A 56,453-nucleotide genomic window follows, 5' to 3' on the forward strand; every position below is an offset into this window, starting at 1 on the left:
CAGTGCTCGAACCGCTCCGCGCCTACATCCGCGGACACGCCACCGGCGACCCCGCCCACTTCCGCGACGCGTTCCTGCCCACCGCCCACGTCGAGGGGATCCGGGACGGCGCATTCGTCTCGTGGCCGCTGCACGAGTACTGCGCTCTCTTCCACGGCAGGCCGGCTCCGGACGAGCCGACCCGCTCCCGCCGCATCGACGCCGTCGACGTCCACGGCAGCGTCGCGACCGCCACCATGACACTCCGGCACGGCGCGGACACGTTCACCGACGTCTTCCTGCTGGTCCGCGTCGACGACAGGTGGCACATCGCCGACAAGGCCTGCCACCGGCACTCCTGAACGGACGCAGGACCTGGACGTCATACCACTGCGGCCGGCCGCTCGCCTCCGCCGGGGCGTTCGACTTCGGCCATCCGGTCCCCGTCGCGGAGGCCGGGGACCTCGCCGTCTCCGCCCGTGGACGGACGCGACCGTGAGGCCTGCGCGCATGACCAGGGGGCGACCAAGAGGGCGACCCACCCGCCCGGGTCGCCGTGTCCGCCGCCCGGCACCGTGCGCCTTCGACAGACCGGGGCGTCCCGGCTACCCGGCTACCCGGCTACCCGGCCGTCGGACTGTCCGGATTTCGGCCTTCCGCGTCCCTGGCGTCGCAGGCTGCGCTTTCCGTATGCCTTGAGTCCTGATGCCGGGGTACGCAGTCGTGGCGGTCACAGCGATCGGGAGGGAAGGAGAGCGAGCGGCATGGGCGAGCGGGTTTCGGACTGTGCCGACCGGGTCGATTCACTCCCCTGACACACGCCCGGTGTGCGGGTGATCGCGCCGTGAGACGTTGGCAGACCACACACCTTTTTCGGATGATTCCGGACAAGCTTCGCCCGAGCGAGGCCTTTCGCCGGCCGATTGTCAGCCCTCACGACACTCCGACACGCATGGCCACGGTGACCGTGGCCGGCCAAGAGCAGAGGAATCGATACATCGATGAGTCAGCCCAATCCCCTCAAGCGGGCAGCCGAGAAGGTCACCGAAGCCGTCCAGGGCAGCGACGCGGGCCCGGCCGAAGGGATTCCCGGAAAGCCCGGTCCCGAGTCGCCGTCCGTCGCCGAGCCGACCGAACCGCGGGAGCCGCTGCCGCCGAAGCCGGACCAGAGCGGCCCCGAGACCATGTCGCCCACGGGGCAGCCGACCGGTGACGCACAGGCGCGGGCGGCCCAGTCCGGGGCGTACCTGACCACCGCTCAGGGCGCGCGGCTGTACGACACCGACCACTCGCTCAAGGCCGGGCCGCGCGGGCCGGTGCTGCTGCAGGACCATCACCTGCGCGAGAAGGTCATGCACTTCGACCACGAGCGCATCCCGGAGCGTGTGGTCCACGCCCGCGGCGCGGCAGCGCACGGAGTGTTCCGGAGCTACGGCACCGCGGCCTCCGTCACGAAGGCCGCGTTCCTCGCCAAGGACGTGGAGACACCGGTCTTCGTGCGGTTCTCCACGGTGCTGGGGTCCCGGGGCTCGGCCGACACCGTGCGGGACACTCGGGGTTTCGCGACGAAGTTCTACACCGACGAAGGCGTCTTCGACCTGGTCGGGAACAACATCCCCGTCTTCTTCATCCAGGACGCGATCAAGTTCCCGGACGTCATCCACGCCGGAAAGCCGCACCCGGACCGGGAGATCCCGCAGGCCCAGAGCGCCCACGACACCTTCTGGGACTTCGTCACCCTGCACACAGAGGCCACCCACCACACTCTGTGGAACATGTCCGACCGCGGCATCCCGCGCTCGTACCGCATGATGGAGGGCTTCGGCGTCCACACCTTCCGACTGGTGGCCGCCGACGGCTCCACGACGCTGGTGAAGTTCCACTGGAAACCGAAACTGGGCGTGCACTCCCTGGTGTGGGAGGAGGCGCAGATCGCGGGCGGCGTCGACCCGGACTTCCACCGCCGGGACCTCGCCGACGCCATCGAGGCGGGCGCCCACCCCGAGTGGGAGCTGGGCATCCAGACCTTCCCCGACACCCCGGAGCAGACCTTCGAGGGCATCGACCTGCTGGATCCGACGAACATCGTTCCCGAGGAGCTCGCCCCCGTGCAGCCGATCGGGCTGCTGACGCTCAACCGCAATCCGTCGAACTACTTCGCCGAGACCGAGCAGGTCGCCTTCCACGTCGGCCACCTCGTCCCGGGCATCGACATCACCGACGACCCGCTGCTCGCCGGACGCCTGTTCTCCTACCTGGACACCCAGATCACCCGTCTGGGCGGCCCCAACTTCCCCCAGCTGCCCATCAACCGGCCGCACGCCCCCGTCAACGACATGCTGCGGGACGGCATGCACCAGACGGCCGTGCACCGGGGCGTCGCGCCGTACCGGCCCAACTCCGTCGACGGGGGCTGCCCGTTCCTGGCGGGCGCGGACGCCGGTGCGTACGTCGAGGCCCCCGTGCGGGTGCCGGAGGCGACGAAGGTGCGCGAGGCTCCCGAGTCGTTCTCGGACCACTTCAGCCAGCCCCGCCGGTTCTGGCTGAGCATGAGTCCGGTGGAGCGCGAGCACATCATCGGCGCCTACACCTTCGAACTCGCCAAGTGCTACGAACAAGCCGTCAAGGAGCGGGCCCTTCAGGTCCTGGCCAACATCGACGCCGAGCTGTGCGCGGGCGTCGCCGAGGGCCTCGGGCTGCCCGCGCCCGAACCGACCGTGCCGCCGGCCGACGTCGAGCCGAGCCCGGCGCTGTCCCAGATCGGCGGCACCTGGCCGGCGGACGGCCGCATCGTCGGCATCGTGACCGGACCGAACGGCGACCTGGACGGCGTACGCGCTGTGCGCGAGGCGATCCTCGGTGCGGGCATGGTCCCGCTGGTCGTCGCGCCCACGGGAGGCGTCCTGGGATCGGGCGACGGTGCGGTGACGGTCCAGCGGACGTACGCCACCGCGCGGTCCGTCGAGTTCGACGCCCTGCTGCTGGCGGGGTCGCCCACGGCGGGCAGCGACGCGTACGGATCCCGCGACGCCAAGGCCAACCCGTCCGGCGCGGCACCCGCAGCGGTCGATCCCAGGGTGGGGCTGCTGCTGTCGGAGGCGTTCCGCCACGGCAAGGCGATCGGCGCGTGGGCCGGCGCGGAGACCGCCCTCGACGCGTCCGGGGTGCCCGGTGGCGCCCCCGGGGTGGTGGTCGCCGACAGTGGGACGGCCGCGCTGGAGCAGGTGCGGGAACTCATGGGCTCCCACCGGGTGTGGGAACGCTTCACCACTGTCACCGGCGGAGCCTGACCGGCGGGGCGGGGCCGGGGGACGTACCAACGTCACCACCCGGCCCCGCGAAAGTGGCACATCGTAAGGGAGGTGGCGGGTGCCGGCGCAGGCGGCCGCGCAGACGCCGGCCGCCCCGGGCAGTCGCCGCTCGCAGGGTCGGGCGGTCGTCGGCTCGGCTCCTCGCCCCCTTCGCCTTCGGCACATCGCCGCCCGCGCGATCCCGGCGTCCTGGGCGCGGTACGACGTCTGCGGGGATGGTTGGCCGGCTCCTCAGCACGACGGGACTGCCGGCCCTCGGCCTCAGGTCAGGCGTCCGGGCCGGTCGAAGGGAAGCGCTGTCGAGTGGAAGCAGTGTCGAGTGGAAGCGCTGAAGTGCGAGCGTCCGCCGCCCAGGGGTGACGCCAACGGGATGTCCGTCGTCAGCCGCGGTCGTCAGGGGGCCGGCCGCCCCCTCGCCCTCATCCGGCTGCGTCCGCCTTCTTCACGTTCTTCGTCTGTGCCTTGCCCTGAGCCGCTTCGTCCTTCTTGGCCTTCTTGGACGGTCCGCCGTGTGTCTCGGCCTGCCGGGGAGCGCCGCTTGAGCCGGAACCCCGCGTCGGGTCCGTGTCCCGTGGGTCGGTCGTAGCGGGGGGCACGCTGTGCCCACGCGCAGAGTCCCGGAGCCGTTGGGCGGCGGCGGGGGTTTGGGACAGCGGTGCGGTCGGCGTGGTGGACATGTCGTCCTCGTCTGCCGAGGAGCCCGGCGGGTCGGCTATCGCGGTGGGGCTGCCGGCGGAGGGGGCCGCGTCCTTGTCGCCGCCCTGGTACGAGGAGCCGTCGGTGAGGGCGAGGGTCGCGGCCACGAGGGCGGCGAGCGTCGCGGTCGCGCCGGCCTTCAGCGCGCGGCCGCGTGGGGGCCCGAACGCACGCCGCGGGGCGCCGGGCAGCACGTTCCTGTGGGTGGGGTCGGCGTCCCGGCGCGATGTCCTGCTCCGACCGATGCTCACGGCTCGGGACGCGGACGGGGCGGCCACGGAGAGGTTGCCGGCCAGCGGGGCCAGCACCCGGGCGCAGTCGCGCGCCGTCGGGCGTTCCTGCTCGTCCAGTGCGGTCATGTCCCGCAACAGGGCTGCGAGTTCCTCCGGAAGGGAATCGGGCAGGACGGGTGGGCGGTGCAGCCGCGCGATCGCAGCCTCCAGCGGGCCGCCGTCGTATTCGAGCCTGCCGGTGAGGCATTCGAGGAGGACCAGGCCGAGGGCGTAGACGTCGGCGGACAGTCCGACGGGCCGACCGAGCACCTGCTCGGGAGAGAGATAGGCGGCGGTGCCGATGAGTTGACCGGTGGCGGTGCGGGTGGTGGCGTCGAGCAGCCGGGAGATGCCGAAATCGGTGAGGTGGGGGCGGTGGGACTCGTCCAGGATGATGTTGGACGGTTTGACGTCACGGTGGACGACCGCCGTCTCGTGCGCGTGAGCCAGAGCCAGGGCGAGGTCGGCGCCGAGCGCGGCGGTGGTCTCGACCGGCAGGGGCCCTTCGGCGATACGGGCTTTCAGGGTGGCGCCTTCGATCAGTTGCATGACCAGATAGGCGTCGCCCTCGTGGCGTCCGGCGTCGTAGGCGGTGACCAGGCCGGGATGTTGCAGCCGGGCCAGGATCACCGCCTCGCTCCGGAAACACTCCTCGGTGTCGAAGCCGGTGCCCGGCCGGAATATCTTCACCGCCACCGGTCGCCTCAGCCGCAGATCGAAGCCCCGGTGGACGTCCGCCGCGCCGCCCGACCCGATGAGAGCGTCCAGCCGGTACCGGCCGGCCAGTATCCGGGCAGAACAACGGGAGGTTCGTGCGAAACCCGACTCGCGCAACCTCAAAACGAACTCCCATTGCTTCGACGTGCGCTTCGGGCTGGCACGTGTGGATGACGGACTCCGCCCCCGTTGACGGCGGACGCACGAACGCGGGTACCCGTGAGCCACCGGACTACCCCCGTGACTTCTCCGGCAGGTCAGCGGCCGGAATCCACCCGCCGAAGTGGGCGGGACGCGGCTGTGGAGTTCACCGTTGCTCCGTTATGCCGGCGGGGCCGGAGCCGGGGGCGGGGCCGGGATCGGAGGCGGAGCCGAGGTCGGGATCGGAGGCGGGGTCGGAAGCGGCGGTGCGGGCGGGGGCGGAGGGCGGTTTCCAGCCCAGGACCGTGTCCAGGGCTCTCAGCGACAGCGCCTGCGGTGTGGCGCGTACCGCCAGGTTCCGGACGGACACGGCCAACGGGTGGGAGAGCCGGGCGAGTTCGCCGATGCGCCGGGAGCGGCGGCTGATCCGGGTGGTCCGCCCGTGTCTGGCCCTCGTGTACGCGGCGAGCGCGGCCCGTACGTCGTCGGCGGGCGCGAGGAGATGCGCCGCGACGACCGCGTCCTCGATGGCCTGGCAGCCGCCTTGCCCCATGTTGGGGGTCATCGCGTGGGCGGCGTCGCCGAGCAGGGCCACCCGGCCGAGATGCATCCCGGGCAGGGGCGCGGCCAGTTCGTGGAAGTCGTGGTGGAGTATGCCCACCGGGTCCGGGTTCCGCTGGTCGAGCCGTTCCAGCAGTGCGGGTATCGGATCGTGCCACGCGCCGAAGCGCCGGGTCAGCTCCGCGTGATGGTCGGTCTCGCGCCGCGCGTCGGGATCGGAAACGGCGGTGGCGTAGACATAGACACGGCCATCGGCGAGTGGCACGACGCCGAACCGCTCGCCTCTGCCCCAGGTTTCGGCAGCCTGCTGGGGAGGCAGGCCCGCACCGGGGAGCACCGCCCGCCATCCGGCTTCACCGGCGTGACGGAGCCCGGGGTGGGCGGGGAAGAGCTGTCCGCGGAGCACGCTGCGAATGCCGTCCGCTGCGAGTACGACGTCGGCACGCAGGTCGCCGGCCGAGGTGCGCACGGCCACGGTGTCCCCCGCGTCGTCCACGCCGGTCACTGATACGCCGAGGCGTACGGCGTCGGCCGGCAGGGCGGCCACGAGGGTGTCGATCAGGAAGCCGCGGTGCACGGCGCGCGCGGGCAGCCCGTAACGGGCGGTCACATCGCCGCTGTCGGATCGACTCAGCCACGTGCCGTCCGGTGTGCGCAGCCCGACCTGACCGGGGAGGCCGTCACCCGCCCACAACTCGGGACCCAGGCCGATCGAATGCAGGGCGCGCAGCGCGTTCGGGGCGAGCACGATGCCGGCGCCGACGCCCGTGAGTTCGGGGGCCCGTTCACAGACGGTGACGCGCCATCCGCGGCGGCTCAGGGCCACCGCCGCGGTCAAGCCCCCGATTCCGCCTCCGGCCACCACGGCATGACGAGCACCCATGTCGACTGTCTCCCTCCACCCCCGCGTCCTCTACATCTGTAGAGGAACATGTCCGCACTCTACATCTGTAGAGTGCGGACATGTCCATCCCTGACCGCAGGAACCTGATCGCCGATGCCGCGATCAGCACCGTGGCGACCGCCGGGCTGCGCGGCCTGACCCATCGCGCGGTAGACGCCGCCGCGGGCCTGCCGACCGGCAGCACGTCGTACTACTTCCGCACCCGCAGCGCTCTGATCAGCGCCTGCTACCACCGTCTGGCCGAACTCTCGGTCGCCGACGCGGATCGCTGGGAAGCGGAGCACTGGCCCCCGGACCTGGAGGCCGCCGCAGGCGCGCTGGCCGCACTGCTGCACCACTGGCTGACGGCGGCGCGCGACCGCCAACTCGCCCGCTTCGAACTCAGCCTGGAGGCAACCCGTCGCCCGGAGCTGCGTGCCGACCTGCAGAGCGCCGGCCTGGCCGCACGGTCCAGGGCCACCGCTCTGCTGGCAGCGCTCGGGGCTCCCCGCCCGGCGCCGGCCGCGGATCTCCTCGCGGCCTGGACCGACGGCCTGCTGTACGACCGGCTCGCCGGCGCACTGGCCACGACCCGCCCACTGCCCGACGTGACCGAGTTGACCCCGGTGGCCCGACGGATGCTCGAAGCCGCGCTCGCCACCTAGCCGGGCCTGCGGGGCGGCCGCGCTGTCACATGTCCCGCCCGGGAGGCGGCCGCCGCGCGCCTGCGCGCACTACAACCCGGGCTTCAACCTTTGGGAAACTTGAACCTTTATGAAACGAGGTGCATAAACTCTCCTCATGACCGACCCGCACCCCTGCACGCGCTACGTGGCAATCGGCGACAGCCTCACCGAAGGGCTCGGCGATCCTTACGCCACAGGCGGCCACCGCGGCTGGGCCGACCGGCTCGCGGAGATCCTGGCGGCGCACGAGCCCGGCCTGTCGTACGCCAACCTCGCCGTGCGCGGGAAGACCGCCGCCCAGATCCGGGCCGAACAACTCGCTCCCGCACTGGAGTTGAAGCCGGACCTGGTGACCGTCATGGCGGGCATGAACGACCTGGTGCGCTCGGGCTTCGACGCCGCGTCGGTCGTCGCCGACATCGAGGAGATGTTCGCCCGCCTCACCGCCTCGGGCGCCCGCGTCGCCACGGTGACCTTCCCCGACCTGGGAAAGGTCTCGCCGCTCGCGCGCCGCGTCCTCCCCCGGATCCTCGACCTCAACACCCGTCTGCGCGCGACCGCCGAACGGCACGGGGTCGCCGTACTGGACGTCTTCACCCACCCCGTCACGACCGACCCGCGTTTGTGGGCCGACGACCGGCTGCACGCGAGCCCGCTCGGCCATGCGCGGATCGCCTCCGGCATGGCCCACACGCTCGGCCTGCCGGGCCACGCCGCCTGGGCCGAACCGCTGCCCGCACAGCCTCCCGTTCCCGTACTGAGAGCCGTTGGCGCCGAGGTGCGCTGGGCCGTGGACTTCCTCGGCCCCTGGCTGTGGCGGCGGCTGCGCGGACGCTCCTCGGGAGACGGCTGCTCGGCGAAGCGGCCCGAGCCCGGGCCGGTGACGCTCCCGGACGCCGTCTGAGCGGCCCTGCGCGCGACTCCCCCGTCGGACTCGACCGATGAGGTCGCGCTCGGCCGGAGCGCATACCCGGCCAGGCCGGCGCCGCTCGCCGCTCGCCGCCGAGATGTTCCGGAGGGCGTGAGCGTCCGCCGGCGGCCGCGGCCCGCCCCGGGGAGCGTTACTTCGTCGCACCCCGGGCGAAGCCGTTGTAGATGTACCGCTGGAGGAACAGGAAGACGGCCAGCGTCGGCAGGATGACGAGGACCGCCCCCGCGGAGATGTTCTCCCAGTGCGCGCCGAACGGTCCCTTGAAGCGGAACAGCGCGGTGGAGATCGTCCCCAGTTCCTCCGACGGCATGTAGAGGAAGGGGATGTAGAAGTCGTTGTAGACCGTGATGCCCTTGATGATCACGACGGTGGCGATGGCGGGCTTCAGCAGGGGGAAGATGATCCGCCAGTAGATGGTGAAGGCGTTCGCGCCGTCCAGCCGGGCCGCCTCGTCCAGCGACACCGGGATGCCGCGCATGAACTGCAGGAAGATGTAGACGGAGACGATGTCGGTCCCCATGTACAGCAGGATCGGCGCCCAGCGCGTGTCGAACAGCCCGAAGCTGTTGACGACCTGGAAGGTCGCGACCTGAGTGGTCACCCCTGGGACGAGGGTGGCGATCAGGAAGAGGGTGACGACCAGCTTCTTCATCCGGAACTCGAAGCGGTCGATGGCGTACGCCGTGAGCGAGCCGATGATCACCGTGCCGCTGATGGAGAACAGGAGGATGAACCCCGTGTTCCCGAAGGCGGTGAGCATGTGACCGTCCCGGAAGGCGGTCACGTAGTTGTCGAAGTTGAGGAAGTCGTGCGGGAGGGAGAGGGCGCCCGTGTCGGTCATCTCCCTGGAGGTCTTCAGCGACGTGAGGAGGACGACGACCAGGGGCAACAGCACGACGAGGGAGGCCAGCACCAGGGACAGGTAGACGAGCGCGGTGCCGATCCAGGGACGCCGCGCGGTGGTGGGTGCGGGGGTGGTCATACGAGGTCCGTCCTCTCGTCGGGCACCAGCCGGCGCTGGATCCAGGTGATCAGCAGGATGATCAGGAGCAGTACGACGGCCGCGGCGGACGCGAGGCCCGTTTTGTTGAACTGGAACGCCAGCTTGATGGTCTGGATGACGAAGGTCTGGGTGCCGGTCGCACCGCCGGTCATGATCCAGGGGATCTCGAAGACCGAGAGCGAGCCCGAGACCGCGAGGATGACGCTCAGGCTGAGCACGGGTTTGATGCTGGGCGCGATGATGTGCCGGAACTGCTGCCGGCGGGTGGCGCCGTCGAGCTGTGCGGCCTCGTAGAGCTCTCCGGGGATCGACTGGATGGCGCCGAGGAAGAGCACGAAGTTCAGGCCCGTGAAGCGCCACACCGACACGCCCGCCAGTGAGGTGTTCGCCGATTCCGCGCTGCCCAGCCAGGCGTGGTCCCCGCCCGCCCCGAACCACGACAGGACGGAGTCGAGAGTGCCGCCGTCCTGGAAGAAGTAGAGGAAGACGAAGCCGATCGCGACTCCGTTGATGAGGTACGGGAAGAAGAGGATGCCTTTGAAGAGGTTGCGCAACCGCAGGTCGAAGCTGAGCAGTGTGGCGAAGTAGAGGGCGATCGCGATCTGCACGAAGGATGCGGCCAGGTAGTAGAAGCCCACGAAGAACACACGGAACAGCTCCGGCCGCGTGAAGATCTGCTCGTAGTTGTCCAGGCCGACCATCCGCCGGTCGGGGCTGACACCGTCCCAGTCGGTGAAGCTGTAGAAGATCATGTTCCCGACGGGGACGTAGGTGAACGTGATCAGCAGGATCAGCGGGCCGGCGAGGAACATCCAGGGCGTCAGTCGCCGCAGGGGGTGAGCCTTCCAGGAGCGCGGGCAGGTGCGACCGGGAACGTCCGCGTCCGGGGTGCGCGAGGCGGGAGCGGCGGGTGCCGGACCGCGTCGAGCGGCTTTGCTCGTCGTATCCGTCATGACGGCCTTTCTTGTGCGAAACGGCAGAGGACGCGCGGGGCCGCCGCCGTCGGGCTGGGTCCTCGGCGGCGGCCCGTTGCTGCACCGGTCAGGAACCGGCGGTCTTCGCCGCCTCCCTCCACCGCTTGCCGAGGTCCGTCAGGTAGTCGCCGAGGTCCCCCTTCTGCGCACCCCGCGCCATGTCGATCAGCTTCTGGCGGTAGTCGGGCGTGTTGAGGCCGATCTCGGCCGCCTTGTCGATCGCGTTGACCTGGCCCGTCCTGCTCTGCGACACCTCGATGAGCTTGACGCCGGCGTCGGTGTACGGCTTCAGCGTCGGCGGCAGGGCGCTGGACTTCGGCGTCGGCACCGAACCCTCGTTCTGAGCGAAGCCCGACTTCTCGGTGAACCAGTCGACCCAGGCGCGTGCGGCTTCCTTGTGGTCGGAGTGGATGCTGACCGCTTGCACGTAGTCGGCCGAGACGACGGAGCAGAACTTCCCGCCGACCTGGGCGGGGAAGGGCATGAAGCCGATGTCTTCCGGGCTGGTGCCGGCCTTCTTCGCCGCGTCCTGCATCTGCGTGATCGCCCACGACCCGAGCAGCATCGTCGCGATGTCGCCCTTGGCGATCATGCCCTTGGACGCCTCCCAGTTGGTGGTGCTCGGGTCCTTCTCCGCGAGCTTGCCGTGCACGATGTCGTAGAGAAGAGTGTCGGCGACCGTCAGGTCGCTCCCCTTGGCCCACGGGTCGGCGGTGACGAGCTTGTTGCCGGCCTGCGCGTCGCACGAGACCGATCCGAGGATGCCCGTCCAGGGAGAGGTGAGCGGCCAGGCGTCCTTGAAGTTCGTGTAGTAGGGCACGGCGTCCGTCTTGGCCTTGATCGCCTCGAGGTCGTCGAGGAACTGGGCGGGCGTGGTGGGCCAGTCGGTGACGCCGGCCTTCTTCCAGACGGCCTTGTTGTAGACGAACCCGTTAGCGTTGCCGACCGTTGCCACGCCGTAGACCTTGCCGCCGACCGCGCTCTTGTCGATGAACCGGTACTTGGCGCCTAGCTGCTTCTCGCTCCCGAGGGAGGCGAAGAACTTGGGGTAGTCGTCCTTGGCTATCGCGTTCGGGATCATCAGGACGTCGCCGTACTGGTCCGTGTTCATACGGATCTTTACTTCGCCCTCGTAGTCGGTGATGGCCTCGAACTTGACCTTCACCTTCGGGTAGATCTTGTTGAACTCGGCCGCGTACTTCTTCATCGTGCCGTTCTGCACCAGGTCGGTCCGGTGCGTGAGGACCTTGATCTCACCGGAGACCTTCCCCGGGTCCGCGGGGGCGTTCGCTGTCTCGCCCGTCGTCGCGGCTCCACCGCTGCACCCCGCGACGGCCAGCATCGCGGCGGTGATCAGCACGCCAGAAAGCGACTTCTTCCCCATGTGCCCAACTCCCTTCAGGGTTACGGCTCCGGACTGCGAGTGGGAACGACGGCACTATGGCAGCCGCAGTTAAACCGGTACAGCTCCTTATCTCGCTGCGATGCGGAATCGTTATCCACATCCAGGGACTTCTAGGACAACACCCCAGCCAGCTGGGCATTTTCCAGGAATCAGCTTCCGTAACCTGCCACTGAACCGGTTTATGGACATCGGGCGGTGTGAGCCGTTACTTTGTGCTCGGCCGATCACCGACAGGCCCAAGTCGCTTCGATGGGAGCCACGCATGAAGGACGTCACCCCTCTTGCCGAGGGCTGGAATCTGCACCACGACGGGTCGCGGCTGCCCGCTCAGGTCCCGGGATGCGTCCACACCGACCTGCTCGCCGCCGGACTGATCCCCGACCCGTTCATCGCCGCGAACGAGCACGAGGTGGCCTGGGTCGGCCGCCGCGCCTGGAGCTACACCCGCCCCCTGGACCCGCCGCCCTCCCCGCACGAGCGCACCGATCTGGTCTTCGAAGGGCTCGACACGGCGGCCGAGATCGCCGTGAACGGCGACGTCCTGGGCCGCACCCGCAACATGCACCGCTCCTACCGCTTCGACGTCACCCGGCGCAGAGGCGAACTGAGCGTGCGCTTCGCCTCGGCGTACACCGAGGCCGAGGCGGTCAGGAAGCTCGTCGGGGACCGGCCCAACGTCTATCCCGAGCCGTCCCAATACATCCGCAAGATGGCCTGCAGCTTCGGCTGGGACTGGGGGCCCACCGTGGTGACCGCGGGCATCTGGAAGCCGGTCCGGCTGGAAAGCTGGTCCACCGCCCGCATCGACCGGGTCCGGCCCGTGGTGACGGTCGCGGACGGCACCGGCCGGGTGGAGCTCCACGTCGAGGTGGAGCGCACCGAGACCGGCGCGGCCCGCACCCTGACGGCCCGCGCCTCGGTGGCCGGGGCCGAGGCGAGTGCCGTCCTGGACGGCGACCGGGCGACCGTCGTCCTCGACGTGCCCCGACCCGAGCTGTGGTGGCCCCGGGGCTATGGCCAACAGCCCCTGTACGACGTCCAGTTGACGCTCCTGGACGCCACCGACGAGACCGGCGGCCCCGTGCCGCTCGACACCTGGGACCGCAGGATCGGCTTCCGCACCGTCCATCTGGACCGGTCCGAGGACGCGCACGGCACGGGGTTCATGTTCGTGGTCAACGGCGTCCGCGTCTTCGCCCGGGGCGTCAACTGGATCCCCGACGACGTGCTGCCGTCCCGCATCACGCCCGAGGCATACCGACGACGCCTCGAACAGGCCGCAGCGGCCAACGTCGACCTCGTGCGCATCTGGGGCGGCGGCCTCTACGAGAGCGACGCCTTCTACGACGCCTGCGACGAGCTGGGCCTGATGGTCTGGCAGGACTTCCTGTTCGCCTGCTCGGCCTACCCCGAGGAGCAGCCGCTGCGCGGCGAGGTGGAGGCGGAGGCCCGCGAGAACGTCGTACGCCTGATGCCGCACCCCTCCCTCGTGCTGTGGAACGGCAACAACGAGAACCTGTGGGGCTTCCGGGACTGGGGCTGGGAACCCGAACTGGCCGGGAACTCCTGGGGCGAGGGCTACTACCTCGGCGTGCTCCCCCGGATCGTCGCCGAACTCGACCCCACCCGGCCGTACACCGCCGGCAGCCCCTGGTCCGGCTCCTGGGACCACCACCCCAACGACCCGGCACACGGCACGCACCACTCCTGGGAGGTGTGGAACCGCCTCGACTACAGCGAGTACCGCACCGATGTGCCGCGCTTCGTCGCGGAGTTCGGCTGGCAGGCGCCCCCGGCGATCTCGACGCTGCGCCGCGCGCTCCCCGGCGAGGACCTGGCCCCCGACTCCCCGGGCATGCTGCACCACCAGAAGGCCGAGGACGGCAACGGAAAGCTGAACCGGGGCGTCGCCCGTCACTTCACCCTGCCCGACGACGACTTCGACCGCTGGCACTACCTGACGCAGGTGGTCCAGGCGCGCGCGGTGGCCGCGGGCATCGAGCACTGGCGATCGCACTGGCCGGTGTGCGCGGGCACGATCGTCTGGCAGCTCAACGACTGCTGGCCGGTCAGTTCCTGGGCGGCCATCGACGGGGACGGACGGCTCAAGCCGCTCTACCACGAGCTGCGCCGCGTCTACGCCGACCGTCTGCTGACCGTCCAGCCGGAGGAGAACGGCCTGAGCGTGGCGCTGGTCAACCAGTCCGCCGACCGCTGGGACACCGACGTCGTCCTGCGACGCCTGACCACCGACGGAGCGACGGTGGCGAAGACGCGGCTCACCGCCGGCGTCGGGGCGAGGAACGTCGTTCGCCTCGCCGTGCCGGACGACCTGCTGCCCACGCCCGCCTCCCCCAAGGAGTACCTGGTCGCCGAGGCGGACGGCCTGCGCTCCTTCCACTTCGCCGCCCGCGACCGCGACACCGACTACCCCGCGCCCCGCTTCGAGGTCGAGGTGCAGCCGGTCACGGCCACCGGCGATAGGGTCGACGTCGTGGTGACAGCGCACACATTGGTACGGGACCTGCTGCTCCAGGCCGACAGACTCGGCCCGGACGCCGCGGCCGACTGCGGCCTCATGACCCTCCTCCCCGGTGAGCAGGCCCGCATCGAGGTCAGCGGCGTGTCCGGCGTGTCGGCGGGGCAGGCACGCACGGCGATCTTCTGCGTGGAGGCGTCGTGAGCGCCCCACCGGCCCGGGTGACCATCAAGGACGTCGCCGCTCGGGCGGGCGTCTCCAAGGGGGCGGTGTCGCTCGCCTTCAACCAGAAGCCCGGTCTCGCCGAGGCCACGCGTGAGCGCATCTTCGCCGCCGCCCGCGAACTGGGCTGGGAACCGAACCTCTCCGCGCGCAGCCTGTCGACCCAGCGGGTGGACGCGGTGGGCCTCGCGATCTGCCGCCCGGCCCGCCTCCTCGGGCTCGAACCGTTCTACATGGAGTTCATCTCCGGCATCGAGAGCGTCCTGTCCGAGCACTCCTGCTCCCTGCTGCTGCGTCTGGTGCGCGACCTCGACGAGGAGGTCGCACTGCAGGAGAGCTGGTGGCGAGGGCGCCAGGTCGCCGGCTCCATCCTCGTGGACTTCCACGAGGAGGACGCGCGCGTCCCGGCCCTGAAGGACCTCGGTCTGCCGGCCGTCGCCGTCGGGCACCCCTCGCTGACCGGCGGTCTGGTCTCGGTGTGGACCGACGACGCCACCGCCGTGGCCCAGGCCGTCCGCTACCTCGCGGCGCTCGGCCACCGCCGGATCGCCCGCGTGGGCGGCCCGCTCTCGCTCGGCCACAGCGGCATCCGGGCCGCCGCGTTCGAGTCGACGACGGCCGAGCTCGGCCTGGAGGAAGGCCTGCAGATCGCCACCGGATTCGCCGGCGAGGAGGGCGCCCGCGCCACGCGGGCCCTGCTGCTGACGGCGAAGCGACCGACCGCGATCCTCTACGACAACGACATCATGGCGGTGGCGGGCGCGGCAGTCGCCGCCGAGATGGGCCTGTCGGTACCGCAGGACCTGTCACTGCTGGCGTGGGACGACTCCCAGCTGTGCCGGCTGACCCACCCGACCCTGTCCGCCATGAGCCACGACGTCCACGGCTTCGGCGCCGAGGTCGCGCGCACCCTCTTCGCCGTCGTCGCCGGCGAGGAAGTCGTCTCCCACCAGGTGCCGACGCCGGCCCTGACCCCACGCGGATCGACGGCGCCGCCTCCGGCCTGACCGATGCAGACCGGAGGTGGTGACCCACGCCGGGGAAGAGCGGGGGTGGACGAGGCCGCGCCTTTCCGGTGACGCGACCCCTCGCCCCGCACTCCGGTCAGCTGGAGGCGAGACGGTTCTTCAGGCCCTGGCCGTACGAGGTCGGGGTGCCGTTGTAGTCGCTGATGAGGGAAGGGCCGGACCTGCAGTCCCAGGTGTTCCAGGTCCAGCCCAGGTAGCCGAGGCCGCGGGTGTCGAGCCAGTTCATGAGGGTGTCGACGTAGCCGTGGGCGCAGGTGTTCTCGCCGATCTCACCGGCCACCAGCGGATAGCGGGCGGCGACCGGCGCGATCTGGGAGTCCCAGCAGCTCTGCGTGTTGCAGTAGTTGAAGTTGTACGAGTGCCAGGACGCCACGATCTTCCCCGCGGAGTCCGACGGCACGTACGTCAGCCACTGCGACAGGTCGTTGGAGTAGCTGATGCCGCCGACCAGGAGGTAGTTGCTCGCGCCCGTGGAGCGCACGGCGTTGACCAGGCTCTGCATGCCGGCGACCGAGTAGGAGAAGCCGGTGCAGGCCGATCCGCCGTCGCGCCAGCACTTCCAGGATGCGTTGTAGTCGGACATCACCGAGTTCGGGAACGGCTCGTTGAACAGGTCGAAGAGGACGGCCTGGTCACTCTTGAAGGTGTTCGCCACCGACTTCCAGAAGTCCGGGGTGTGGTCGCTGTCGGGCATCGGCTTCTGGCACTGTGAGGCGTACGTGGAGCAGTTGGAGCCCGAGCCGGTGTAGACGCCGCTGCTCCAGTGCAGTTCGAGGATGACGTACTGGCCGGCCTGACGCAGCCGCGAGACGTAGCCGGAGACGGCACTGCGGTAATTCGAGCCGCTGTAGGCCGGGTTGACGCCGTTGATGCCGAGCCAGCAGTCCTCGTTGAGCGGGACCCTGACGACGTTGGTCCGCCAGTTCCTGATCGCCTGGACGGAGGCGGCGTCGGAGGGGCCGTCGAAGATGCCCCGGTTCTGCACGCACATGAACTCGGTACCGGAGCGGTTGACTCCGCGCAGACGGGCGGGCAGCGCCGCGGCGGCGGCCGACCCGGTCCGCCCGGAGGCGGACGTCCCGTGGCCGGCGGATGCGACGGCGGACACCGGGCCGGGCACGAGCAACGCGCCGATCAGGCCCAGCAGCAGGGCGAGGACGGCGGCGGCCCAGCGGTTCCTCGCGGTCGAGCGACGATCTCTCATCGTGTCTCCCGATGGGGGTGGGTGCGTGCGGCACGCCTGACCCGCCGCACGCCTGGCAGTTCCGAGACCCGCGCGGCTCAGCGGGCGGCGGCGGCCATGGCCGCCGCGTGGTCCCTCAGGATCAGCGCCGTGGAGCGGGTGGCGTTGGAGGAGTCGTTGTTCCAGGTGATGCGGAACCCGTCGTAGTCCGGGTAGAAGGAGCCGTCGTCGACGCGGGAGGTGAGCAGCCAGAACTGGGAGCCGGCGCCGCCGCCCCGCTGCACCGCGCTCGTCCAGTCGCGGTAGATCGCGTCGCGTGCCGCGGTGTCGGGCACGTCCTTCGCCGCGTCGATCTGGACCCCGTACTCCTCCAGGACCACGGGCTTGCCGAGGGCGCGGCCGTCCCGCAGATGCCGGTCGATCCACGCCGTGCCCCACGTCCCGGGGTGGGTGCCGGGCTTGTTGGCCGAGGTCTCGCCCCAGCCCTGCGGGTAGAGATGGAAGGCGCCGTAGTCGACGTGCCTCAGCGCGACCAGGTCCTTCCAGCGGACGCCGTCATGGTCGGAGTACGGGTAGTCGGGGTTGCCGGTCTCGCCGTAGGAGCCCTCGTCCCCGACCGCGACGAGCTGGTGCGGCGCCAGCCGCTTCACGTACGTGCTCATCTCGTCGGCCCAGCCCAGCAGGGTCGCGCCGCTCTTGTCCGAACGGCAACGCGGCTCGTTGGCCAGCTCGAACGCCATGATGGCCGGGTCCTGGTGGTAGAGAAGTCCGGTGTATCGGTTGCGGCGTGTGAGGACATGCCGCGCGAAGGCCTTGTAGCACTTGCGGATCGCGGCGTCGGTGTAGAAGCGGTCGTGATGGGGCGTCTCGCCCTCGTAACTGTCGTCGGACAGGCCCAGGAACCACTTCACGTACTGCTGCATCCCGCCGTAGTCGGGCCAGTTGTTCACCAGAGGCAGCACCAACCGGATCCCGAGCTCGCCCGCCTTGTGCACGGCGTAGTCCAGGGAGTCGAAGGCCTCCTCGTCGTAGGTGTACGGCTCCGTCTGCAGCGGACGTGCGCTCTTCTCCGTGCCGTCGGCGAAGGCCCAGGCGCGGATGACGGGCAGCCCCATGGCGGCCGCGTCGTTGAGGACGCTGTCGATCATGTAGTGGGACTGCTGGTGGAGGTAGTAGCAGTTGGCGCCACCGAAGCGGAAGGCGCTGCCGTCGGCGACGAAGCGGCCCTTGTCGACGCGGACGAAGGCCTTGGACCGTGGGGTGGCCGAAGCGGCGGATGCGGCTGATGCGGACGGGGCCGCCGGAGCGGCCGAGGCCGCCTGCGGCGCCGGCGTCGCGGTGACCCCGGCGGTCAGCGCCGCGCCGAGGAGGAGCCGTCGTCGGCCCATTCCTGATCTGACAACGTTGTCCGAACTGGTGGGGAGGATGGTCACGTACACCTCCGGGTTGGTGCCGGTGCAGCACACGGCCGACGGCTCGCGGCTCTGCGTGAGGGGCGCGCCGCCGAGGGCGGTTCGCGTCGCGCGGAGCCGATCGAAGCACTTACCCGGTTCAGTGGTCAATGCATCGCGCTCGTCATTCTCCTGTGATGGCCGCGAGTTACTCGACTCGACCGGTCTAGTAGGCAGGATGAACGGCTTGTTGAGCAGGGAAGTGACGGCGTGAAAACGGGAACCGCAATGACGGCGTCCGGGACCATGGGCCTCTCAAGGTGGGCCGACGACGCGGCCCGCGCCCGAGAGGCTGTCCCAGGGCTGTTGGAACCGCTGGGCGGCTTCGCTCTCGACGGCATGCGGCGGAAGAAGATCTGGTGCGCGGCTGGTCACTGCTGGGCAACGGTGATCCATCTGACGCCGGCGTGGTGCAGACTCTGCATACTGCGTCTGCTTCGGCCCGGGGGGGATCATGCGCCACGTCATCAGAGCGTCCGCGCTCGCAGCAGCCTGCTGCCTGAGTCTCACTGCCTGTTCCGGCAGTGACGACAAGAGGGATCCGCAGCCGAGTCCACGCGCCGCGCTCCGTTTCGGGCAGAGCGCCGACACGGCCGGTGTCGGTGGTAGAGGCACCGCGCAGATCACCCCGGATGCCGTCGTCTACGTCGACAAGGCCGGTACTGAAACCCCGGAGCGCGGTCTCTTCGCCGTCGTCAGGTTCGAAGCCGGGAACCGGTCCAAGACCCCGGTGACGACCACGGCCGGCACGGGTGGTTTCCGGTGGAAGACACCCGACGGGAAGATCGTCAAGGCGGGGAACAGCAAGGGGGCGGGAAGGATCGCTCCCGTTGGATTCAGTGAGGGCGCTCCAGATGTGTCGCCCAAGACCTACCAGGCCGACACTGTTGCGTTCGACATCACCGCCGCCGAGAAGGGCGGCACCCTCGTGTACGTCGACGGCGACGGCGTTGCATTCCGCTGGAAGATCCCTTTCACGAATTCAGGGACCACTGCTTCCGCGCTGAAGTCCGCATTGGAATAGGGCTTCATCCGGGCCTCGCCCCGGACGGCGCGGGCGTTCGGGGCTGCGCATGATCGATGCTGTGCAACGATCTCGGTGAACACGAGGAGGAGCCAGTGAGGTTGCGCAACGTCTCACCGGACGATGTCGAAGCCTACGTCCGAATGCGATGCGATCCCGTCATGATGGCCGACCTCGGCGGCCCCCAGCCGCGTGAGGAGATGGAGGCCAAGGTTCGCCGCGATGCCGAACAGGCTGCGGCCGACCTTGCCTGGTTCAAAATGATCGTTCCCGATCCTGCCGCCCCCGAGGTGGTGGCGGGAACAGTGACCATCTGGTCCCACAGCGTGGACGACAGGCCGATGTCCGAGATCGGCTGGATGGTTCTGCCTCCGTTCCAAGGGCAAGGGCTGGGCAGGCGTGCCGTCCGCGCTCTCCTGGAGCAGGCCAGGGAGGAGGAGCGCTGGGGAGTCGTGCACGCCTTCCCGGCGACGACCAACGCCGCCTCCAACGGCATCTGCCGCTCGGTCGGTTTCCGCTTCGTCTCGGAGACCGACGTCACCTTCGCCGGGCGGATCTTCAGGACCAACCACTGGTCCGTGGACCCGAAGGTGGATCTGGCCTTGTGATCCGACGCAACCATGACCATGGCACTGGAGTCGCGCCGACCAGGCGACCTTATTTCTCGCGGGCGGTGCACCGCGGCCGGTCTTCGGAAGCAGGCACTGACCTGACCGGCCCCGTGCGCGCACTTGTCGGGGGCTTGGCCCCGGGTCAGCCCGGAGCGAGGACGTCGAACTCGTTGCCCTCCGGGTCGACGAGGCACGTCCACGACACGTCGCCCTGGCCGAGGTCGATGTCGGTGGCGCCGAGGGTCCGCAGCCGGGCCACGTCCGCCGCCTGATCGTCACCGGGGTAGGGCCGGAGGTCGAGATGGACGCGGTTCTTCACGGTCTTGGCGTCGGGTGTGCGGACGAGCTTGAGATACGGGCCGACGCCCTTGTCGGAGCGCAGCATCGCGTGATCGTCGGTGACCTCGTGCAGGGTCCAGTCCATCGCCTCGTCCCAGAACCGGGCCATGGTCCGCGGATCGGCGCAGTCGGCCACGACCGCGGCGATCGGCCCGGTGTCGCGGTAGATCTCCCGAGGCTCGGCCACGCAGAACTCGTTGCCTTCCGGGTCGGCCAGGACCGTCCACGGGGCGTCGCCCTGGCCCACGTCGACGGGCGTCGCGCCGAGCTCCTTCAGGCGCGCGACCAGCTCCGCCTGATGGGCTTCAGACGTGGTGGCGAGGTCGATGTGCACGCGGTTCTTCACCGTCTTGGGTTCCGGGACGGTGATGATGTCGATGCAGACGGCGGTGGGGTCGGGATAGGCGAAGCCGACGGGTTCGAGGTTGGTCACCACGCCGGGTTCCTCGACGGAGGTACTCCATCCGAGCACCTCCGCCCAGAACCGGCCGAGCGCGGAGTCGTCCCGTGCATTCATCGCGATCTGAACAAGTCGCATGGTCATGCTCGTGATCTTATGCATGCCGCCCTGCAGCGGCCTACGCAGATTCCATCGCCGTCCAGGAGATCAACTCGCTTGCAGAGGACCGATGCGGGATGGGGAGCAGCGACCTCGGTGATATCGCAGTCCCCGGGAGCGGGCAGGCCCTCAGGCCGTGCGAGCAGCCGGGCTTCCAGCCCGGTACGGGAGATGGCGGGGCGCCCGGAGAACGTTGTGCCACTGTCTCGGGCCCGCCCTGTGCTGCTTCCCGCCCCGGCGACGCCGCCTGCACGCCGCCGGCCGGGAGGTCACTGCGTCCGCTTGCGGGCCTGCTTCACCTCCCGGTCGACGGCCCAGGCATCGGCGACCGGGCCGAGGTGACCGAGCTTGTCGGGGTTGATGACCGAGCGGATGGTCTGGATCTGCCCGTCGAGCAGGTCGAGGACGAGGATGTGGAGGACCTTGCCGTCGCGGTCGCGGAAGAGCGCGCCCGGCTGGCCGTTGACCTCTTTCGCTTCGAACGTGATGTCGACCCGGGCCATCAGCGGGTAGACGGTGGCGAGCAGCCGGGCCACGTTCTCGGCGCCGGCGACGGCCCTGGCCAGCTGTGGGGCCTTGCCGCCGCCGTCCCCGACGAGCTGGACGTCGGCGGAGAGCAGACTCTGCAGTCCGTCCACGTCCCCTTGCGCCAGTGCCTCGAAGAACCGCCTCGCCAGCTCCTGCCGTTCCCGGCGGTCCGCCTCGAACCGGGGCCGTCCCTCGTTCATGTGACGGCGCGCCCGTACGAGCAGTTGCCGGCACGCCGCCTCCGAGCGCCCCACCGCGGCGGCGATCTCGTCGAAGCCGAAGGCGAACACGTCCCGCAGCACGAACACCGACCGCTCCAGCGGGCTGAGCCGCTCCAGGAGCAGCAGCGCCGCCATCGACACCGAGTCGGCCAGCTCCGCCGCGCGGGCCGGGTCCTCGTACGGATCGTCCACCAGCGGCTCGGGCAGCCACGGTCCCACGTACTGCTCCCGCCGTACTCGGGCGGAGCGCAGGACGTCGATCGCGATCCGGGTCACCGTGGCCGACAGGAACGCCTTGGCCGACACGGGCCGGGTGGTCGAGGCGTCGTAGCGGAGCCAGGTCTCCTGCACCGCGTCCTCCGCCTCGCCCACGCCGCCCAGGATCCGGTACGCGATCGAGAACAGCAGCGGTCGCAGGTCCTCGAACTCCTCGACCTTGCCCATGACTTCCCCCTTGCAGTCTGTGTGCCTGGCCGGACCGGGCCGCCGAGGCATCTCTCCAGGATGATCAGATGGGTGAGCGGAGCAGGCAACGCTCGCACCGCGACCGCCCTGCCCGCCTCGACCACCGCATCCCGGCCCCGGCGGGCCCGGCCCGGGTCGGGGCGGGGTGCGTCCGGCGGTTCAGTGGAACTGGCCGCCCTGGTAGTCGCCGGCCGGCTGCTGGGTGATGACGTTCAGCCGGTTCACCGCGTTCATGAACGAGACCAGCAGCACGAGGGCGGTGAGCTGCTCCTCGTCGTAGTGCTGGACGGCACGCGCCCACACCTCGTCGCCGACCCCCGTGGCCGCGTCCGCGACCCGGGTTCCCTGTTCGGCCAGGGCGAGCGCGGCGCGTTCGGCCTCGGTGAAGACCGTTGCCTCCCGCCAGGCCGCGACCAGGTTCAGCCGCACCAGGCTCTCGCCGGCCGCGGCGGCTTCCTTGGTGTGCATGTCGACGCAGACCGCGCAGCCGTTGATCTGGCTCACGCGCAACGCCACCAGTTCCTGCGTCGTGGCGGGCAGCGGCGATTCCTTCAGCTCCCGGCCGGCCGACATGAAGTATTTGAGGGCCTTGCCGGCGGCCGGGCTGGCGAGGTAGTTCAGTCGCGCGTCCATCGTGTGTTCCTCCACGTTCGTCGATGCCTTCACCCCCGAGACGAGACGGCCTTCACGCCTGTGACACGGCGCGGTGTGACCCACGTCTCTGCGCTGTCCGGGTTCCGGCATGCCACGGCCGAGTGGCTGCCTCGTCCCCGGGTGCGGAAGTCCTCGGTCAGGGAGAACTGCCGGCTGTGGCCGGCCTGCTCCTGCCCGCCGTGCTCGACCTCGCGCCGGTCCTGGCGCCGATGGCCGCCACCGGACTCGTTCTGCTGTTCGCCTGCGGTGACACCATGCGTCTGCGCCGCGGCGAGACGGCCACGGCCGCCGGCGGTCCGATCCACCCCGCCCTGGCCGCCTTCGCCGCACGGGGGCGGTCCCGGCCTCGAGTCCTTCACCGGCCGACCGCCTGTTTCCGAACCGTGATGATCGGCATTCCCGGCTCGCTCACCTGCACTGTCGTGCATCCCGCCCCTATCTCTACACGCTGTGTATACACGCCGCGTATACACAGTGTGTAGAGTACGGGTCATGTCCATCGGTCACACTCTTCTGGGACTCCTGGAGTCCGGACCCCGCCACGGCTACGACCTCAAGCGGGCCTTCGACGAGAAGTTCGGTCATGACCGGCCGCTGCACTACGGCCAGGTCTACTCGACGATGTCGCGCCTGCTGAAGAACGGGCTCGTCGAGGTCGACGGCATCGAGTCCGGCGGCGGCCCCGAGCGCAAGCGGTACGCGATCACCGACGCCGGGATCACCGACGTACAGCGGTGGCTCGCGACCCCGGAGAAGCCGGAGGAACACCTCCAGTCGACCCTCTACACCAAGGTCGTCCTCGCACTGCTCACCCGGCGCGACGCCGCCGAGATCCTCGACACCCAGCGCTCCGAGCATCTGCGCAGCATGCGGCTCCTCACCGACCGCAAGCGCAAGGGCGACCTGGCGGATCAACTGATCTGCGACCACGCCCTGTTCCACCTGGAAGCCGACCTGCGCTGGCTCGAGCTGACCGCCGCCCGACTCGACAAACTCCGTGAGGCCGTGACCCGATGACGACTTCTCCCCCCGGTACCCTGCTCACCGCGCACGACCTGCGCAAGGCGTACGGCCCGACCATGGCGCTGGACGGCGCCGAGTTCTCCATACACCCCGGCGAGGTCGTCGCCGTCATGGGCCCCTCCGGGTCCGGCAAGTCCACGCTGCTGCACTGCCTCGCGGGGATCGTGCCGCCCGACTCCGGGTCGATCACCTACAACGGGCGTGAACTGACGAAGATGAGCGATGCCCAGCGCAGTGCGCTGCGCCGCTCCGAGTTCGGATTCGTGTTCCAGTTCGGTCAGCTGGTGCCCGAACTGACCTGTGTGGAGAACGTCGCCCTGCCGCTGCGGCTGAACGGCACCCCCCGCAAGGAAGCCGAGCGGACCGCGCTCGGCTGGATGCAGCGCCTGGAGGTCGACGACCTCGAGGCCAAGCGTCCCGGCGAGGTCTCCGGCGGCCAGGGCCAGCGTGTTGCCGTGGCCCGCGCGCTGGTCACCGGACCGCGCCTGCTGTTCGCCGACGAACCCACCGGCGCGCTCGACTCGTCCAACGGCGAACGCGTGATGGAACTGCTGACCGAGGCCGCACGCTCGGCCAACGCCGCCGTCGTCCTCGTCACCCACGAGACACGCGTGGCCGCCTACTCCGACCGCGAGGTCGTCGTCCGCGACGGGAAGTCCCGCGACATGGAGCGCGCCGTATGAGTCCTCGCAGGGTGCACCTCCCAGGCGAGCGAAGCCGAGCGTGGGGGAGGGTCCAAGACCTGGCCATGGGGGCCCGCTTCGCCGTCGCCGGCGGACGCGAGGGATGGGTCCGGATGACGCTCACCGGCGTCGGCGTCGGCATCGGCGTGGCACTGCTCCTGCTGTGCACCGCCCTGCCCAACGTGTTCGCCGCCCGCCACAAGGTGGAGGACGCCCGCTTCGACAACACGTTCTTGTACTCCGACGAGGCGCCGCCGAAGGCCGACGACACCTTCCTGATCGCCGAAGCCGACACCGTCTGGCACGACGACGACGTCCGCGGCCGGCTCGTCGAGCCCGAGGGCGCGCGGGCGCCGCTGCCCCCCGGGGTCGACAGCTTCCCGGGCAAGGGCGAGATGGTGGTCTCCCCCGCGCTCAAGGACCTGCTCGCCTCGGACGGCGCCGAGCTGCTGCGGGAACGGCTGCCCTACAAGATCACCGGAACCATCGGCGAGAGCGGACTCCTCGGCTCCCACGAACTGGCCTACTACGCGGGCGCCTCGGGGCTGAAACCCACGGACGTCTCCCCCGTGCACCGGCTGACCCGGTACGGCAAACCGGACGCGTCAGACGCGGCGTCCGAGAAGACCGACCCGGTGCTGCTGCTCATGATCCTGGTCGTGTTCGTGGTGCTGCTGACCCCCGTCGCCGTGTTCATCGCCGCCGCCGTCCGCTTCGGCGGCGAGCGCCGCGACCGCCGGCTGGCCGCGCTGCGCCTGGTCGGCTCGGACAGCCATATGACCCGGCGGATCGCGGCGGGAGAAGCGCTCGCCGGAGCCCTGCTCGGCCTGGTCATCGGCACCGGCTTCTTCCTCCTCGGCCGTCAGACGCTGGGCTCCACCGAGGTGCTGGGCGTGAGCGTCTGGCCCAGCTACCTCGACCCCTCCCCCGTGCTCGCCGCGCTGGTCGCGGTGGCGGTCCCAGTCGCCGCCGTACTCGTCACGCTGCTCGCGATGCGCGGCGTGGTGGTGGAACCGCTCGGCGTCGTGCGCGCGGCCGAGCAGCGCCGCCGGCGGCTGTGGTGGCGGCTGCTGCCGCCGCTGGCCGGCCTCGCCATGCTCTACCCGTTGATCGGCAAGGGCCGCGAGAACGGCGACTTCAACCAGTACCTCGTCATCGGCGGCGTGCTGTTGCTGCTCATCGGCATCACCGCGCTGCTCCCCTGGGTGGTGGAGGCGGTCGTCGTCCGCCTCGGCAAGGGCGCGCTGTCCTGGCAGCTCGCGGTACGACGGCTGCAGCTGAGCAGCGGAACCGCCGCGCGCATGGTCAACGGCATCGCCGTCGCCGTGGCCGGAGCCATCGCCCTGCAGATGCTGTTCACGGGAACGCAGAGCCAGTACACCAAGGAAACCGGCAAGGACCCCGGACGAGTCCAGATGCAGGTCGACTTCAGCGACCGCAAACCGCTGTCCGGTGTCGAGCGCGAGTTCAACGGCACCAAAGGGGTACGGGCCGCGGTGGCCCTGGCCATATCGCAGTACGGGGACGCGCGTCGCGACCCCGAGAACAGCAACGGCCTGACCGTGGGCAACTGCACCGCCCTGCGTGAACTCGCCACGCTGCCCTCCTGCAAGGACGGCGACGTGTTCGTCACGCGAACGAGGACCGGTTACACCGACCCCGACAACGCCGAAGAAATCGCCGTGATGAAGCCCGGTCGGCAGCTCTACATCGACCCGTCGTACGGCGACGCCACCGAACGCGGCATCGAGGTGCCCTGGACCGTTCCGGCGAACGTGCGGGTGGTGGACGCGCGCAAGGACTCGCTGGGGGACTCCAACAGTCTGCTGGTCACCCCCGCCGCCCTGCCCGCCAAGGCCGCGCCCGCGTTGTTCTCGGCCGGGGTCTACCTGCGTCTGGACCCCTCGGTGCCGGACTCACGGGAGTACATACGCAACGCCGTCGCCCGGATCGACCCCCTGGCACGCACCTACAGCTGGTCGGCGACCCAGGAGGACGTCAAGTACGCCTCCATCCGCACCGGCCTCTTCGTCGGCTCCGCGTTCGTGCTCGCACTGATCGGCGCGAGTCTGCTGGTCTCCCAGCTGGAGCAGCTGCGCGAGCGCAGGAAGCTGCTCTCCGCGCTGGTCGCGTTCGGCACCCGGCGCCGCACGCTGAGCCTGTCGGTGCTGTGGCAGACGGCCCTCCCGGTCGGACTCGGCCTCGTACTGGCCACGGCGGTGGGTGTCACCCTCGGCTCGGTGCTGCTGAAGATGACCCGCACACCGGTGGTCATGGACTGGGCGAGCGTCCTGACCATGACCGGCGTGGGCGCGGCCGTGGTCGGCGTGGTCACGCTGCTCAGCCTGCCTCCGCTGCTGCGGATGATGCGCCCGGAGGGCCTGCGCACGGAATAGCCCCCCACACATCCCCGAGCCGGGCTCCGCCGACCCGTCCGGCACAAGGGCCCTCCGGGCTCTCCAGGCCCTCGTGACGCCCCGCCGCGAGCAGTGGACGGCGTTCGGGCCGCCGATCCGCACCGGCCACCCAAGTGGCCCCTTGATTGGGGGTACTTGGGTGGTCGGCACCGCTCAGTTCGGCGGGCCGCCCGCTTGCGCAGCCGGCGGTCCCGCCGCCACGGTCGAACGCCGAGGTGCCGGACTCGGAGACACGTCCGTCGCGGCCGTCAGCGCAGGTGCGCCAGCAGCAGCCCGGTGAGGGATTCGGGTGTGCGGAGCGGCAGATAGTGGTCGGCGTTCCGAATCACCTCGCCGCGGGCGCCGGGGATGCCGGTGACGAGCCGTTCGGCGATGACACCGATCTCCGGGTGGTCGCGGTCGCCGTGGACCACCAGCGTCGGTACCGCGATGTCCCCGAGGTGCGCTACGGCATCGGGACCCGCGCTGGAGTGCTGTTCGCTCACCATGCGCCGCTCGGCGTTCTGGAGCACCATCGCCTCGATGAGCTCTCCCCCGGGAGCAGCGTGACCCATCGCCGCCCAGATCGACAGTTCCAGCTCTGCCAGGGCTGCCGCGTCCTGCTCCCGGCGCGCCGTGGCGTAGGCGGACAACTCGGGACCTCGCGGCCAGACGTGACCACTGACCGAGGCGCCGATCAGGGCCAGTGCGATGACCCGCTCCGGATGGGCGAGGACGAAGTCCAGCGAGGTCTCCCCACCCATGCTCAACCCGACCAGGGCGGCCTGACGCAGACCGAAGTGGTCAAGGACGGCGCGCAGATCGTCGACGTCGCTGAACGGCTCCCCCGGTGGCGTGGAGCGGCCCAGCCCCCGGGCGTCGTAGCGGATCACGTCGTGATGACGAGCCAGCTCGGGAACAACGGCGTCCCACAGACGAGAGTCCATGCCGGCGCCGTGCAGCAGCACCACCGGGCTTCCGTGACCGCTGCGCTCTGCCCACAGCCGACCGCCGTCGGGGACAGGTACGCGGACTTCGCGCGGAGCCAGGACAGCCGGCCCGTCAGTGTTCGGTTTCACGCCGTGATCATTTCAGAACGCTCGACGAGCCGGGCACGTTCGAGGGGCGCGCTCGCCGGGCTGCCGACGCCGCGGGTGAGGGCGACGTGGTCGTGTTCCGGGATCCTGCGGGAGAGCCAAGAACCCGGGCCGACCGGTTGCGCGGCGACGCTCCCCGCAAGGTGCGTGCGGCCCCGGCGGTCGCGGCGCTCCCTCACTGTCCGTGTTCACCGAGCGATCCGCTGGTGTGGGCGAAGCGCCCCCCGGTGGTATTCAATGAGGTGTGCGGTGGGGGATCTCGGTGCCCCGTCGCACGGGTCCGAGTAACGACCCCGGCACCGCGCCGGGGATTGCTGAGAGAGCCGCATGGACTCCACGCCCTCCTCCTCGTCCTCATCGCCGTTCGACATGGTCAGCAGCGCCCTGGGGCGCTACATCCCGCGCGCAGGATCGGCAGCGGCCGCCGGTTCCGACAGCGCGCGGGACGACCTCACCACCCGCCGACGCGCACCCGACAACCCGGCAGTCGACCGTCACGATCAGATTCTCGGCGTGGTCAACCTCGACCAGGACCTGAGAATCACGCGCTGCAACCTTGACGCCGCCGTGTTCACGGGACTGGACGCCGTGATCGGGAGTCCTTTCGCCGATCTCCTGCCCCCCGGGGACGTACCGACGGTCACACGGCGGCTGCGGCAGGTCCTGGAGATCGGTGAGGCGCATGTCGCCCGTATCCAGCGTCTGCGGCGCTCCGACGGGTCGGAGCTGGTGGTCTCGATGAGCATCCTGCCCGCCGCGGCGCCTCATGAAGGCCTGACCGTCTCCCTGATCGCCATGGCCAGGAGGCTGCACCTGTACGCCGCCGAGACCGCGATCGGCACCTCGCTGGACATCGGCGAGACCGCGCAGTCGCTGGCGGAGTCCCTGCTGGCCTGGGGGGACGTGGCCGCCGTCGACCTCGATTTCGCCGTGTGGACGGGCGAGGGTGTCAGTGAGCAGGCGCAGGGGCGCATCCGGCTACGGCGGGCAGCCCTGGTGCCGAACCGGGTGTGGCCCGAGGGTTACCTGACTCCGGGGGACGATCTTCCGAGCGACGCCAGTCGCCTGCTGGCGCAGGCGGTACGGCGGGACGATGCCCCGCAGGCCATCGTCATACCGGACCGGGAGTCGGTCGAGCGGCTGCTCGGCAGTCCGCGAGTGATCCGTGCCCTGGTGCCCGGTGACCGGTCCGCGAGCGTGGCGTGCATACCGCTGGTCCTGGACGCCGCGCCGCCCGTCGTGCTGGGCGTGGCGGAGGTCTGGCGGCGGTCGGACTACCCCTTCCGCGACAGCGAGTTGTTCGACCTGCAGGAACTGGTGGCCAGGACCGCCCATCACGTCGACCTGGCCCGTCAACACCAGCGCGAGCACACTCAGGTGCTGGCGTTGCAGCGGCGGCTGCTGCCCCGGACGGGCGGCCACACCATCGAGATCGCCAGCGTCTACCAGCCCGCCACGCCCGACAGCGCGGGCGTCGGCGGCGACTGGGTGAACAGCTTCCCGCTGCCGGACGGCCGTACCGCTCTGGTGGTCGGTGACGTCGTCGGGCACGGCCTGGGAGCCGCGGCGACCATGGGCCAGCTGAGCATGGAGGCCCGCGCCCTGCTGTCCGCGGGGCTGGCGCCCGACGAGGTGCTGGAGCACCTGGACGAGACCGTGACACTGCTGGACGAACCGGAATCCGGGCTGGCGGCCGGCTACAGCGCCCTCGGCTCCACCTGCTGCATCGCCCTCTACGACCCGGTCAGCCAACAGGTGACGCTCTCCAGCGCCGGCCACCTCCCCCCGGTCCTGGTGCTCCCCGACGGCTCCGCGGGCCCGCTCCCGGTCAACCCTCACCCCGGCCTGGGCGCCGAGTTCGCCCTGCGGGAGCCCTTCGACGTGTACACGTTCGACGCGCCCCCCGGCTCGCTGCTCGCCCTCTACACCGACGGCCTGGTGGAGGATCCGGCCCTGTCGATCGACGAGGGCATCAGCAGGCTGGCGGACACCTTGGCCACGGTGCACCCCTGGGACACCTTGCAGCAGGCCGCACGGCACATCGTCTCCGCGCACGCGCACGTGCACCAGCGCGACGACGTGACCCTTCTGCTCGTGCGCATGATCGGCTACCGCAAGGGCGACACCGCGACCTGGCGGCTGCCCGCCCGCGACGACGCGCCCGCCCGCGCCCGCGCGCAGGTCTCCGCGCTGCTGCGGCAATGGCACGCCAGGGCTGACACCCAGGACGACGTCCCGCTGCTGGTCAGCGAGCTGGTCACGAACGCGGTGCGCTTCGCCGCCGGTCCCATCACCGTACGACTGATCCGGGCCGGTCACGGGCTGCTGTGCGAGGTGGGCGACACCGGCAACGGCAGGCCGCGTCTGCGCCGGGGCGGCCTCCTCGACGACGGCGGGCGTGGCCTGCACGTCGTGCACAGGCTCACCACCCGGTGGGGGGTGCGGTGGACGGACACCGGCAAGGTGGTCTGGGCGGAAGTCTCCCGATGACGTAGGGGTGGCGCGGGCTCGCGCTACAGCCACTCCCCTTCCAGGGCGGTGGCGGTGAGGCCCGGTGCCGCCGCGTACAGGACGGCGCGATTGCCCGACTTCTGCCCCGCGTCGTGCGCCCGCCTCAGGATGTCGAACACAGCCGCGCCTCCGCGGTTGCCGCTGGTGTAGCTGTCCCGGCTGTGGTCCAACAGACCCGAGGGCCAGGCGTCGGGCATCGTCTGCTCCATGTACTCCAGCACCCGGGTCCCGCCGGGGTGCGCGAGCAGCACATCGGGGTGCCAGGCGTCGGGTTCGTCCTGGTAGCGGACGCGCAGCCACTCCCACATCGCGGTGACCGTCTCCTGGACGGCGCGCGGCCCGCGCCGGTCCATCACGAAGTGGGCGCCGTCCGCCCGCGTCTCCAGGCGGTGCAGGTCCTGGGTGCCGGGCAGGGTGTGGTGCCAGGCGGCGTCCAGCCGCAGCACCGACTCGCGCCTCTTGCGGCCCGTGACCACGGCGGCGACCGCGGTGTCCGCGAACAGCAACCGGACGATCAGGGACTCGAGGGTGTCGTCGGCGGGCTGGTAGGTCGTGCTCAGCGCCTCCGCGATCACGACCAGGACCACCCGGTCGGGATCCGCGGCCACCAGATCCGCCGCCAGGGCCAGGGAGCGGGTCCCCGCGATACAGGCCCACTGCGTCGCCGGCAGCAGCATCACGTCGTTGCGGAGCGAAAGCCTGTTGGCCAGGGAGATGTCCAGACCCGGCAGCGCCGGGGTGGTGGAGTGACTGGTGATCAGGCAGTCGACGTCCGCGGCGTCCAGGCCGGCGATCTGCAGGGCTCCGCGCGCCGCACGCTCCCCGTAGGACTGCACGGCGTCCCAGGCCGGCGCGGTGCGCTCCTGGACGGTCTGTGGCGCGGGTATCGCCTCGAGAGCGGCGATCGCGCGCTCCACGTCCTGTTGGGTGAACCCGCCGCGCGCCAGCGCCTCTTGGGCGGGCCCGATGCCGACGGCCCCGAGGGCGCTGCCGCTGCCGGGCGCGACGGCGGTCTCCAGCGGCAGCATCCAGCCACGGGTCTTGATGCCCGTGCCGGCCGCGATGCCGTCGATCCGGGGCGCCCACGCCGCGTGCGGATGGCGGTCGCGCACCTCCGCCACGATCTGGCTGGTCTCCACGACGTGCTCACCGTGTATCACGGCAGGCGGACAGAGGTAAGCGGCCATGATGGGCACCTTTCCGGGGGAACAACGAGAAACGTCACGAGGGCCGAGGCATGGGCCCTTTGGAACGTGGCGCCCATGCCGACGGCTCCGCTCCGGGAGTCGCCAGCCGTGTCGAGCATGGACGCCAAATGGACATTTCCGCTGTGACTCAGACAACTTGGGCGACTGTTGGGGGCGTGATACGGCACACATCACCGCAACAAGGATCTTCGGGACGATTCCGCGAGAGGGTTGCCTGACCTACCGTCAGCCCCGTCGCCCACACGCGCCGCGCGTACACCAACCACAAGCTCGTGGCGGTGCCCGCAGTGACGGTCGCCACGGGGACGCCCTGCTTCGACGGGCAGGACCGGGCAGCCGGACGTCGCACCAGTCCCGTCGAGGAGCCGACGACCACGCGGCGGTTACCTGGCGGACGGTGGAGCGCCTGATGGCCGACGGTCGCAACGGGCGGACGATCGTGACGATGCGCGAATGCGTCGATGACCGGACGCCGCGGCTGCGGGAGTGCGTGTCGGGCGACGGCGTATGCGAAGTCCGCCCGATTCAAGGGCAGTTGTGTGCACAGGCGTCTCGGGCAGCCAGGTCACGGCCGAAGGCCGAGGCCCTGACACACCGCAGACCTCACCCCTGTAGTGACGGGCGGGACTTGCCCAACAGCGACTGCTTGAGCGTCACCGCGTCGCCGGCCGACACGATCCGGGCAGTCGTCGTCGTACCGGGGAAGTACCAGCGCCCGCCGGGTTCAGGGGTTGCCGCGGCTGATCGCCTCGGCCACTTCCCTCAGATCGTTGTTCAGTTGGTGGTCGCGCCCAGACAGCCGGTGCAACTGCGCATGCGGAATCACGCGGCCGTAGAGGTCCGCATGCGACGGTGGGGCGGTTTCGTCCTCGAGCCCGTGGAACACATGCACCCGCGCGTCGCGCGGCAGCCGCGCGCCGAGGTCGCCGGGCAGCTCGAACTCGTCGCCCGGCCAGCCGCCTTGGCCGACGAACGGCGCGGCGATCAGCACGATGGCCGCGATCCTGCGCTCCGGCGGATGCTCGGCAAGCGCATGAACGAGGATCGCGCCGCCCACCGAATGGCCGACGACGATCGCGCCGTCCGCCAGATCCGCCGTCTCACGCCGGATCGCCGGGCTCCACCGGGCATCACTCGGGTCGTCCTCGTCGGGCATCCGCGGGTAGCGGACGTCATACCCGTCCCCGAGCTCCCGCCTCAGGCTGTCGACCAGCTTGTCGTCCCATTCGTCGTGCGTTCCCGCGCCGCCGCCCTGGATGAACAAGACCTGCTGAGTCCCTGTCATGCCGATCGTCCTCCGCACCCTCGTAGCGACCCGGTGACGCGACGGCGGCGTCAGCTTCGACGCTCCGAGCTTCCTGCCGCGGGCGGGAAGTGGCAAACCCGCCGGCGGCAGGAACAAGGGTCGAGAAGCCTGACTTGTACCCCGCTCCGCTCGAGTGGCGAAGCCCGGGCACCAGAGCCTCAGCCATGATTACCCACTGTAAGGAATCGGTTACATGAGGGCCCATGGGCCCCGGTTGGGGCGCCTGCCTCTCCTCACCGACGCGCAGCGTGACCTGCGCACAAACGGGCACCCGGGGTGCGGGCCACGATCACGCCGGCGCGGAGGGCGGGTGAGGACCACTCCCGGCACAGCCCACGGCACCGACGTACAGGCAGGAGGTTGCGTAATGTCCGATCAGAACGACCCGGCGGCGGAACACGAAACCGAGGACGGACACGAGAGCCAGCTCCTGCACGGCCTGCAGGTGGACGAGCAGCGGCCGGAGAGGCCGGTGCTCCTCAACGCCGATGGCAGCCCACTGGAGACGTGGCGGGAGAACTACCCCTACGACACCAAGATCAGCAGGTTCTCGTACGAGCGCACCAAGCGGCTGCTGCAGATCGAGCTGCTGAAGATGCAGCGCTGGGTGAAGGACACCGGCCAGCGCGTCGTCGTGATCTGCGAGGGCCGCGACGCGGCCGGCAAGGGCGGCACCATCCAGCGCTTCACCGAGCGTCTCAATCCGCGTGGCGCCCGTGTGGTGGCGCTCGAGAAGCCGACGGAGCGGGAAGCGGCCCAGTGGTACTTCCAGCGCTATGTCCAGCATCTGCCCACGAAGGGAGAGATCGTCTTCTTCGACCGCTCCTGGTACAACCGGGCGGGCGTCGAGCGCGTCATGGGGTTCTGCGACGAGGACCAGTACCGGCAGTTCCTGGAACAGGCGCCGCTGTTCGAACGGCTCCTGACCGACGACGGCATCCTGCTGGTCAAGTTCTGGTTCTCCGTCTCCCAGACGGAGCAGCGGACGCGCTTCGCCATCCGTCAGGTCGACCCGGTACGCCGCTGGAAACTGTCGCCCACGGACGTCGCCTCCCTCGACCTCTGGAACGAGTACACCACCGCGAAGGTCGACATGTTCCGCGCCACGGACACCGAGCACGCCCCGTGGACGGTGGTGAAGAGCAACGACAAACGACGCGGCCGTCTCGAGGCCATGCGCAGCCTGCTCGACCGCTGCGACTACCCCGAGAAGGACCACTCGGTCATCGGCAAGCCCGACCCGTTGATCGTCGGCGCCGCGGACACCCTCCTCGAAGCCGGTGAGGAACCCAGCACGCTCTCCCCCACCCCCCTGGCCGGCCACGGTGACGGCCCGGGCATCCATCCGACCCGCCGGTGACCACCCGTCCCGGTGCCGAGCGGCGCGTCCCGGATCCGCAACCCCGTCGGTCCGCCGTCGTGCCGTGCCGGGGCCGGCTCGCGCTGTGTGCCATGGTGCGCCGACCCCGACCAAACGGCTGACCGGATGTCCTGGATGAACTCGATGAACCGGATGAACCCGATGAACCGGATGATCAGCGCAGTCACGCGGTGCCCGCGACTGCGCTTCGACGGTTGGATCGCGGGTGTGGGCACCTCTTCCGGCACGCGCGTGGTGCTGGGGCACTGGCCGAGGTCGCCGTTCGGACCGATCAGCGACGTGATGATCGAGCGGGCCGACGGGGAACGGCTGCTGCTGGCCCCCTCGCAGGAGACAGCGGACTTCATCGGCAGCACCTACACCTTCGACACCGTGCGTGTCGTGCCGGTCGACGTGAGCGTCGTGGACGACACCTGGACCGTGACCGCGGACTCCCTCCGCCTGCGCTTCACCACCGGACGTCGGGGGATCCTGGGCTTCTTGCTGCGCGCCGTTCCCGGCGCCCTCGCCGTCCGTCCGGCCTGGTGCGCGCTCACGGACCGGCCCGCCCGCATGATGCTGGCCGGTGTGCGAACCCGTGGCAGTGCCGGTGGCGGCCGCAGGGAGTGGTACGGCGCGCGGGACCTGCTGCCGATCCGCTCCGTGACAGGGGTGTTCGAGGGCCAGAACCTGGGTGCGTGGGCGCGTGTCGAACCGCCCGTACGGTTCGGGTTCGGTTCCGTGCCCCGCCAACCCGCCCTCGCACGGGTCACGACGACGGTGGCATCGCCTCCGGGGAAGTAGGACGCCGGCCGCCTTCGCTGTCCAGACGCTCCGCCGACTCGAGCAGATACTTCGGCAGCTTCGAACTGGCCGCCAGTACCTCGACACCGATCAGGCGGCCCTGCTCGTCGAAGTCGAGGTTGATCATGCCGTCGACCGCCATCGGGTCGCAGGGATACATGTGCGCTGCCCTCACCCGGGCTTGGGGTTCTGTGAAGTACACGTACGCGGCATTCGCCGTCTTGTCGTAGGTGACTCTGACGTCCGCCATGCTCGGCAACTCCCTTGATGCGGTTGAGGACGGCCCTTGACAGCCCTGACGATGTCGGCGACGCGGTGGGCATCGCAACGGAGTTTGCGGGGGGGGGGTGCCTGGACTCGCGCTCCCGAACTTCCGACTTCGCCGCGGGAGCCGGGGACGCCGTCAGCGCGGCGGCAGCGTGACGAGTCCCGTCTCATAGGCGGTGATGACGAGTTGGACCCGGTCCCGGGCGCCCAGTTTGGTGAGCAGCCGTGACACGTGCGACTTGGCGGTGGCCACCGTGATGAAGAGTTCCTCGGCGATCTCGGCGTTCGACCGGCCGCGTCCCACCAGGGTCAGCACTTCCCGTTCCCGCTCGGTGATGCCCTCGACCGGCCGTGGGGCAGGCTCGGGAACGGCTTCGGGGCGCCCTGCGAAATCGGCGATGAGACGGCGGGTCACGCCCGGCGCGATCAGTGCGTCACCGGCGGCGACGACGCGGACCGCCGCGAGGATGTCGTCCAGCGCCATGTCCTTGACCACGAAGCCGCTCGCGCCGGCCCGGAGCGCGCCGTAGACGTAGTCCTCCTCGTCGAAGGTGGTCAGGACGAGGACGCGTGTGGTCGCCGGACCGGCCGTGATCAGGCGGGTGGCCTCGATCCCGTCCATGCCGGGCATCCTGATGTCCATGACCACGACGTCGGGGCAGGCATCCCTGACGAGTCGGACGGCCTCAGCGCCGTCGGCGGCTTCACCGACGACCTCCAGATCGGGGTGATCGGCCATGATGACGCGTAAACCGGAGCGAACCAGCGGCTGGTCGTCGGCGAGCACCACCCGGACGGTCATCGGGTCTCCACCCCGCCTCCGACGGGCACGGGCAGCGGGGAAGCGCCCACCACCGGCGCCGCCACCGTCAGCGGCGTCCCTTTCCACCGCCACCCGCGCGGACTGCGGCACGTCGGCGCCCTCCTCGACGCGGGACAGGTCCACGGCGGACGCACCGCCGCCGCCCACCTGTCTGCTCTGGCCCGCAGTAACGGCATCCCGCGCCGCCGGGTGGACGAGGTGCTTCAGGAGGTCGGGCTGGCCGAGGCGGCGAACCGCCGCATCGGTGGATTCTCCCTCGGCATGAAGCAGCGCCTCGGCATCGCCGCCGCCCTGCTCGGCGACCCGCCCGTGCTCATGTTCGACGAGCCGGTCAACGGCATGGACCCGGAGGGCGTGCTCTGGGTACGCCGGCTCTTCCGGCGCCTGGCGGCCGAGGGGCGCACGGTCTTCCTCTCCAGCCACCTGATGTCGGAGATGGAGAACACCGCCGACCAACTGGTCGTCATCGGCCGGGGCCGTCTCATCGCCGCCGAGCCGCTACGGGACTTCGCGGCCCGTAGCGCCCGCAGCAGCGTTGTGGTGGGGACACCGCAGGCCGCCGAGCTGGCAGCGATGCTGACGGCGGCAGGCGCCTCGGTCGAGCCGGAGGGCTCGGCAGGGGTCGAGAAGCTCGCCGTGATCGGGATCGCGGCGCACCGGATCGGCGCGCTCGCCTTCGAGAACGGCATCCGGCTGGACGAGCTGACCACCCGTACCGCCTCACTGGAGGAGGCCTTCATGGAACTCACCGCCGACAGCGTCGAATACCCGGCAGGACAGCCCCGATGACGACCATGCTCACCTCCGTCCCCCGCACTCCCCCCGTCGCCGGGCCGCCGGCCCGCTTCCGCGACCTGCTCGCCTCCGAGTGGATCAAGACGCGGTCCCTGCGCTCCACCCCGTGGACGATCGGACTCACCGTCCTGTTCGTCGTCGGTTCCGCCGCCGTGGCCACGGCGGCGGACAAGGCCGCGGGCTCGGGCCGCGCCGAATTCCTGCCCTTCGACGCCTACCCGGCGGCGGGCTACTGGACGCTGATGCTCGTCGCCGGCAGCATGGGCGCGCTCACCGTGGTGAGCGAATACAGCAGCGGGCTGATCCGCACCACCACCGTGGCGGTCCCGGCCCGCGGCCCGGTCGTGCTGGCCAAGGCGACCGTCGCCGCCGCGCTGTGGACCGCGGTCGGCACGACCGCCTCCACCGGTTCCTTCCTGGTTTCCCAGGCCATCCTGGACGGGCAGCATGCCGGCGTCCCGATCACCCACCCCGGCGTGTTCCGGGCGCTGGCGGCATCCGCGTTGCTTGCTCCGGTCTGCGCCCTGGTCGGCCTGGGCTTCGGCGTTCTGCTCCGGCATCCCGCCGGGACCATGGTCACCAGCGTCTTCACCCTGCTGATGCTCCCCACCATGTTCTCGGAGAGCAACCGCTGGTCCGCGGACATCAAGCACGTGCTGGTGGCGGCCTCCTGGAATCGTCTGGTCCAGAACTGGGGGCCGGAATCCGGATCCCTGGGGTACACCGCCACGGTCACCGGCTCCTGGATCGCGTACACGCTCTGGCCGCTGATCACGGTCGCGCTCGCCGTGCTCGCCGTGCGGCGCCGCGACGTGTGAGGGTGCCACGGGCGGGCCCGCGCTCCGAGCCGGAAGGTCACCCTCCGGGGGCAGGGCAATCGGCGTTCGCCACCTGCGCCCGCACGACTCAGCAGCGGTCGGCGCGGTGGCCGTCCCCCCGGCAACGTACGGTCCCACACCGGGAATTGAGCAACAGCCTCCCCCTGCTATGGTGCGCCGATGTCATCGATCAAGCAGTTCCAGGTCACCTTCGACTGCGCAGAACCCGAGCGCGTCGCCCGCTTTTGGTGCGAGGTGTTGGGGTACGTCGTACCGCCGCCGCCCGAGGGCTTTGACACATGGGACGATTTCGATCGCTCCTTGCCTGCCGAACGGCAGGGAGCGTCGTTCGCCTGCGGTGATCCTTCGGGCGTGGGGCCGCGCCTGTACTTCCAGCGCGTCCCGGAAGGCAAGGTCGTCAAGAACCGGGTGCATCTCGACGTACGAGTCGGCACCGGGCTCGTGGGTGACGAGCGCCTCGCCGCGCTCGAAGCCGAGTGCGCACGACTGGTCGCGCTCGGCGCGACGTGCGTGCAAGTGCTGCTTGCCGACGAACACAACGAGTCCTGCATCGCGATGCAGGACATCGAGGGCAACGAGTTCTGTCTCGACTGAGCATTCTCCGAGACGCCAGGGTTGAGCCGTCTTCCCTGGCCTCTCGTGCTGATCGTTCCGGATGGAAAGGGAGCCGGTCGACGAAGGCTACGGGCGGGCGGGCCGACGTTCCGCGAGCCGCCGGCGCCTCTCACCGTCGCGCGCGTGGCGCGGACAGGCCGCCACGGGCACACACGCGGCTGAGCGACTACGCCGCGTCCGTCTCCGTGCGCCGCGTCTCGCGCCGCTCCTGCGGGCCGAGCCGCCGGACCCGCAGGAAGCGCAGCAGGCGCGTGATGCCGTAGCCGAGCAGCCAGGGCAGCAGCGTGATGCCCCCGACGTACACGGCCAGGTAGCCGAGGAAGTCGTACAGATGGGGAGGCAGCTCCTCGGCGCCGTCGACCCGCACCGGCCGGTCCCACCGGCTCAGCGGGAAGATCATGACGATGGCCGAGGTCCCCACCGGTATCGACGGGACGAGCACCGACCACAACCGGGGCCACAGACCGGGCGCACGGGCGCACCACACCCCCAGACAGGCCATGGCGATCGGCCCGAACAGCACCCACAGCAACACCGGGTACAGCAGCAGCATCCACCATTCGTCCGAATACCCGAACATCATCGGCGTCGCCCCCCGGCACCTTTCGCCCCTCAGGGCCTGCTCCCCGTCACGTCAGCGTGAACCTACCGCCGACCTGTCCCCCGCAGCACCCTCATATCCTGGGCCTCCGCCCACCGAAGGGGCCCTCGCCCCGACGAGCGCCCGGCGCCCTTGTCGAGCAGAGGTCCGCACCTCCCGGCACAGCGGCAGGTCCGCGCCTCCGGTACGGGCTCGGCCGCCACGAACTGGCCAACTCCCGCCCGTTTGACCGATATTCGCAAGCTGTCAGAGTGGATTGTCGGCCAATGCCTCCCGTCCCGCGTCGCGGCCCGGGAGACCGAGAAGGTGGCGTTCCACCCCCGAACCGGTGGCCCGTGGCGCTTCGTCGCCGTCTTCCGTGGCCCTCCGCGTTCAGTCGCGCAATCGTTGCTCGGACCGTGGCCCGCGCCGGTGCCGCCGTACCAGGCGGAGTGCACGGCGACGCGTGCCGTGCCATGGCGTGGCGGGAACATTGATCGACCGCTGCGACCGGACGGGCGAGCCGGGCCGGGGTCGATATGCGGATGTGAAGCGAAACGCTGCGCGGCGGTGTGGAACGGTCCCGTCCACCGCGCCCGGCCCGCGTACACGGGTCCACGTCTCTGGCCAGTCATTCCTCGGCCATGTCCCGTTATCAGACGGTGATTCCACACTGTTCGGCACTTGTCGCCGGAGAGACGCGATGGCTAGGCTCCCGCTCACTTTCACGTTCTACGCACATTCTCGCCACATGGCACGTCGTACACGGCGCATCGCACACGGCACATGGAGGCCCGCCCCTGCGGCAGGGGCTCCCAGGCGTACGGGGGGGTGGGGAACGTCGACGGGTCACCGGTGCGCCGGCCTTCTGGCCGGCCCGTCCCACCGTTTGACGAGCACTCCGCCGCCGAGCGGCCGCGCCGCGTGAGACGGCCGGACCGGCGGACCGGTGGGCCCGCGCGGGCGGACCGAGACCTCAGGATCCTGTGGTGGGTCAACGCGGTCGACGGGCTCGGCAGCCAGGCCTCCGGGCTGGTCCTGCCGTTGCTGCTCCTGGAACTCGGCCACAGCCCCAACACGGCGGGCTCGCTGGCCAGTGCGGCCGCGTTGAGCGGGGTCGTCCTCGGGCCACTCGTCGCGGTACCGGCGGACCAGGGACGCCGCAGGCGCCTGATGACGGGGTCGGCGGCGCTCGCGGCCCTGGCCACGGGAGTACTGGCTCTGGCCTGTCTGGGCCGGCCCGCGTTATGGATCGTGGTGCCGCTGGCCCTGACGGAGCGGCTGTGCGCGGTGGCCTACGAGGCCGCGTCGCGCGGAGTCCTCGTCCACCTGGCCCCCGCCGACGAACTGCCCCGGGCGGCCGCCGGGATGCAGGTGGGCGACCAGATCTCGCTCATCGTGGGTCCGGTGCTCGGCGGCGCCCTCTTCCAACTCGCCCGGCCCCTGCCCTTCCTGGCCGACGCACTCTCCTACACGGCGGCCGCACTCGGTGTGCGGTCCATCCGTACCCCCCTCGACACGCCCGCCCAGACGCAGGGCGCTCCGGCCGCCGACCGCGGTGCCCGTCGGCGCGGGAGGTGGACCGAACGGCTCGCTGCCGCGAGAGCCGGCGTGGTCACCGTGGCCGGGTCCCCGGTCCTGCGACTCGTCCTGGTCTGGACGTCTGCGGCCGGGGGCACACTGACGCTGCTGTTCTACACCGCGCTGTTCCGGCTCGGCGCCGACGAGCACAGCGCGGCGGCCGGTCTGGTGCTCGCCGCGTCCGGAGCCGCCGGACTGCTGGGCTCGCTGATCGCGGCCCCCGCGGTACGGCGGCTCGGCGCGGCGCGGCTGCTGACCCTGGCCGCCTGGCTGCTGCCCGTGCCGTGCTGCTCGCTCGTGTGGGCGGACGGCGCGGTCGGCTGGGGAGCGGCGTTCGCCGGTCTGTCCATGCTGGTGCCGCTGATCACCGTGGTGCTGGCCAGTGTCGCCGTCGCGTGCACACCGGCGGCCCTGCAGTCGCGGACCGCGGGCGTGCTCGGTTCGATGTCCGCGCTGGCCGCGGCCGGCGCGCCGGCGCTCGCCGCGGTCCTGGTGACCGCCTGGACCCCTGACGCGCCCGTGCTGCTGTGCACCCTGCTGTTCGGCGCGCTGGCCGTGTACATGCAGGTGAAGGCGCCTGGTGTGCTGCGCCCGGGCGCCCCGACCGCCACCGGGACGGGAGACGGTCATGGGTGACGCCTTCGCCGTCTTCCTCGGCGCCCTGCCGGACGTGTGCCCGCGCGACCCGCGGCGCATGGTGCTGACGGCCGACGCCGACGGCCGCTGCGAGGTGTTCACCTGGGACGCGGTCACCCGCACCGCCCGGCAGGTCACGAACCGTCCCGACGGCACGGTGCACCACGCCGTCGACGCCGACGCGTACGTGTGGTGGTTCGACGAGGACGCCGAGGGCCGAGGGCACTGGTGGTTCCAGCCGTTCGACGGAGGCTGCCGGCTGCCCGGACTGCCGGGGGCGCCGGCCGGCCTGCCGCGCGGCCTGGCGGTGACGCCCGACGGGACGGTCGCCGCGGCGCTCACGCCCCGCACCGGCGGCACGACCCTGCTGGTGGGGCGGCGCGGGCGGGCCCCGCGCGAGGTGCTGCGCATGGCCGGGCAGGGCCGGTTGGGCGGGATCACACCGGAAGGCGATCTGGTGGCGCTCGCGACGGTGTCCGACGGCGACACGGCCGTCACCGTCGTCACCCCCTCCGGGCGAGTCGTCGCCACCCTGCCCGCTCCCGGCGGCCCCGACGGCTCCAGTGGTCCCGGGGGCAGATTCTGGTGCCGTGGCTTCTCGCCGCGCCCCGGCCGTTCCGAACTGCTGCTGGTGCACGAGTTCGAGGACGGCTACCAGTTGGCGACATGGACGGCGCGCCGTGGTCCGGTCGTCCACTCCTGGTGCCGTTTCGACACGGAGATCACCGCACGCTGGTACCCCGACACCGACGAGGTGCTGGTGCGCCAGGAGCGCCACGGCCGGTCGCTGCTGCACCGGGTGTCCCTGCGCGACCGCACCCGCCGCGTCGTTCCTACTCCCGCCGGCAGCCTGCTCGACGCGGCCCCGCGGCCGGGCGGGGGGCTGCACTACCTGTGGACCGACACCGCCCACCCGCCCGTCCTGCGCGCCACCGACGACGTCGACCTGCCGGCGCCCGGCCCTCTTCCCCGCGTCCCCGGACGTCACACCGAGCTGTGGACCCCGACACCCCACGGCACGATCCACACCCTGCTCAGCCTGCCGCGCTCGGACGGCAGCCGGCCCGGCGGCCCGGGTCCCGGCAGCGCGGCAGTCGTGCCGCCGACGGTGTTCCTGGTGCACGGCGGTCCGGCCGACCACGACCGGGACGCCTACGACGCCACGGTGCACTCACTGGTGGCCTCGGGATATGCCGTGGCCCGGGTCAACTACCGCGGATCGACCGGCTACGGTCCCCGCTGGCGGCGAGCGCCCGGCACCGGTGTCGGCCACCCCCAGGTGGACGACCTGGTCGCCGTACGAGCCGATCTCGTGCGTCGCGGACTCGCCGACGAAGAAGCCACCGCCCTGTGGGGGGTGTCCTGGGGGGCGTATCTGGTGCTGCTCGCCCTCGGCACCCGCCCGCAGGTGTGGCACGCCGGTGTCGCGGTGAAACCCGTCGCCGACTGGGTGAGCGCCCACCGGATGACCACGCCGGCGCTGCGTGCCCTCGACGTCCGCTGGTTCGGCGGTACTCCGGAGCAGGTGCCGGAACGTTACGCCCACAGCTCTCCCCTCACCTTCGCGGCCCAGGTGAGGGCGCCACTGCTCGTGGTCGGCGCCGACAAGGACGTCAAGTGCCCACCCGAGCAGATCCGCAGCTACCTCGCCGCACTGACCGCCGCGGGCGTGGCCCACGAGCAGATGTGGCTCGACACCGGACACGACGGCTACGACGGCGCGGCGCACGTCGCCGTCCTGCGCCGCTCCCTGGCCTTCCTGCGCACGCACCTGCCCGCACCGGCGCCGGCCGCCCCCTCACGTCCCCCGGCACAGCCGGGAGGACCCCGGTCCCGCTGACGACACAGCGGGACCGGGTCGTGCACAGCACCACCCGCCCGAAGCACACGCCATGAACCCGAGAAGGAGGACGACCATGCAGAAGGACATCATCCACAACGATCCGCTCGCCGGCGACGAGGAGAACCGGAAGCCGGGCATCGGCATCACCATCACCATCCCGTTCCGCAACGCCGCCGAGAGCGACGACGAGGAGTGACCCACGGCCCGGCCGGCCCGGCGCGACAAGGGCCGGGCCGGCCGGGCTCCCCTCCCGCGCCTCCTCCCGCCAGCCGCTCGTGCGCCAAGGAGCCCACCGTGCGCGTTCTTCTCGTCAACATGCCCTGGTCCCCGATAGACCTGCCCTCACTGGCGCTCGGCATCCTCAAACGAAGCGTCGACGAACACGTCCAGGACGTCACGTGCGAAGTGCTGCACGCCAACGTGGAGTTCACCGACTGGATCACCAGCCGCACCGAGTTCACGGCCGAGGACTACGACTACTACGCCCTGTCCTCCTACTTCCTCGGCTGCGGTGACTGGGTGTTCTCCTCGGCGCTCTACGACGACCCGGAGTGGAGGGAGTCGGAGTTCGTCGACGTGATGACGCCGAAGCTGCGCCGGTCCCGGATGCGCATGACCCGGGAACTGCACCGCCTCGTGCCCGAGTTCGTCACCGAGGTGGCCCACCGCGTCGTCGCCCTGGAGCCCGACGTGGTCGGGTTCACCTCCACCTTCCAGCAGAACACCGCCGCGCTGGCGGCGGCCCGGCAGATCAAGCGCCTCGCCCCGCACATCGTGACCGTCATGGGCGGGGCCAACTGCGACGCCGAGCAGGGCGCCGCCGTCCACCGGAACTTCCCCTTCGTGGACTACGTGGTCCGCGGCGAGGGCGAGGACGCCTTCCCCCGGTTGCTGACCGCACTTCGTGACGGCACCCCGGACGCCGCGGCTGCGATCCCCGGGCTGTGCCACCGCACGCCGGAGTCGGCGCACACCGCCAACCCCATGCCCACCGGGCCGTTGCCGCCCGCGGCGATCCTTCCGCCCGACTACAGCGGCTACTTCGAGCGTCTCGCCACGTCCGTGGCACGCAACTGGGTGGAACCGAAACTGGTCGTCGAGGGCGCACGCGGCTGCTGGTGGGGAGAGAAGCACCACTGCACCTTCTGCGGGCTCAACGGGTCCTTCATGGAGTTCCGCAGCAAGAGCCCCGACACCTTCTACCAGGAGATCATGGACCTGGCGGAGCGCCACCAGGTGCTCGACATGTACGTGGTCGACAACATCCTGGACATGCGTTACCTGTCCACCGTCCTGCCCCGCATCATCGACAGCGGCTACGACCTGCGCATGCACATCGAGATCAAGGCCAACATGCGCCGCCCTCAGCTGCAGGTCCTGGCGGACGCCGGGCTCATCTACGTCCAGCCGGGCATCGAAAGCCTCAACAGCCGCGTCCTCGACCTCATGGACAAGGGAGTCAGCGGCTGCCAGAACGTCCGCATGCTCCGCGACGCGGCGGAGACCGGACTGTCGGTGTCATGGAACTACCTGCACGGCTTTCCGGGAGAGACCGCGGACGACTACGAACCCGTCATCCGCCAACTCCCCGCCCTGGAACACCTCAACCCACCGGTCGACCTGTCCGCCCGCATCGCCATCGAGCGCTTCAGCCCGTACTTCAAGCGCCCCGAACTGGGCTTCACCGGCCTGCGGCCCGAGGAGCACTACCTGTTCACCTACGACCTGCCCGAGGCGGAACTGCACGACCTGGCCTACGTCTTCCAGGCACCGGAGCGCGGCATCACCGAGCCCACGGTGACCCTCCTCAACGACGGCATCGCCGCATGGAAGAAGCACCACGCCGACGCCCGCCTCACCCACACCGACCTGGGTGAGCGGATCGTGCTCGTCAGCAGGCGGCCGTCGTTCGCCTGGCGGACCATGCAGCTCACGAGTCCGCTGGAAACCAAGCTGTTCCGCCTCCTGGACCAACCGCACACCGTCGTCGCGCTGCACCGCAAGCTGACGTCGACCGGTGACGCGGGCGAGGGCGCGCGGTGCACCCCGCAGGCTCTCGAGGCCCTGCTCGAGGAGTGGGTCGCGCAGGGCATCGTGTTCACCGACGCGGGCCAGTACGTGCACATCGCCCCCGCCGCCGTGAACCAGGACCTGCTGCGCCTGGACTACATGCGTCACGTCCACGCCCACACCCACGCCGAGACCGCGACCGCGGACGCCGCCATGCCCGTGCCCGCCTCGTCGTGAGCGCCTGGCCGCTCACCCTCCAGCAGCCCTCCCCCCGACTCGGACGAAGGACCGCACATGACAGCAACCGCACCGGACATCTCCGTACGTGCCTGGCGCGACCTCGACCCACAGGCCCGTGACCTGCCGGGCATGTCCCTGGGGTCCCTCCCGGTGACTCCGCAGACCCAGCAGGTGGACCGGCTGTGGAACCTGGGCGTGCGCCACGCCGAGCTGGACACTGCCGTCGACCTGTCCGCCGACGATCCCGAGGCCCACCGCAGGGTCGTCGACCGGCTCTGCCTGGTCCGCGATCTCACCGCACGCGCCGTCTCCGTCGACTGGGATCTGCGGCTGTCACCGCAGGAGTCCACCCACCAGTGGAAGGTGCTGTCCCACCTGCAGCCGCCCCGCACCATCACCGGCCTCGACAACGCCGAGGAGGCTCTGCACGCCTGGCGCACCCGGCACTACCTGTGCAAACTCGTCTGGCGCCAGGGGCCGGGCTTCATCCAGATCCGCGACCGCCGCTGGGGGGACCTGCGCCGCTTCACCGCCGACGAACCCCGGTACCGGGAGGCCGTCGCCCAACTCCGCCCGGGCGTGCACCACGCCGGCATACCCGCCGACATACTCGAGGAATTCACCGCCGAGCACCTCGTCCTGCGCGTCGGCGAGCTGGCGTGGTGGCTGCCCTACCGCGTCTCCCGCTGGCTCCAGGAGGCCATGGCCGTATGAGCCTCGCGATCCCCACTCCGGCCCGTGCGTTCAAGCCTTGGGACATCACCGCCGTCGCGGGCGGCCGGCTCCGGAACACGAGGTGACCGACACCGACCGCCTCTCACACCGTTCGTGAGGCGGACGGCTCCGGGCAGGGTCAGTATCCGATGGCCTCGCGGAGCAGCAGCACAGTGCTGCTCCCCGGGCGGGGTTCCGCGTTGAGGACGAGCAGGCGGTTGACGGCGCTGGGTCTGCCGTACACCGCCTGGGCGCGGACGTTCTCCAGCGGGAGGGCGTGCTCCTCGACCCGGCGCAGCGCCGTGCTCAGGTCGGGCACCACCTTCTGCGCGCCGACGACCCAGACCGCGTGGGCGGCGCCGCCCGCGTTGGCAGGCAGTTGGCTGCCGCTGCCCGAGGCGAGTACGAGCGAGCCGGTCTCGGTGACCGCGGCGACGCTGTTGACGACGAAGTCGGGGCCGGCGAGCAGCCTTCGGATCTCGTCGGCGCCCGTGGCGCGGTCCATGGCCACGACGCGTGGCCTGACGGCGTCGTACCGGCCGCCGGCGTTGATGTCCTCCTCGATGCCGGAGAGCCGGAGGGTCTCGCTGGCTCCGGTGAGCACGCCGGCGCCCTCGGGGATCAGGTCCTTGACGCGGGCCCGCGCGGCCGCGGCGTCGTCGAGGATCTCGGCGGCGAAGCCGTTGGCGCGCAGCGCGGCGGCCACCCGCTCCAGTCGTTCGGCCGATGCCGGATCGGCGAAGGACGCGGCCGGAGCCGGGGGGATCGTGGCGTGTGCCGTGTCGGCCGCGGAGCCCCGCGCCGAGTGGGGCGCCGTGCCCGCCAGCGGCGAGGTGTCGAGGTACCTGACCTCGTACACCCGCTCGGCGAACTTCCAGCCCTCCGCGGTGCGCTGGTAACGGTCGTGGTAGACGGCGTAGTTCAGACCCTGGCGGCCGTCGAGAGTGCGCGCGAGTTCCTGGATGTAGGCGCGCCCGGTCGCGGTGTCTCCGTCGAGCACGATCGTGCCGGGGTGCGTGTTCTGCACGAAGAAGTCCCACTGGCTCTGCAGGCGCTCGCCCCCGGCACGGATCTCCTCGCGGCCGATCTGCTCGACGGGGATGTTCGGCATGCGCAGGGCGCCGTCCGGGGTGAACAGCGATGCCAGCCGGGGTCGGTCGCGCATCATCACCGCGTCGGTGAACTCACCGCGCAGTGCCTCGATCTCGACGCGGTCCGCGGTGGCCTGGAAGTCGTTCATGGGAGTCCCTTCTCCGTCATTTCTGCGTCCTCACCGGTACGACAACGCGGGCCTTCGGAATGTGAGGCGGCGGGTCGGCCATACATTCCGGTGCGCTGTCCTGTCGTAACGGGTGAAGGCACAGAAGCGAGCGAGGAGACGGCCAGACCATGACCACCAGAGGCGAGTACGGAGACGACCAGAGCGATCCGGGCCTCGGCGCGATCATGAGTGAGCGGCGAAGGCTGATCAACCTCGGCTACCGACTCCTGGGGTCCCTTGCCGACGCCGAGGACGTCGTACAGGAGACCTATGCCCGCTGGTACGCCATGTCTGCACAGGATCAGCAGGCCATCGCGTCGCCAGGCGCCTGGCTGACGACGGTCGCCGGCCGCATCTGCCTGAACCTGCTCGGCTCGGCACGGGCCAGGCGGGAGACGTATGTGGGCGACTGGATACCGGAACCGCTGCCCGAGCCCACGGAGTGGATCACCGGGCGCTCCGGCGCCGGCGGGATCGACCCGGCCGATCGGGTCACCCTCGACGAGTCGGTGACGATGGCCTTCCTGGTCGTCCTCGATTCGATGACCCCGGCCGAGCGCGTCGCGTTCGTCCTGCACGACGTCTTCCGCTACCCCTTCGGCGAGGTCGCCGAGATCGTGGGCCGCTCTCCGGCGGCCTGCCGCCAACTGGCCTCGTCCGCCCGACGTCGCATCCGCACGGCGCAGGCCCCCGCAGCCCCGAGTGCGGGGCAGGCCGGCATCGTCAGGCAGTTCAAGACGGCGTGGGAGACCAAGGACGTCGCCGCCCTGATCGGCCTGCTCGACCCCGACGCCACCGCGATCGCCGACGGCGGCGGGCTGGCCGTCACCCACCCGCGTCCGATCGTGGGCGGAGAGCGGATCGCACGCGCCTACGCCGAGATCGCCCGTTTGGCGGGCGACCGCACGACGTTCCTGGAGTACACGGTCAACGGCCTGCCCGGCTTGGTGGCGCAGCAGGACGGCGCCATCGTGACCGTGTTCGCGTTCGAGATCTCGGGCGAGCGGATCAGGCGTATCTGGGCGGTGCGCAACCCCGAGAAGCTGCGTCCCTGGCGGGTCGGCTGAGGAGCGCCCCGGGTCGTCGACCGGGCGTCTGCGCCGCGATCACCGAGGGGTTTCGCAGGTGATCTCGTCCCGTGGGGTGTAGCGGGTGTGGAACGGCTGCCGCTCGACCACCGCACCGTTCTTGTAGAAGACCCGCTCGACGGTGACGTCGAAGCCCTCGAGCGGGGTCTGCGGCACGCACTTCTTGTCGGTGCTCACCTTCCGCTCGGGTTGCCTCACGTGGGTGCGGGGCCCCTTGACCGACTTGATCTCGTCGTACTTCCTGGTGCCGATGAAGTTGACGGTGACCGACGTGTCGGTGGCCTCGGCCTGTATGTAGATGGCGTGCCCGGAGTCGTTGGCGAACCGGAGGTCGAGGCTGCCCCAGGCGACCGTCGCCTCACGGCCCTCCGGGTAGCGCTCGATGTAGAAGGAGTGCGCGCCGTACTCCACGGGTTTGACTCCGGCGAAGAACATCGCGTTGAACATGGTCGTGGCCACGGAGGAGACTCCACCGCCGGGCGCCTTGGTGAACTGGTCGTCGAGAATCATGACGCCTTCGACGAAGCCGTTGCCCTTGGTGCGCTGCCCCACGGTGTGGTTGAAGCTCCAGGTCCTGTCGGGCTGGACGAGTGAGCCGTTGATGAGTTGCGCGGCCCGGCCGATGTTCGTCGTGCGATAGGCGGCAGGTTCGAAGTGGACGGTGAAGGAGGACATCTTCTCCTTCAGCCCCAGCCGGGCGGCGTTGTCCCGGGTCAACTCCGGCTGGATCCGTCGCACGGCCACCTCGCCGCTGCGGGCTGCGCCGGTCCTGGTGAGCAGCGGCAACACGGCCTTGCTCAGCGCCTTGTCGGTCACCTGGACGCCGACTCGGCCGTCGTCGGCCACCACGACCCGGTCGCCGTCCAGTCGCAGTCCGGCGTTCTGGGCCGTGGTGGTGACGTCGGCCAGGTTGCGGGCCACGGCGGGGGTCGCGCGCAGACCCTTGCCGTCCAGCTTCGGCGTCAGCTTGCCGGTGTCGTCGGGGCGCATCGTCAGGTGCCGGCCCAGAACGGTCTGATCGATGGTGAACCGTTTGCCGCCCGCGGTGAGCGTGACGGGCGCCGACACGGCCCGCTGCGCGAAGTCGTGCACGGCTCGGCGCACCTCCACGGCCGTGACCTTCGGTTTCGTCTCGCGGACAGGCAGGGTGACGACCGTGTCCGAGCCGCGGTGCAGGAAGGACGTCCGTAGCGTGCCGACCGCCGCGTCCACGTCGAGTGCATAACCGGTACGCGGGGTGACCTGTTCGACCTGGCCGTCGGCGAAGGTGACGGCGCCCTCGCGGACCGGCTGGTCGAGTGTCTTCGCCAGCTTGCCGAGAGTGGCGCGGGCCTTGTTCTGGTCGAGGTGTACGACCGGTTCCACGGCGCCTCCCCCTGAGCGGAAGAACCCGCCGAACACGCTGATCGGATCCGAGGCGGTGCGCACGGCCCGGTCGACGGTCCGCTCGGTGTCCAGGGCCAGTCCGACCTGCCGTGGGTCGACGGTCGCGCCGCGGTCGCCGACGCGTACGGCCAGCTTCTGCGAGCTGCTCGCCGCCAGGCGCTCGTCCAGTTTGTGGACGGCTTCCTCACGGCTGAGGCCCCCGATGTCCACCCCTTGCACCGTCGTGCCCGCCTCGATCTCGCCGCCCGTGAGCAGCAGCCCGGCCAGGTAGACAGCGCCGACGCCGAGCGTCAGCGCACCGCCTGCCAGGGCGGCAGGCGGCACGGAGGCTATTCGGGGGCGCATGGGTCTCCAGGGAAACGGTCGGGAGCGGCACACCCTGCTGCGCGCGAGGCCGCGCGGAGGGCAGGCACCTCAAGCTACACATAACGACCCAGGCGGTCATATGTCGCAGACCACGTCGATTCCGGACCGCACCCGTCGCCCCTCCCCGACCTGCGTCGCATGACTTTCCGCGACTCTCACGACACCCCCCGTGGCCCGCAGTCACGGCCCCCCGGCCGGCCCTCCGCAACGGCCGCCGAGGAAGGTCCCGCGACTGTCATGACTGCGCCATAGCGTCGTCGCCGACGCGACTCGGGGCCACCCGAAGAGGGGTCGCCGCGGGCCCCACCCGTCGGCGGCGCGGGTGCCGCGTGCGCTGCCGAGCCGGGCACGATCGCGATCCGAAGCCACGGGCCGACGCCATCGAGCGCGCCGACTCCGCAAGGACCAGGCCGCGTCGACTCGCGCGAGCCCCACCTCCCCCAACTCCCGCTCCACCACGCAGAGTCTGACCGGACGCGCGTCAACGGATCAGTTGTCCAGCTGGGTCAGCCGCTTCACCGCGGCCGAATTGCCGGCATCGGCGAGAGCCCGCAACTCCGCGATCGAAGCCTCGTCGCCCCGCTCGGCCAGCAGGTTGGCCAACTGCTCCGACTCCGTGAAGGCCCAGTCCTCGGGATCGTCCTCATCCGCACGCTCGTCGGCGTCCAGCGTGTCCAGGTACTCCTGGTGAAATCCGGCCGGGTTCTGCCACACCGGGTCCGAGAACTTCCATACCTCGACCGCACCCGCCAGGTTGCCGCTCTCGGCCAGCAGCTCCCCCAACCGCGTTGTCGTGGGCGCACGGTCGCCATACGTACGGGCCCACAGTTGCAGAGCGCCTTCCCGGTCGCCGTGCTTGGCCAGCAGTTCCCCCAACCTGCCCGCCGCGTTCCGGTCCCCGGCTTCGGCGCGAGCCCGTAACTCCGCGATCTCATCCTGGTTTTGACCACTGCTCCCTGACGGATCGTCCACGACCGGTCACCTCATCCGTGAGCCCGAAGAGCGCTGGCAACGGCACACCCGTTTCCATGAAACATAGACACTCGACGCGGCCAGGACGAGCCCTCCGAACGCATCGACCGCCGGAGAGCGGGTGGACCGACGGGAGCCTTCGCGGTGGCGGCCCGATCTTGGACCCGTCAGTCCCCGCAGCCCCTGCAGCCCCCGCCACTCCCTGCCAGTGCCTGGGCATTCGAGCGACGTGGGCACACGGGTCTCAGGCCGGGCAGTGTCACTTCGTGCGACGGATGCGGATCGGGCCCCGCGCCTCGGTCGGCTCGACGGGACGGCCCGCCTGCGTGATCTCCACCTCGCCGGCGTCGACCAGCCGCCGGGCGGCGCGGCGGGCCGGTTCCATGAGCGCGCGCCAGCCGTCGCCGTTCCCGTCGTACACCGCCCGCGCGGCGTCGGAGGGGCAGATCGTCGCCGTCGGACCCCGTCGATCGAGCAGTTCCAGGATGGTCCGCTCCAGGCGCTGGTCCCTCTGCCGTTCGATGTCCGTCACTCCACCAGTGTCCCGCCAACGATACGAACCGGGACATCGGCCGCCCTCGGCACCGCACCCTCACACCGCCCCCTCGACACCGCACGCCCCCACTAGGGAACGAGGACCAGTCGGCCCCGCACCCCGCCCTCCGCCAGACGGGCGTGCGCCTTGACCGCGTCGGCCAGCGAGAACACCTCGGCCACGCGCAGGGAGAGCACTCCCTCGTCCACGAGCCGCACCAACTCGGCCAGTCGCGCCCCGTCGGCGCTCACCTCGACGGCCGTCGTCCGCACGCCCCGCACGGACGCGGGCTGGGCCTGCGGGATCACTCCCGCGTAGGCGCCCCCGTCCCGCGCCCACGCCAGCGCCGCCTCCCCGAGGACCGCCGCGTCCAGGACACCGTCGTACGCGCCCGCCGCGCCCTCCCCGGTGACGAACCCGGTCGCCCCGAGCGACCGCACGAACTCCTCGTCGTCCTCCCGGGCCAGCCCGGTCACCGCGAGGCCGAGCCGCGCCGCGAGCTGGACGGCGTACCCGCCCACCGCGCCCGCCGCGCCGGTGACCAGCAGCGACGCGCCCGGCGCCAGGTCCAGCAGGTCGAGGGCCTGCGCGGCGGTCAGCGCGTTCAGCGGCAGTGTCGCCGCGTGGACGGCGTCGACCGTGGCCGGTGCCGACGCGACCGCGGCGGCGTCCACCACCACGTACTCCGCGTGTGTGCCGAGCGGCTTGACCATGCCGTAGTCGAGGGCCACGACCTCGTCCCCGACGCTCCAGGCGGTGGCCACCCCCGTGGCGTCCACGGTCCCGGCCACGTCCCATCCGAGCCCGATCTCCTTGCCCGCGCCCCCGAAGACACCGGAGCGGACCCCGGCGTCGACCGGGTTCAGCGCGGCCGCCGCCACCTTGATCCGCACCTGCCGCGCGGCCGGCTCGGGCAGCTCCCGCTCCACGAGGTCCACGACCTCGGGCCCGCCGAACGACCGCACTACTGCTGCACGCATGACAACTCCCTGCCATCCAGGTCCTGATGTGCTCTCCGTCTTGCAGCAACAACCCTAGGAAGAGTTACTATCCAGGAGGAAGTAGTTACCCGCAGGTGCCTACCTCACCGCGAGGAGAGCACGCGGGCAGGGGAAAGCCCCCGGACAGGGAAGGGGAGCGCCATGCCGACCATGACCGCGGCCCAGCGGCGCGAGAAGGCCCGCGCCGAGTACGACGCCTTCCTCAAGGCGTGCCCGACCAACCAGCTCCTGGACCGCATCAGCGACAAGTGGGTCAGCCTGGTCGTGTCCGCCCTCGCTCCCGGCCCGATGCGCTACAGCGACCTCGCCCGCAAGATCGCCGGCGTCAGCCCCAAAATGCTCACCCAGACCCTGCGCACCCTGGAACGCGACGGCATCCTCACCCGGAAGGTCACCCCGTCCGTCCCGGTCCGCGTCGACTACGCCCTGACCCCGCTCGGCAGCAACCTCGCCCTGCTGCTGGTCGCCGTGAAGGACTGGGCGGAGACCCACTTCGACGAGGTCCACGCCGCACGCGAGCGCTACGACGCCGAGAGCTGACGGCCCTGCCGAACGCGGTGCGGCTGGGGTCCGGTGGATGGAGGTGCAGGTTCCGCTGCTTCACCGGGCCCCAGCCATGAGGTCTGCTGCCCGGTGAAGGTGGCGGTTACACCGATTGCCGCAAGCGATGTTCCGAGGCGGGACATGCCTGTGGGCCCCGGGTGTTCCCGGGGCCCACGGACGGTCTGGTGCCGGACGGGCTACCAGCGATACCAGCGGCCCTTGCGGCCGCCGGTGTCGGCGCTGCGCATGACGAAGCCGAGCAGCCAGACGGCCAGCACGATGACGGCGATCCACCACAGTGCCTTGAGCGCGAAGCCCGCGCCGAAGAGAACCAGGGCCAGCAGCAGAACGAGAAGCAGGGGAATCATGGTTATCAACCTCCGACGCTCCTCGTGCCCGGCGAATGGAGGAACACACGGCCGATTCACCTGGTTTCTTCACCGTCCTCACGGGAACTCGGCCCTGATTCTTCACCGCCGTCCCCGGGCCCCGGACGGGAGTAGGGTGGCCGTACCGAGCGCACCTCGCACGCCGTCATCCGTTTCGGCGTCGCCCTCGGGGAACGGCGATCCCGGAGCGCATCGCGTCCGGTCGGAAATGAGCCGCCCCACATGAGCCTGATGAGCCTCGGAGTACTTGCCTCCTCCCGCAAGGAGAACGAGTTCCGGCTGCCGCTGCACCCCAGCCACCTCGAACGCATCGCACCGGACATGCGCGAGCGGATCTTCCTCGAACAGGGCTACGGCCGACGGTTCGGCGTGGCCGACGACGCGCTGCGACCACTCGTGGCCGGCCTGCGCTCGCGCGCGGAACTCCTCGCCGAGTGCGAGGTCCTGCTGCTGCCCAAGCCGGTGCACGACGACATCGCCGAGCTGCGCGAAGGCCAGGTGCTGTGGGGATGGCCGCACTGCGTCCAGGACGAGAAGCTGACCCAGCTCGCCATCGACCGTCGGCTGACCCTGATCGCCTGGGAGGCCATGAACCACTGGACCTCCACGGGCGCCTTCAGCGTCCATGTGTTCCACAAGAACAACGAGCTCGCCGGCTACTGCTCGGTGCTGCACGCCCTCCAGCTCGGCGGGCTGACCGGCAGTTACGGGCGCCGCCTGCGGGCGGCCGTCATCAGCTTCGGGGCCACGGCGCGCGGTGCGGTCACGGGCCTGGGCGCCATGGGGGTCTCCGACGTCACGGTGCTCACCCAGCGCGCCGCCGCTGCTGTGGCCTCGCCGATGCCGTCGGTCGTGATGGGGCACTTCGAGGAGCAGGAGGACGACCCTTCGCGGCTGCGTGCCTTCACCTCGGCCGGTTCCGTGCCTTTGGCGGAGTACCTGGCCGGGTTCGACATCATCGTCAACTGCGTTCTTCAGGACACCGACGCGCCGCTGACGTTCGTCACCGACGAGGAACTCGCCCTGTTCCGGCCGGGGACCTTCTTCATCGACGTCGCCTGCGACGAGGGCATGGGCTTCGGATGGGCCCGGCCGACCACCTTCGGCGAGCCCATGCTCACGGTGGGGCCGGGCTGTCACTACTACGCGGTGGATCACAGCCCGTCCCACCTGTGGAACTCCGCCACCTGGGAAATCAGCGAGGCACTCCTGCCGTACCTGCGCAAGGTCATGAGCGGCCCCCTGGCATGGGACGGCGACGTCACGGTCGCCAAGGCCATCGAGATCCGCGACGGCGTCGTCCAGAACCCGAAGATCCTCTCCTTCCAGCACCGGTCAGCCGCCTACCCCCACCCGCCCGAGGCCCGAGCGGACGCGCCGCACTCGGACAAGTAGCCGTGGACCGCGTCGCGCGACCGGCCGGCGCACGCCCAGCCGCCTCGTCGCACCGGTTGCCCAGCTGCCGGCCGGTCCCGCCGGCCGGCAGTCACGCCCCCCGCCGGACCGCACCGGGCCCGCCGCCTACAGGGCCTGGAGCGCTCCGGGAACCAGGTCGGCCACTGAGGGGTATCCGTCGACCGCCATGATCAGATCGGCCTCCGCGAGCAGCGCGCGCAGGACGTGGACGATGCCGTCCGTGCCGCCCATCGCGCATCCGTAGGCGTACGGGCGGCCGATCCCGACCGCCGTCGCGCCCAGGGCGAGGGCCTTGACGATGTCGGCGCCGCCCCGGACACCGGAGTCGAACAGGACCGGGATGCCTTCGGCGGCCTCGACGACGGCGGGCAGTGCGGCGAGGGCGGGGAGGCCGCCGTTGGCCTGCCGGCCGCCGTGGTTGGAGCAGTAGATCGCGTCCACTCCCCCGTCCCGGGCGCGACGGGCGTCCTCGGGGTGGCAGATGCCCTTCACGATCAGCGGCAGGTCGGTCAGGGAGCGCAGCCACTCCAGGTCGTTCCAGGTCAGCGGATTGCCGAAGATCTGGGTCCAGTGGAGGATCGCGGACTGCGGGTCCTCCTCGGGCGAGCGGGGCAGCGCCGCCCGGAAGACGGGGTCGGCGAAATAGTTCGCCAGGCAGTGGCCGCGCAGCTGCGGGAAGTTGGACGCGGCGAGGTCACGCGGGCGCCAGCCGGTGATCCAGGTGTCCAGGGTGACGACGATGCCCCGGTAGCCGGCCCGTTCGGCGCGGTGGACGAGGCTTTCGGCGAGGGCCCTGTCCGTGGGCGTGTAGAGCTGGAAGAAGCCCGGGGCGTCACCGAGTTCGGCGGCGACGTCCTCCAGCGGGTCGACGGACAGGGTCGAGGCGACCATGGGCACCCCGGTACGGGCGGCGGCCCGGGCCGCCGCCAGGTCTCCGTGCCCGTCCTGGGCGCACAGACCGATCACACCGACGGGCGCGAGGAACACCGGGGACGCCAGCGTCAAGCCGAACAGTTCCACGGTCAGGTCGCGTTGCGCGGCGCCGACGAACATGCGCGGGATCAGGCCCCAGCGCTGGAAGGCGGTGACGTTGGCCCGCTGGGTGTGCTCGTCCCCCGCGCCGCCGGCGACGTAGGACCACACCGACGGCGGCAGCGCGGCGCGTGCCTTGGCCTCCCATTCCGCGAACTCCATGGGGAACGAGGGCAGTACCCCTCCCAGCCCGTTCAGGTAGATCTCGTTCTGGTAGTCGGCGAACGCCATCACGGACACCTCATCGCTCGGCTGCGTCACGCACAGGAGACGTGCGGGCGTCCAGAGTGCGACACTGCGCCGCACGGGCCCGCCAAGTGCAGGATTCACTCCCACCGGCAGGACCACACGCAGGATACGGAGAGGAGCGGTGTGTGCTGAGCGAGGGCGATCTCGCACTCATTCACGCCCTGCAACTACGACCTCGCGCCTCCTGGACCGAGCTGGGCCGCACCCTCGGCGTGGACGCCGTCACGGCGGCGCGCCGCTTCCGCCGCCTCGCCGACCGGGGCGAGGCGTGGGTCGGAGTATCCCCCGGGCCCACGCTGCTGCACCGCCTGTGCGTCGCCTTCGTCGAGATCGACTGTGCGGCCGGGGCGGCCGACGCCGTCGTCGGCACGCTGCGGGACCACCCGCACGCGGTCACCATCGAGCGGTCCGCGGACACCCACCGCCTCCTCGCCACCGTGGCCACCGCCGACGTCGCGTCGATGGCGCACTACACCCTGGACGTCCTGTCGGCCGTGGCCGGCATCGCCGCCGTACGCGCCAGGATCGTCACCCACATGTTCGCCGAGGGCGGGCAGTGGC

Annotated in this window: 49 protein-coding genes and 1 pseudogene (2 of these 50 running past the window's edge); 27 read left to right on the forward strand and 23 right to left on the reverse strand. The window is 70.8% G+C overall.

The window, feature by feature from the left end; translation table 11 throughout:
- Together ACZ7DE_RS33630 and ACZ7DE_RS33635 are read left to right on the forward strand one after the other, a co-directional pair.
- Positions 1-341, forward strand: a pseudogene (locus tag ACZ7DE_RS33630) (nuclear transport factor 2 family protein) (its annotated part extends 79 nt beyond the left edge of the window); the annotation flags it as partial.
- Between the two features lie 639 nt (positions 342-980).
- A complete protein-coding gene (locus ACZ7DE_RS33635) occupies positions 981-3,269 on the forward strand; it encodes a catalase (protein WP_470767860.1) in 2,289 nt (762 codons plus the stop codon).
- Between the two features lie 440 nt (positions 3,270-3,709).
- On the opposite strand, the gene ACZ7DE_RS33640 is transcribed toward ACZ7DE_RS33635, so the two are convergent.
- Entirely contained in the window at positions 3,710-5,098 is a 1,389-nt protein-coding gene (locus ACZ7DE_RS33640) for a serine/threonine-protein kinase (RefSeq protein WP_470767862.1), read from the reverse strand.
- 184 nt (positions 5,099-5,282) lie between these two features.
- The gene (locus tag ACZ7DE_RS33645) at positions 5,283-6,560 is read right to left on the reverse strand and encodes an FAD-dependent monooxygenase (protein WP_470767864.1); all 1,278 of its coding nucleotides are present in this window, start codon (positions 6,558-6,560) and stop codon (positions 5,283-5,285) included.
- Positions 6,561-6,640: 80 nt separating this feature from the next.
- On the opposite strand from ACZ7DE_RS33645, the gene ACZ7DE_RS33650 reads away from it, so the two are divergent.
- Together ACZ7DE_RS33650 and ACZ7DE_RS33655 are read left to right on the forward strand one after the other, a co-directional pair.
- Positions 6,641-7,225: a TetR/AcrR family transcriptional regulator gene (locus ACZ7DE_RS33650; RefSeq protein ID WP_470767866.1), complete on the forward strand. Its 585-nt coding sequence runs from the start codon at positions 6,641-6,643 to the stop codon at positions 7,223-7,225.
- Positions 7,226-7,361: 136 nt separating this feature from the next.
- On the forward strand, positions 7,362-8,150 hold the full coding sequence (locus ACZ7DE_RS33655) for an SGNH/GDSL hydrolase family protein (RefSeq protein ID WP_470767868.1): 789 nt from the start codon (positions 7,362-7,364) through the stop codon (positions 8,148-8,150).
- Positions 8,151-8,307: 157 nt separating this feature from the next.
- Here the strand turns inward: ACZ7DE_RS33655 and ACZ7DE_RS33660 are convergent, their stop codons facing one another.
- From ACZ7DE_RS33660 to ACZ7DE_RS33670, 3 genes are all read right to left on the reverse strand, one after another.
- Entirely contained in the window at positions 8,308-9,159 is an 852-nt protein-coding gene (locus tag ACZ7DE_RS33660) for a carbohydrate ABC transporter permease (protein WP_470767870.1), read from the reverse strand.
- Positions 9,156-10,133, reverse strand: coding sequence for a carbohydrate ABC transporter permease (locus ACZ7DE_RS33665; RefSeq protein ID WP_470767872.1), 978 nt, complete (start codon positions 10,131-10,133; stop codon positions 9,156-9,158). Before ACZ7DE_RS33665 ends, ACZ7DE_RS33660 begins: the two co-directional genes overlap by 4 nt.
- A gap of 88 nt (positions 10,134-10,221) precedes the next feature.
- Positions 10,222-11,538, reverse strand: a complete 1,317-nt coding sequence (locus tag ACZ7DE_RS33670; RefSeq protein ID WP_470767874.1) for an ABC transporter substrate-binding protein — start codon at positions 11,536-11,538, stop codon at positions 10,222-10,224.
- Between the two features lie 283 nt (positions 11,539-11,821).
- Between ACZ7DE_RS33670 and ACZ7DE_RS33675 the strand changes: the two genes are divergently transcribed.
- Both ACZ7DE_RS33675 and ACZ7DE_RS33680 read left to right on the forward strand, forming a co-directional pair.
- Positions 11,822-14,242, forward strand: coding sequence for a glycoside hydrolase family 2 protein (locus tag ACZ7DE_RS33675; RefSeq protein WP_470767876.1), 2,421 nt, complete (start codon positions 11,822-11,824; stop codon positions 14,240-14,242).
- Positions 14,239-15,267 carry a LacI family DNA-binding transcriptional regulator gene (locus ACZ7DE_RS33680; RefSeq protein ID WP_470767877.1) on the forward strand — a complete coding sequence of 343 codons (1,029 nt, stop codon included), beginning with the start codon at positions 14,239-14,241 and terminating at the stop codon, positions 15,265-15,267. The genes ACZ7DE_RS33675 and ACZ7DE_RS33680 overlap by 4 nt, the downstream gene beginning before the upstream one ends.
- Positions 15,268-15,364: 97 nt before the next feature.
- On the opposite strand, the gene ACZ7DE_RS33685 is transcribed toward ACZ7DE_RS33680, so the two are convergent.
- Both ACZ7DE_RS33685 and ACZ7DE_RS33690 read right to left on the reverse strand, forming a co-directional pair.
- The gene (locus tag ACZ7DE_RS33685) at positions 15,365-16,492 is read right to left on the reverse strand and encodes a glycoside hydrolase family 5 protein (protein ID WP_470767879.1); all 1,128 of its coding nucleotides are present in this window, start codon (positions 16,490-16,492) and stop codon (positions 15,365-15,367) included.
- A gap of 77 nt (positions 16,493-16,569) precedes the next feature.
- Positions 16,570-17,904 carry a glycoside hydrolase 5 family protein gene (locus ACZ7DE_RS33690; RefSeq protein ID WP_470767881.1) on the reverse strand — a complete coding sequence of 445 codons (1,335 nt, stop codon included), beginning with the start codon at positions 17,902-17,904 and terminating at the stop codon, positions 16,570-16,572.
- Between the two features lie 472 nt (positions 17,905-18,376).
- Between ACZ7DE_RS33690 and ACZ7DE_RS33695 the strand changes: the two genes are divergently transcribed.
- Together ACZ7DE_RS33695 and ACZ7DE_RS33700 are read left to right on the forward strand one after the other, a co-directional pair.
- Positions 18,377-18,946: a hypothetical protein gene (locus tag ACZ7DE_RS33695; protein WP_470767883.1), complete on the forward strand. Its 570-nt coding sequence runs from the start codon at positions 18,377-18,379 to the stop codon at positions 18,944-18,946.
- A gap of 95 nt (positions 18,947-19,041) precedes the next feature.
- Positions 19,042-19,554: a GNAT family N-acetyltransferase gene (locus tag ACZ7DE_RS33700; RefSeq protein ID WP_470767885.1), complete on the forward strand. Its 513-nt coding sequence runs from the start codon at positions 19,042-19,044 to the stop codon at positions 19,552-19,554.
- 145 nt (positions 19,555-19,699) lie between these two features.
- On the opposite strand, the gene ACZ7DE_RS33705 is transcribed toward ACZ7DE_RS33700, so the two are convergent.
- From ACZ7DE_RS33705 to ACZ7DE_RS33715, 3 genes are all read right to left on the reverse strand, one after another.
- Positions 19,700-20,440, reverse strand: coding sequence for a VOC family protein (locus ACZ7DE_RS33705; RefSeq protein ID WP_470767887.1), 741 nt, complete (start codon positions 20,438-20,440; stop codon positions 19,700-19,702).
- A 284-nt stretch (positions 20,441-20,724) separates the two neighbouring features.
- Positions 20,725-21,648, reverse strand: coding sequence for an RNA polymerase sigma-70 factor (locus tag ACZ7DE_RS33710; protein WP_470767889.1), 924 nt, complete (start codon positions 21,646-21,648; stop codon positions 20,725-20,727).
- 180 nt (positions 21,649-21,828) lie between these two features.
- Entirely contained in the window at positions 21,829-22,302 is a 474-nt protein-coding gene (locus tag ACZ7DE_RS33715) for a carboxymuconolactone decarboxylase family protein (protein WP_470767891.1), read from the reverse strand.
- Between the two features lie 176 nt (positions 22,303-22,478).
- On the opposite strand from ACZ7DE_RS33715, the gene ACZ7DE_RS33720 reads away from it, so the two are divergent.
- From ACZ7DE_RS33720 to ACZ7DE_RS33735, 4 genes are all read left to right on the forward strand, one after another.
- Positions 22,479-22,805, forward strand: coding sequence for a hypothetical protein (locus ACZ7DE_RS33720; protein WP_470767893.1), 327 nt, complete (start codon positions 22,479-22,481; stop codon positions 22,803-22,805).
- A 10-nt stretch (positions 22,806-22,815) separates the two neighbouring features.
- A complete protein-coding gene (locus tag ACZ7DE_RS33725; RefSeq protein WP_470767894.1) occupies positions 22,816-23,340 on the forward strand; it encodes a PadR family transcriptional regulator in 525 nt (174 codons plus the stop codon).
- On the forward strand, positions 23,337-24,029 hold the full coding sequence (locus tag ACZ7DE_RS33730; RefSeq protein ID WP_470767896.1) for an ABC transporter ATP-binding protein: 693 nt from the start codon (positions 23,337-23,339) through the stop codon (positions 24,027-24,029). The genes ACZ7DE_RS33725 and ACZ7DE_RS33730 overlap by 4 nt, the downstream gene beginning before the upstream one ends.
- Positions 24,030-24,094: 65 nt before the next feature.
- The gene (locus ACZ7DE_RS33735; protein WP_470767898.1) at positions 24,095-26,425 is read left to right on the forward strand and encodes an ABC transporter permease; all 2,331 of its coding nucleotides are present in this window, start codon (positions 24,095-24,097) and stop codon (positions 26,423-26,425) included.
- 269 nt (positions 26,426-26,694) lie between these two features.
- On the opposite strand, the gene ACZ7DE_RS33740 is transcribed toward ACZ7DE_RS33735, so the two are convergent.
- Positions 26,695-27,504: an alpha/beta fold hydrolase gene (locus ACZ7DE_RS33740; protein ID WP_470767900.1), complete on the reverse strand. Its 810-nt coding sequence runs from the start codon at positions 27,502-27,504 to the stop codon at positions 26,695-26,697.
- A 345-nt stretch (positions 27,505-27,849) separates the two neighbouring features.
- Here ACZ7DE_RS33740 and ACZ7DE_RS33745 point away from each other — a divergent pair, with 345 nt between their 5' ends.
- Complete coding sequence (locus ACZ7DE_RS33745; RefSeq protein ID WP_470767902.1) at positions 27,850-30,012, forward strand: ATP-binding SpoIIE family protein phosphatase; 2,163 nt, start codon at positions 27,850-27,852, stop codon at positions 30,010-30,012.
- Positions 30,013-30,035: 23 nt separating this feature from the next.
- Here the strand turns inward: ACZ7DE_RS33745 and ACZ7DE_RS33750 are convergent, their stop codons facing one another.
- Positions 30,036-31,220, reverse strand: a complete 1,185-nt coding sequence (locus ACZ7DE_RS33750) for a beta-ketoacyl-[acyl-carrier-protein] synthase family protein (protein WP_470767904.1) — start codon at positions 31,218-31,220, stop codon at positions 30,036-30,038.
- A 745-nt stretch (positions 31,221-31,965) separates the two neighbouring features.
- Positions 31,966-32,526 carry an alpha/beta fold hydrolase gene (locus ACZ7DE_RS33755; RefSeq protein ID WP_470767906.1) on the reverse strand — a complete coding sequence of 187 codons (561 nt, stop codon included), beginning with the start codon at positions 32,524-32,526 and terminating at the stop codon, positions 31,966-31,968.
- Between the two features lie 388 nt (positions 32,527-32,914).
- On the opposite strand from ACZ7DE_RS33755, the gene ppk2 reads away from it, so the two are divergent.
- Positions 32,915-33,907, forward strand: a complete 993-nt coding sequence (gene ppk2, locus ACZ7DE_RS33760) for a polyphosphate kinase 2 (RefSeq protein ID WP_470767908.1) — start codon at positions 32,915-32,917, stop codon at positions 33,905-33,907.
- Between the two features lie 144 nt (positions 33,908-34,051).
- Complete coding sequence (locus ACZ7DE_RS33765; protein WP_470768012.1) at positions 34,052-34,711, forward strand: hypothetical protein; 660 nt, start codon at positions 34,052-34,054, stop codon at positions 34,709-34,711.
- Here the strand turns inward: ACZ7DE_RS33765 and ACZ7DE_RS33770 are convergent.
- Together ACZ7DE_RS33770 and ACZ7DE_RS33775 are read right to left on the reverse strand one after the other, a co-directional pair.
- On the reverse strand, positions 34,677-34,961 hold the full coding sequence (locus tag ACZ7DE_RS33770) for a DUF2283 domain-containing protein (RefSeq protein ID WP_470767910.1): 285 nt from the start codon (positions 34,959-34,961) through the stop codon (positions 34,677-34,679). The genes ACZ7DE_RS33765 and ACZ7DE_RS33770 overlap by 35 nt on opposite strands.
- A 153-nt stretch (positions 34,962-35,114) precedes the next feature.
- Entirely contained in the window at positions 35,115-35,780 is a 666-nt protein-coding gene (locus ACZ7DE_RS33775) for a response regulator (protein WP_470767912.1), read from the reverse strand.
- Here ACZ7DE_RS33775 and ACZ7DE_RS33780 point away from each other — a divergent pair.
- The 3 genes from ACZ7DE_RS33780 to ACZ7DE_RS33790 all read left to right on the forward strand — a co-directional run bounded on the left by ACZ7DE_RS33780 (position 35,748) and on the right by ACZ7DE_RS33790 (position 38,029).
- The gene (locus ACZ7DE_RS33780; protein ID WP_470768014.1) at positions 35,748-36,590 is read left to right on the forward strand and encodes an ATP-binding cassette domain-containing protein; all 843 of its coding nucleotides are present in this window, start codon (positions 35,748-35,750) and stop codon (positions 36,588-36,590) included. The two genes, ACZ7DE_RS33775 and ACZ7DE_RS33780, sit on opposite strands and share 33 nt — an antisense overlap.
- Positions 36,587-37,414 (forward strand): ABC transporter permease, encoded by an 828-nt coding sequence (locus ACZ7DE_RS33785; RefSeq protein ID WP_470767914.1) that lies wholly within the window; start codon positions 36,587-36,589, stop codon positions 37,412-37,414. The genes ACZ7DE_RS33780 and ACZ7DE_RS33785 overlap by 4 nt, the downstream gene beginning before the upstream one ends.
- A 180-nt stretch (positions 37,415-37,594) precedes the next feature.
- Entirely contained in the window at positions 37,595-38,029 is a 435-nt protein-coding gene (locus tag ACZ7DE_RS33790) for a VOC family protein (protein ID WP_470767916.1), read from the forward strand.
- A gap of 187 nt (positions 38,030-38,216) precedes the next feature.
- On the opposite strand, the gene ACZ7DE_RS33795 is transcribed toward ACZ7DE_RS33790, so the two are convergent.
- Positions 38,217-38,633, reverse strand: a complete 417-nt coding sequence (locus tag ACZ7DE_RS33795) for a hypothetical protein (RefSeq protein ID WP_470767918.1) — start codon at positions 38,631-38,633, stop codon at positions 38,217-38,219.
- Positions 38,634-39,554: 921 nt separating this feature from the next.
- Between ACZ7DE_RS33795 and ACZ7DE_RS33800 the strand changes: the two genes are divergently transcribed.
- From ACZ7DE_RS33800 to ACZ7DE_RS33820, 5 genes are all read left to right on the forward strand, one after another.
- Positions 39,555-40,847, forward strand: a complete 1,293-nt coding sequence (locus ACZ7DE_RS33800; RefSeq protein ID WP_470767919.1) for an MFS transporter — start codon at positions 39,555-39,557, stop codon at positions 40,845-40,847.
- Complete coding sequence (locus ACZ7DE_RS33805; protein ID WP_470767921.1) at positions 40,840-42,687, forward strand: S9 family peptidase; 1,848 nt, start codon at positions 40,840-40,842, stop codon at positions 42,685-42,687. Before ACZ7DE_RS33800 ends, ACZ7DE_RS33805 begins: the two co-directional genes overlap by 8 nt.
- 76 nt (positions 42,688-42,763) lie before the next feature.
- Positions 42,764-42,886 (forward strand): hypothetical protein, encoded by a 123-nt coding sequence (locus ACZ7DE_RS33810; protein WP_266720057.1) that lies wholly within the window; start codon positions 42,764-42,766, stop codon positions 42,884-42,886.
- A 98-nt stretch (positions 42,887-42,984) separates the two neighbouring features.
- Positions 42,985-44,937, forward strand: a complete 1,953-nt coding sequence (locus ACZ7DE_RS33815) for a RiPP maturation radical SAM C-methyltransferase (protein ID WP_470767923.1) — start codon at positions 42,985-42,987, stop codon at positions 44,935-44,937.
- Between the two features lie 57 nt (positions 44,938-44,994).
- Complete coding sequence (locus ACZ7DE_RS33820; protein WP_470767925.1) at positions 44,995-45,654, forward strand: DUF5825 family protein; 660 nt, start codon at positions 44,995-44,997, stop codon at positions 45,652-45,654.
- Between the two features lie 139 nt (positions 45,655-45,793).
- Here ACZ7DE_RS33820 and ACZ7DE_RS33825 read toward each other — a convergent pair whose 3' ends face one another.
- Positions 45,794-46,894 (reverse strand): LUD domain-containing protein, encoded by a 1,101-nt coding sequence (locus ACZ7DE_RS33825; protein ID WP_470767927.1) that lies wholly within the window; start codon positions 46,892-46,894, stop codon positions 45,794-45,796.
- A gap of 149 nt (positions 46,895-47,043) precedes the next feature.
- On the opposite strand from ACZ7DE_RS33825, the gene sigJ reads away from it, so the two are divergent.
- On the forward strand, positions 47,044-47,982 hold the full coding sequence (gene sigJ / locus ACZ7DE_RS33830; protein WP_470767929.1) for an RNA polymerase sigma factor SigJ: 939 nt from the start codon (positions 47,044-47,046) through the stop codon (positions 47,980-47,982).
- 39 nt (positions 47,983-48,021) lie between these two features.
- Here the strand turns inward: sigJ and ACZ7DE_RS33835 are convergent, their stop codons facing one another.
- From ACZ7DE_RS33835 to ACZ7DE_RS33850, 4 genes are all read right to left on the reverse strand, one after another.
- Entirely contained in the window at positions 48,022-49,734 is a 1,713-nt protein-coding gene (locus tag ACZ7DE_RS33835; RefSeq protein ID WP_470767931.1) for a VanW family protein, read from the reverse strand.
- A 510-nt stretch (positions 49,735-50,244) separates the two neighbouring features.
- Positions 50,245-50,727, reverse strand: a complete 483-nt coding sequence (locus tag ACZ7DE_RS33840; protein ID WP_470767933.1) for a hypothetical protein — start codon at positions 50,725-50,727, stop codon at positions 50,245-50,247.
- A gap of 259 nt (positions 50,728-50,986) precedes the next feature.
- Complete coding sequence (locus tag ACZ7DE_RS33845; protein ID WP_470767935.1) at positions 50,987-51,259, reverse strand: DUF3253 domain-containing protein; 273 nt, start codon at positions 51,257-51,259, stop codon at positions 50,987-50,989.
- Between the two features lie 92 nt (positions 51,260-51,351).
- Positions 51,352-52,242, reverse strand: a complete 891-nt coding sequence (locus tag ACZ7DE_RS33850; RefSeq protein WP_470767937.1) for an NADP-dependent oxidoreductase — start codon at positions 52,240-52,242, stop codon at positions 51,352-51,354.
- A 162-nt stretch (positions 52,243-52,404) separates the two neighbouring features.
- Between ACZ7DE_RS33850 and ACZ7DE_RS33855 the strand changes: the two genes are divergently transcribed.
- Entirely contained in the window at positions 52,405-52,803 is a 399-nt protein-coding gene (locus tag ACZ7DE_RS33855; protein WP_470767939.1) for a winged helix-turn-helix transcriptional regulator, read from the forward strand.
- Positions 52,804-53,003: 200 nt separating this feature from the next.
- Here the strand turns inward: ACZ7DE_RS33855 and ACZ7DE_RS33860 are convergent, their stop codons facing one another.
- Positions 53,004-53,174, reverse strand: a complete 171-nt coding sequence (locus tag ACZ7DE_RS33860) for a hydrophobic protein (protein WP_470766621.1) — start codon at positions 53,172-53,174, stop codon at positions 53,004-53,006.
- 243 nt (positions 53,175-53,417) lie between these two features.
- Between ACZ7DE_RS33860 and ACZ7DE_RS33865 the strand changes: the two genes are divergently transcribed.
- Positions 53,418-54,590: a N(5)-(carboxyethyl)ornithine synthase gene (locus ACZ7DE_RS33865; protein WP_470767941.1), complete on the forward strand. Its 1,173-nt coding sequence runs from the start codon at positions 53,418-53,420 to the stop codon at positions 54,588-54,590.
- A gap of 126 nt (positions 54,591-54,716) precedes the next feature.
- Here the strand turns inward: ACZ7DE_RS33865 and ACZ7DE_RS33870 are convergent, their stop codons facing one another.
- Entirely contained in the window at positions 54,717-55,874 is a 1,158-nt protein-coding gene (locus ACZ7DE_RS33870) for an alpha-hydroxy-acid oxidizing protein (RefSeq protein WP_470767943.1), read from the reverse strand.
- Positions 55,875-56,017: 143 nt separating this feature from the next.
- Between ACZ7DE_RS33870 and ACZ7DE_RS33875 the strand changes: the two genes are divergently transcribed.
- On the forward strand, positions 56,018-56,453 hold the 5' end (the start) of the coding sequence (locus tag ACZ7DE_RS33875; RefSeq protein WP_470767945.1) for an Lrp/AsnC family transcriptional regulator. The gene runs 611 nt beyond the window's last position; 436 of the gene's 1,047 nt are visible here — the first part of the coding sequence; the start codon lies at positions 56,018-56,020; the stop codon falls past the right edge of the window.

The sequence above is a fragment of the Streptomyces sp. NPDC037083 genome (genome assembly GCF_055606485.1).

What these genes read in the sequence shown, in the direction of transcription:
- ACZ7DE_RS33805 (WP_470767921.1), top strand. Translation starts at nt 40,840, where the DNA reads ATGGGTGACGCCTTCGCCGTCTTCCTCGGCGCCCTGCCGGACGTGTGC.
- ACZ7DE_RS33635 (WP_470767860.1), top strand. Translation starts at nt 981, where the DNA reads ATGAGTCAGCCCAATCCCCTCAAGCGGGCAGCCGAGAAGGTCACCGAA.
- ACZ7DE_RS33795 (WP_470767918.1), bottom strand. Translation starts at nt 38,633, where the DNA reads ATGATGTTCGGGTATTCGGACGAATGGTGGATGCTGCTGCTGTACCCG.
- ACZ7DE_RS33860 (WP_470766621.1), bottom strand. Translation starts at nt 53,174, where the DNA reads ATGATTCCCCTGCTTCTCGTTCTGCTGCTGGCCCTGGTTCTCTTCGGC.
- ACZ7DE_RS33650 (WP_470767866.1), top strand. Translation starts at nt 6,641, where the DNA reads ATGTCCATCCCTGACCGCAGGAACCTGATCGCCGATGCCGCGATCAGC.
- ACZ7DE_RS33705 (WP_470767887.1), bottom strand. Translation starts at nt 20,440, where the DNA reads ATGACCATGCGACTTGTTCAGATCGCGATGAATGCACGGGACGACTCC.
- ACZ7DE_RS33675 (WP_470767876.1), top strand. Translation starts at nt 11,822, where the DNA reads ATGAAGGACGTCACCCCTCTTGCCGAGGGCTGGAATCTGCACCACGAC.
- ACZ7DE_RS33710 (WP_470767889.1), bottom strand. Translation starts at nt 21,648, where the DNA reads ATGGGCAAGGTCGAGGAGTTCGAGGACCTGCGACCGCTGCTGTTCTCG.
- ACZ7DE_RS33835 (WP_470767931.1), bottom strand. Translation starts at nt 49,734, where the DNA reads ATGCGCCCCCGAATAGCCTCCGTGCCGCCTGCCGCCCTGGCAGGCGGT.
- ACZ7DE_RS33665 (WP_470767872.1), bottom strand. Translation starts at nt 10,133, where the DNA reads ATGACGGATACGACGAGCAAAGCCGCTCGACGCGGTCCGGCACCCGCC.
- ACZ7DE_RS33775 (WP_470767912.1), bottom strand. Translation starts at nt 35,780, where the DNA reads ATGACCGTCCGGGTGGTGCTCGCCGACGACCAGCCGCTGGTTCGCTCC.
- ACZ7DE_RS33870 (WP_470767943.1), bottom strand. Translation starts at nt 55,874, where the DNA reads ATGGCGTTCGCCGACTACCAGAACGAGATCTACCTGAACGGGCTGGGA.
- ACZ7DE_RS33820 (WP_470767925.1), top strand. Translation starts at nt 44,995, where the DNA reads ATGACAGCAACCGCACCGGACATCTCCGTACGTGCCTGGCGCGACCTC.
- ACZ7DE_RS33855 (WP_470767939.1), top strand. Translation starts at nt 52,405, where the DNA reads ATGCCGACCATGACCGCGGCCCAGCGGCGCGAGAAGGCCCGCGCCGAG.
- ACZ7DE_RS33735 (WP_470767898.1), top strand. Translation starts at nt 24,095, where the DNA reads ATGGGGGCCCGCTTCGCCGTCGCCGGCGGACGCGAGGGATGGGTCCGG.
- ACZ7DE_RS33645 (WP_470767864.1), bottom strand. Translation starts at nt 6,560, where the DNA reads ATGGGTGCTCGTCATGCCGTGGTGGCCGGAGGCGGAATCGGGGGCTTG.
- ACZ7DE_RS33850 (WP_470767937.1), bottom strand. Translation starts at nt 52,242, where the DNA reads ATGCGTGCAGCAGTAGTGCGGTCGTTCGGCGGGCCCGAGGTCGTGGAC.
- ACZ7DE_RS33825 (WP_470767927.1), bottom strand. Translation starts at nt 46,894, where the DNA reads ATGAACGACTTCCAGGCCACCGCGGACCGCGTCGAGATCGAGGCACTG.
- ACZ7DE_RS33745 (WP_470767902.1), top strand. Translation starts at nt 27,850, where the DNA reads ATGGACTCCACGCCCTCCTCCTCGTCCTCATCGCCGTTCGACATGGTC.
- ACZ7DE_RS33810 (WP_266720057.1), top strand. Translation starts at nt 42,764, where the DNA reads ATGCAGAAGGACATCATCCACAACGATCCGCTCGCCGGCGACGAGGAG.
- ACZ7DE_RS33670 (WP_470767874.1), bottom strand. Translation starts at nt 11,538, where the DNA reads ATGGGGAAGAAGTCGCTTTCTGGCGTGCTGATCACCGCCGCGATGCTG.
- ACZ7DE_RS33685 (WP_470767879.1), bottom strand. Translation starts at nt 16,492, where the DNA reads ATGAGAGATCGTCGCTCGACCGCGAGGAACCGCTGGGCCGCCGCCGTC.
- ACZ7DE_RS33715 (WP_470767891.1), bottom strand. Translation starts at nt 22,302, where the DNA reads ATGGACGCGCGACTGAACTACCTCGCCAGCCCGGCCGCCGGCAAGGCC.
- ACZ7DE_RS33725 (WP_470767894.1), top strand. Translation starts at nt 22,816, where the DNA reads ATGTCCATCGGTCACACTCTTCTGGGACTCCTGGAGTCCGGACCCCGC.
- ACZ7DE_RS33750 (WP_470767904.1), bottom strand. Translation starts at nt 31,220, where the DNA reads ATGGCCGCTTACCTCTGTCCGCCTGCCGTGATACACGGTGAGCACGTC.
- ppk2 (WP_470767908.1), top strand. Translation starts at nt 32,915, where the DNA reads ATGTCCGATCAGAACGACCCGGCGGCGGAACACGAAACCGAGGACGGA.
- ACZ7DE_RS33655 (WP_470767868.1), top strand. Translation starts at nt 7,362, where the DNA reads ATGACCGACCCGCACCCCTGCACGCGCTACGTGGCAATCGGCGACAGC.
- sigJ (WP_470767929.1), top strand. Translation starts at nt 47,044, where the DNA reads ATGACCACCAGAGGCGAGTACGGAGACGACCAGAGCGATCCGGGCCTC.
- ACZ7DE_RS33765 (WP_470768012.1), top strand. Translation starts at nt 34,052, where the DNA reads ATGAACCGGATGAACCCGATGAACCGGATGATCAGCGCAGTCACGCGG.
- ACZ7DE_RS33785 (WP_470767914.1), top strand. Translation starts at nt 36,587, where the DNA reads ATGACGACCATGCTCACCTCCGTCCCCCGCACTCCCCCCGTCGCCGGG.
- ACZ7DE_RS33755 (WP_470767906.1), bottom strand. Translation starts at nt 32,526, where the DNA reads ATGACAGGGACTCAGCAGGTCTTGTTCATCCAGGGCGGCGGCGCGGGA.
- ACZ7DE_RS33695 (WP_470767883.1), top strand. Translation starts at nt 18,377, where the DNA reads ATGCGCCACGTCATCAGAGCGTCCGCGCTCGCAGCAGCCTGCTGCCTG.
- ACZ7DE_RS33790 (WP_470767916.1), top strand. Translation starts at nt 37,595, where the DNA reads ATGTCATCGATCAAGCAGTTCCAGGTCACCTTCGACTGCGCAGAACCC.
- ACZ7DE_RS33730 (WP_470767896.1), top strand. Translation starts at nt 23,337, where the DNA reads ATGACGACTTCTCCCCCCGGTACCCTGCTCACCGCGCACGACCTGCGC.
- ACZ7DE_RS33865 (WP_470767941.1), top strand. Translation starts at nt 53,418, where the DNA reads ATGAGCCTGATGAGCCTCGGAGTACTTGCCTCCTCCCGCAAGGAGAAC.
- ACZ7DE_RS33770 (WP_470767910.1), bottom strand. Translation starts at nt 34,961, where the DNA reads ATGGCGGACGTCAGAGTCACCTACGACAAGACGGCGAATGCCGCGTAC.
- ACZ7DE_RS33660 (WP_470767870.1), bottom strand. Translation starts at nt 9,159, where the DNA reads ATGACCACCCCCGCACCCACCACCGCGCGGCGTCCCTGGATCGGCACC.